Origin of the sequence: Streptomyces sp. XM4193 (genome assembly GCF_023072595.1) — a bacterium.
Lineage (GTDB): Bacteria > Actinomycetota > Actinomycetes > Streptomycetales > Streptomycetaceae > Streptomyces.
In genome coordinates this window covers 1265654-1320705 of the sequence record NZ_JALLGK010000001.1, presented here as the reverse complement: position 1 = coordinate 1320705, position 55052 = coordinate 1265654, and the positions used below count along the sequence as shown (strand labels likewise).

Genomic DNA, 55052 nt, shown 5'->3' with positions numbered 1-55052 from the left:
ACGACCCGCGGCCGAACCGACCTTGCGCCGGCGGCCGGTGGAACGGCCGCGGGCCGCCGCCTCCCGTACGGATACGGAAGAGCGACGGCCCGCGGACGAGCGCGCGAGAGATCAGTGCGCGTGGCCGTGACCGGCAGCGTCCTCGTCCTCGGCCGGCTTCTCGACGACCAGGGTCTCGGTCGTCAGGAGCAGCGAGGCGATGGAGGCGGCGTTCTCCAGTGCGGAGCGGGTGACCTTGACCGGGTCGATGACGCCGGCCTTCACCAGGTCGCCGTACTCGCCGGAAGAGGCGTTGTAGCCCTCGCCCTTGGGGAGCTCGGCGACCTTGGAGGTGATGACGTAGCCCTCCAGGCCGGCGTTCTCGGCGATCCAGCGCAGCGGCTCGACGACCGCGCGGCGGACCACGGCGACACCGGTGGCCTCGTCGTCGGTCTTGTCGAGGTTGCCCTCCAGGACCTTGGCGGCGTGGACGAGCGCGGAGCCACCACCGGAGACGATGCCCTCCTCGACCGCGGCGCGGGTCGCGGAGATGGCGTCCTCCAGACGGTGCTTCTTCTCCTTGAGCTCGACCTCGGTCGCGGCACCGACGCGGATCACGCAGACACCGCCGGCCAGCTTCGCGAGACGCTCCTGGAGCTTCTCGCGGTCCCAGTCGGAGTCGGTGGCGTCGATCTCGGCCTTGATCTGGGCGACGCGGCCCTGAACGTCGTCCGAGGAGCCGGCGCCGTCGACGATGGTGGTGTCGTCCTTGGTGACGGTGACGCGGCGGGCGGTGCCGAGCACCTCGACGCCGACCTGGTCGAGCTTGAGGCCGACCTCTTCGGCGACGACGGTGCCGCCGGTGAGGGTGGCCATGTCGCCCAGCATCGCCTTGCGGCGGTCACCGAAGCCCGGAGCCTTCACCGCGACGGCGTTGAAGGTGCCACGGATCTTGTTCACGACCAGGGTGGAGAGCGCCTCGCCCTCGACGTCCTCGGCGATGATCAGCAGCGGCTTGGAGCCACCGGCCTGCATGACCTTCTCCAGGAGCGGCAGCAGGTCCTGGATGGAGCTGATCTTGCCCTGGTGGATCAGGATGTACGGGTCGTCGAGGACGGCCTCCATACGCTCCTGGTCGGTGACCATGTACGGGGACAGGTAGCCCTTGTCGAAGGCCATGCCCTCGGTGAAGTCCAGCTCCAGACCGAAGGTCTGGGACTCCTCGACGGTGATGACACCGTCCTTGCCCACCTTGTCCATCGCCTCGGCGATGAGCTCACCGACCTGCTTGTCCTGGGCGGACAGCGCGGCTACGGCGGCGATGTCCTCCTTGGAGTCGATCGGGCGGGCGGAGTCGATCAGATCGGCGGAGACGGCCTTGACGGCGGCGTCGATGCCCTTCTTCAACGCGGCCGGGGAGGCGCCCGCGGCGACGTTGCGCAGACCCTCGCGCACCAGGGCCTGGGCGAGCACGGTGGCGGTGGTGGTGCCGTCACCCGCGATGTCGTTGGTCTTGGTCGCCACCTCCTTCACCAGCTGGGCGCCGAGGTTCTCGTACGGGTCCTCGACCTCGACCTCACGGGCGATGGTGACGCCGTCGTTGGTGATGGTCGGGGCACCGAACTTCTTGTCGATGACGACGTTGCGGCCCTTGGGGCCGATCGTCACCTTCACGGTGTCGGCGAGCTTGTCGACGCCGCGCTCCAGGGCGCGCCGGGCGTCCTCGTCGAACTTAAGGATCTTCGCCATGCTGCTGGGGTCCTCTCCAGTCCTCTCAAACGAACCGCGCCCCGGCCCCGGTTGTCATGAATGACTCGTCGTCATGGATGACTCGGGAGAACCAGGGCGCGGATCGGCAAACGTGGGTGCTTACTTCTCGACGATCGCGAGAACGTCGCGGGCCGAGAGGACGAGGTACTCCTCGCCGTTGTACTTCACCTCGGTGCCGCCGTACTTGCTGTAGAGCACGATGTCGCCGACGTTGACGTCGAGCTCGACGCGCTTGCCGTCCTCGACGCGGCCCGGGCCCACGGCCAGGACGGTGCCCTCCTGGGGCTTCTCCTTGGCGGTGTCCGGAATGACCAGGCCCGAAGCCGTGGTCTGCTCTGCGTCGAGCGGCTGGACCACAATGCGGTCCTCAAGCGGCTTGATGGCAACCTTGGAGCTGGCGGTCGTCACGATCCGACCTCCCCCTTCGGAGATCTCACGGGGTCTGCATGTCTTGGTGTGCGACGTCTGGTGATCCGTCGTCGCGGGTGCCGGATCGCCTGTCGCGGACGCTCGCTCGCCGTGGGTGCGGGGCACTCCCGGTTTTGCGCGCGCCGTTGTGCTCATGTCTGGCACTCCCACGCGGAGAGTGCCAGTGCCGAGATTATGCCGCGCTTAGCACTCGGTCAAGCCGAGTGCCAGTGAACCCTCCCGCACGGCGTCCCGACGGACCCCGCGGCGGCCCCGCCGACGCCCTCGGAACCGTTCCGTGCCGGCTCCCCGTCGACGGGGTTCGCAGCGCCGGAACTCAGAGGTAGTCCTCCAACCTGGCCACGGCAAAGCCCTGTTCGGTGGCGGTCTTCAGCGTGCGGCGGACCATGTCGGCCATCGAGCCGCCCCACTCTTCCCTGCCCCGGAAGTGCGTGAGAACGATGTCGCCGGGATGGAACTTGCGGTCCGCCCTGCGCCAGTCGAAGCGCTTGGCCCACGCCTCCTCCGCCCACAGCGGAACAGCGGTGATGCCGCAGGTGGCCGCGGCCCGCAGGGTGTCTCGGTTGTACGCCCCGTAGGGCGGCCGGAACAGCTTCGGCGGCTTGCCGAACTCCTCGGCGAGCACCTCCTGTTGACCGCAGATCTCCTTGCGCTGCCCCTCGTAGGAGAGCTTCGGCAGTTCCTTGTGGGTGAGGGTGTGATTGTGGATCCCCGCGCCCGCTCGCTGCATGCGGCGGAAGTAGTCGTAGTCGTCCGCGGCGACGTAGTCCGAGAGGAACGCACTGTAGGGGACGTCGAGTTCGCGGAGCATCCGGATGAGCTCGGGATCCTTGTGGTGGCCGTCGTCGATGGTGAGGAAGACGACCCGGTCGCGGGTCGGGACGCGGTTGAGCACCGGCGGCAGCCCCTCGCCCAGGTGGTCGGCGTCGCTGGTGACATCCGGCTTGCGGTCCGGCGGCGGGGGCGGACGCAGCGGGGTGCGGGCCACCTTCCAGGTGCGGGCGGCGGCGACGCGGAGCTGCTCGCGGCGGTGCAGGCGCTGCGCGTAGGCGTCCAGTGCGGCGGCGGCCCGGGAGGCCTGGACCCGCTGACGGGCCCCCAGGGTCAGTTCGGAACCGGCGCGCTGCTCGGCGGGCCCGCCCTCGGCGCCGGCCGGGGCCCCGGAGAGCGGTTCGTCGAGCGGAGCCCCGCGCATCCGCCCACCGGCGGGGGCACCGGCGCCGAGGTCCGTCGCGTCGGGGTCCGTCGCGTCGGGGTCCGCCGCACTTCGGCCCGTTGCATCCTGGCCCGTCGCGTCCGAGTCGGCCGCGTCCCGGCCCGTCGCTTCGAGGCCCGTCGCGTCCCGGCCCGTCGCGTCGGGGTTGGTCGTGCTGCCGTCGGGGGCGCCGGGGCGGGGGTCGGGTCGACCGGTGTTCGCCCAGCCGCAGGAGACGGCGAGCAGCGCGGCGAGCGAGACGGCACCCGCTCGGCGGAACAGACGACCCGTACGCGGCGGAGGGGACGGCGACCGCCCCCTCCCCGGGATTTGTGTGATTTGTCGGATTAGCTTCATGGGGCCGGATGCTGACAGCCGTCTGCGGCCCTTCCCCGGAAGCCGGTTCGGCACTGCCGGAGACAGCCGGGGAAAATGGCTCGTGTGGCCGTATCCGACAGCACCAGCACCCCGCCCGACGCCGTGGACTCCTTCGCCCGGCTGCTGACCCCGCAGGGGCAGCAACTCCTCGACGAACTGAGGAACTTCGACCCCGCACAGGAGCTGGCCGTGGCGACCAGGCTCCGCCGCGAGCACCCGCCGGAACTGGTCTCCGCGGCGATCGGCCAGGCCCGGCTGCGCCAACGGGCGGTCGCCAAGTTCGGGGCGGCGGACGCGAGCCGGATGTACTTCACCCCGGACGGCCTGGAACAGGCCACCAGATCGACGGTGGCCACCTACCGGGCCGAGCGGATCGCGGCCGCGGGCGTCCGTCGACTGGTGGACGTCTGCTGCGGAGTGGGCGGCGACGCCCTGGCCCTCGCCCGAGCGGGCGTGGAGGTCCTCGCGGTGGACCGCTCCCCGCTGACCTGCGCGGTTCTCGCAGCCAACGCCGCCGCACTCGGCCTCGACGGTCTCATCGAGGTGCGCCGCGCCGAAGCCGCCGACCTCGGGGACGAGGAGCTGCTCGGCGGGCCCGAACCGTACGACGCGGTCTTCGTCGACCCGGCACGCCGCGGCGGCCGTGGCCGGATCTTCGACCCCGAGGCGTACTCGCCGCCCCTGTCCTGGGCCGGCGAACTGGCCGCACGGATGCCGTGTGCCGCGCTCAAGATCGCTCCCGGAGTGCCCCACGAGGCGATCCCGCCGGACGCCGAGGCGGAGTGGATCTCGGTCGACGGCGAGGTGAAGGAGGCCGTGCTCTGGTTCGGCGGTCTCGCGCAGCCGGCGGGCCCGATCCGTCCCGCCGTACGCGCCACCCTGCTGCCCGAGCGCCACTCGCTGATCGGCGAGGGGCTCCCGGATCCGCAGGCCGGCCCGGTGCTGCGCTATCTCTACGAGCCGGACGGCGCCGTCATCCGCTCGCACCTCGTGGCCGAACTGGCGCGGGACCTGGACGCGCGGCTGATCGACCCAACGATCGCCTATCTCACCGCCGACGAGCTGCGCACCACCCCGTACGCACGGGCGTACGAGATCACCGATGCGCTGCCGTTCAACCTCAAGCGGCTGAAGGCCCTGCTGCGGGAACGCGAGGTCGGCACGCTGACGGTCAAGAAGCGCGGATCGCCGATCGAGCCCGAGGAGCTGCGGAGAAAGGTCAAACCTCGCGGTCCCGCGTCGGCGACCGTCTTCCTCACCCGCACGGAGGGCGCACCGGCCATGCTGCTGGGCCACCCCGTGACCGGCACCTGAGCGAACGGGCCAGGGGCAGGCGTGGTGGGTGGTCGGTGCGGGCTGGGAGGGCGGGGCGGCGCGCGGGTCAGTCGGTGCCGAGGGAGGTGAAGTGCCAGCGGTGCACGGGGCGGCGCAGCAACTCGGCCGGGGGCTCGGGGAGTTCGGCGACGGCGGGCGTCACCGGTTCACTCGATGCGTCCGCGGTGGGCTGTACGGGCTCGGTGGGCTGTACGGGCTCGGCGGGCTCCCAGTCCTCGGCGTCGGCATCCCACCAGGTGACGACGAGCACCCGGTCACCCGGAGCGCTGAAGGTCTCACGCCGTCGCGGCACGGCGTCGAGCGGTTGGGCCCTCACCCAGGCCAGCAGCTCGGCGGCGCGGCCCTCGGCTGCGCGGGCCTCCCACATCAGCGCGAGCGTCATGCGGCGGACCAGCCCTTCGGGTCGGTGCCGGACGGGTCGGTGGCGGGTGGCGAGTGCGGGCGGCGCATCACCAGTGCGTCGACGTTCGCGGGCTGGTAGTAGCCGCGACGCACCCCGAGCGGTTCGAAGTCGAAGCGCTCGTAGAGGCGTTGGGCCCGGTGGTTGTCGACGCGGACCTCCAGCAGCACCTCGTGGCAGCCGAAGTCCGTCGCCGCGTCGAGGAGTCCGGTGAGCAGCCGCGCACCGAGACCGCGCCCCTCCCAGCCGGGCGCCACGGCGATGGTCAGGATGTCGCCGGTGCCGTCCACCGCGCCGAACCCGCCGTAGCCGGCGATATCGCCACCGTCGTCCGCGACGAGGTATCTGCGGCCGGCCGACGGGCCGCGCGCATGGGCGAGTTCGGACCAGAACATCCCCTCCGACCAGGCGTCCTCGGGGAAGATCTCCCGCTCGAGGGCGAACACCGGATCGATGTCCCACCAGCGCATCTCGCGCAGGCGCACGGATGTCTGCGCCGCGCTCACCTGGGGGTGACCACCTTGTAGCCGGCCGGGACCTTCGCATCGGGCCGGCGCAGATAGAGCGGCAGCGGCGGCAGGAACTCGGCGACGGCGCCCGCGGCCAGGCGCTCCGCGGCGAGAGAGGCCAGGGCGGCGGCCGACTGGTGCTGGGGCAGATCGGCGCGCAGTCGCGGGAAGTCGTCCCCGTACTGCACCGCACCGGCGCCGACGGCGGTCAACGCCGCGACCTCGGAGGGGAGTTCGCTCGACCGGTCGACCGCGGGCCCGTCCGTGCGCGTACGGGCGTCGGCGTACGTCGCCCAGTACACCTCCTTGCGGCGGGCGTCGGTCGCCACGACGAACGGCTCGTCCAGCCCGGACGCCCACGCGATCCCGTCCAGCGTGCACAGGCCGTGCACCGGCACTCCCAGCGCGGCGCCGAGGCTGCTCGCCGTCGCAAGTCCGACCCGCAGGCCGGTGTAGGGGCCGGGACCGACTCCTGCGACCACTCCGGTCAGCTCGTTGCGGTCGCGGCCCGCCTCGGTGAAGACGCGGTCCACGGCGGGCAGCAGAAGCTCGCCGTGGCGGCGGGCGTCGATCTGGTCGAACGACGCCAGCACGCGCTCTCCGTCGTGGAGAGCGGCGGTCACGGCGGGGGTGGCGGTGTCCAGAGCTAGCAGCAGCACACGCCAAGCCTACGGCGCCCCGGCGCCCCGCCCGCGCCGGGTGGGCAGGCAGCGCCGCCCTGTCCGGCGCCACGGGGCGGTGGACCGCGGCGGGGACGCGGCGGGGACGCGAGCCGGGTGCCGGGCCGCACGCCGACAGCGAGTGCGGGTGCGGGCGCGTACGACGCGGGTCGGCCGAGCGCGGCGGGCGGCGGCGAAGGCCGGACCGGGCTGCCGAGAAGGCCCTTCCGCGACTGCTAACGTCACTCGTACGACGGTCACAAAGGCTGTCGGGTGTGGCGTATGTGTCCGAGAGGTGACCGAGGGTGGCGCGCAACAGTACGGGGATCGTCGTGGCCGGCCTGACCGCCGCGGCTCTTGCTGTGGTCGGCGTGCTGGCGGTCCAGGCGTCCGCCGCCAAGGAGCGGGACGACGAGCGGCGTGCGAAGCCGAGTCCCTCCGCTCCCGCGTCCCCGGACGACAGTGCGACGGGTGAGAAGGACGAGTTTAAGCTGCCGGTCGGCACGGGCGAGGGCAAGCGCGTCGTCTACTCGCTCAAGGCGGACCGGGTCTGGCTGGTCGGCAAGAACGGCACTCCGAGCCGGACCTTCGAGGTCACCCCCGGAACGGTCGACCCGCCTCCCGGCAACTACCGCGTCACCTCGCGCTCGGGGCACGTCACCGGCACCGACGGCGTCCCGATCGAGAACGTGGTCCGGTTCGCCGACGTGGGTGGCGTCTCGGTCGGTTTCAGCGCGGCCATAGACGGGTCCACGCCCAACCCCGACCCGAGCAGGAAGACCGGCGGGGTCCGGGAGGACAGGGCCGACGGCGAGGCGATGTGGCTCTTCGCGACGCTGGACACCCGCGTCGTCGTGGTCGACTGACCGCCTCTTTCGATCGGCGGACGTCGAGCTCCGCGGCTTGAATCACGCCCACCCCGCGCACACCCCGGCCCCGGCACGCGTGCGGTCGGGCGGGTCGGATCAGGTGGGCGGCGGCCCCGGGATCAGGCTGCGCGGGGGCGGTTGACGCCCTCGGCGAGGTCCGGAACGTCCGAGGTCTCGTCAGCGGCAGCGGCGCCGGGAGCGTCGGGCGGCGTGGAGACGGCGCTGGCCGCGGCGCAGGACGCCAGCAGCTCCTCGAATCGCGGGTTGGCCGACTTCGACGCGTCCTCGGGGTTGACGGATCGCGGCGCACGCTGGTGGTCCGACATGGATGCTCCCCTCAGACAGCGAATTAGGCTCACCTAAGTTCGCGGCGTCCTCCCATGGGAACACGGCACGGTCAGCCCGCGCAAGATTTTACCGACAGACTGTCGGATTCCCGGGCGCACCGCACTGACCTGCGGTGTACCGGTGCGATGTTCGATCTTGCGGCGCCCGCCGGCCACGACTGCCCGACGATCGCGGCGGTCTCAGGCCAGGACGGCGAGGTCCTGCGAGTGCCACCGGTCGCCGACCGCCGCCACGGTGACCGTGCGGACGTCGTCGGCGGAATCGACGTTGTCGGCGCTCTCCGCGGAGTCGGGCTGCTCGCCGACCGCACGCTCGATGGTCACGTGCAGACGATTTTCGGACAGCTCCTCGACCTTGCCCTCGCCCCATTCGACCACCACGACCGAGCTCTCCAGGGAGACGTCGAGCTCCAGGTCCTCCATCTCGTCCAGACCGCCGCCCAGGCGGTAGGCGTCGACGTGGACGAGGGCGGGGCCGCCGACCAGCGAGGGGTGCACCCGCGCGATCACGAAGGTGGGCGAGGCCACCGGGCCGCGCACACCGAGGCTCTCGCCGAGCCCCCTGGTCAGCGTCGTCTTGCCCGCGCCGAGCTCACCGCTCAGCAGTACGAGGTCGCCGGCGCGCAGCAGCCCGGCCAGGCCGCGGCCGAACCGCAGCATCTCCTCGGGCGTACGGACAGTGGTGCGCATCTGCATGCAGCGATGCTACGGCCTGCCCCGGCCCCCGAGGCCCAGCGCTCCCGACCTCGGGACCCGCACCGACCGCCGCGGCCCGCACCGGCTCTCCGGGCAGCCGCGGACCGTTCGGCACACGGTCGGGCGGCGAGGGCCGCGTCCGGCGTCAGCGTCCGCGCACCTCGGCGATCAGCTCGCGCAGGCGCTCGTTGAGGAGTTCGGGCCGCTCCAGCATCAGCAGATGGCCGGTGTCCGGGACTATCTCCAGACTCGCCCCGGGCAGGGCTGCGGCGATCGCCTCGCTGTGCGCCTTGGGCGTGAGCAGGTCCTTCTCCCCCGCGATGACCAGCGCGTGGCCGTCGTTGAACGCGGCGAGCGCCTCGCCCTTCTCGTGGGCGTGGAAGGCCGGATAGAACTCGGCCACCACATCGATCGGCGTCGACTCGATCAACCGCTCGGCGAACCGGGCGACGGCCGGGTCGACGGTGCGCGGCTCCCCGAAGCTGTAGTGCTTGACCCAGCCGGCGAGCAGGTCGGCGGTGGCCGCGCGACCGCGTTCGACCAGGGCCGAGTGCGAGGCGAGCGCCTTGAGGACCCCGGGCACGACCTTGCGCATCACGCTGATCCCGGCCGACGGCAGCCCGTACGTCACCTCGCCGAGGCCGCCCGCCGAGGTGCCGACGAAGCCGGCGCCGACGACCCGTTCCGCCACCCAGTCCGGGTACTGGGCGGCGAGCGCCATCATCGTCATCCCGCCCATGGAGTGCCCGACCAGCAGGACCGGCCCCTCGGGAACGGCGGCGTCCAGCACCGCCATCAGGTCCCGGCCGAGCCGGTCGATGCTCACCGGTACGTCGCCCACCGCGCCGACCTGCTGCGAACGGCCCCGCTCGCTGCGGCCGTGGCTGCGCTGGTCCCAGTAGACGGCGCGTACGGTGCCCAGCTCGCGCAGCGCCTCGCGCTGGAAGTGCCAGGAGTCCTGGGTCAGGCAGTAGCCGTGACTGAAAACGACAGTGAGGGTTTGGGACCGGGAAGCGCGCCGCGAGCCGGACTTGCGACGCATCCGCGAACCGCTGCCGCCCTCCGCTGCGGGAGCCTCCGGATGACCGGGCTCCTCCACCTCGTAGTGCAGCTCGGTGCCGTCGTCGGCGACCGCCGTACCGGCGACCCCGCGCAGCGTGCCGTACGGTCCGGTCGCGTCCAGTGCCAGCCGCGCCCGCCGCCGCACCGCGCGGTGCACCGTCAGCCGCTCCAGTGCGACACCGGCGGCGACCGCGCCTATCGCGGCACCGGCGACACCCATTCCGCGCCTGCGCTGGGCCTCCGTCACGCCCGCTCCCCTCTCGGCTACTCCCCCGTGTACACCCGGGGCACTCGCGAGCCTATCCGGGCGACAATCTCGTACCCGATGGTGCCGACGGCACGTGCCCAGTCCTCCGCGGTGGGCTCGCCCCGGTCGCCGGGGCCGAAGAGCACGGCCTCCTCGCCCGCCTCCGCGCTGTCCTCACCGAGCTCGACGACGAACTGGTCCATCGCCACCCGCCCTGCGGCCGTCCGCCACTTCCCGGCCACCAGCACGGGGCCGCGCCCCGAGGCGTGCCGTGGAATGCCGTCCGCGTAGCCGAGGGGGATCAGGGCGAGCGTGGTGTCCTCGGCGGTGACGTGGCTGTGGCCGTAGGAGACTCCGTGACCGCCGGGCACCCGCTTGACCAGCGCCAGGTCCGCGCTGAGCGTCATCACCGGCCGCAGCCCGAAGTCGGCGGGCACGCCCAGCTCCGGGGAGGGCGAGAGCCCGTAGAGCGAGAGGCCGGGCCGCACCAGGTCGAAGTGGGAGGCCGGAATCGTCAGCGTGGCGGGCGAGTTGGCCATGTGGCGCACCTCGGGCTTCAGACCTGCCTCGTCGGCGATCTTCAACGCGTCGTGGAAGACGTCGAGTTGAGCGGCGATCGAGGGGTGCCCCGGCTCGTCGGCGCAGGCGAAGTGGGACCACAGACCGGTCACCCGCAGCAGGCCCTCCCGCTCGGCGGTGCGGGCCGCGCTCACCAGCTCCGGCCAGTCGGCGGGCTGGCAACCGCCGCGCCCCAGCCCGGTGTCCGCCTTCAGGTGCACCCGCGCGGTACGGCCGGTGGCACGCGCCGCCGCGGCGATCTCGCGCACCGCCCACTCGGCGCCCGCGGACACGTCGATGTCCTGACGCAGCGCCTCCTGCCAGGGCCCTCCCGGCGTCCACTGCCAGCACAGCACTCGCCCGCGGTCGCCGTCGGCCCGGAGCGCGAACGCCTCCTCGGGCGTCGCGGTGCCCAACCACTCCGCCCCGGCGTCACGGATCGTACGGGCGCAGGGCAGCAGGCCGTGACCGTACGCATCGGCCTTGACCACGGCCATCAGGCCGACACCGTCCGAGGCGCGGGCGCGCAGCGCGGCCACATTGGCGCGGAGCGCGGCGAGATCGACGACCGCGCGGGCACGGTGCGGCCAGGAGGATGGTGCGTTGTTCACCGACCCAGTGTCTCAGGGCCGGGATACGACACGAAGCGCCCGGTACGTCAGCTCCGGGCGCTTCGTCTCGTATCCCGGCGCGCGGTCCGCACGGGCGCGCGCCGGGGCGTACGACTCGGTCCCGAGCGGGCGCGCGAGCGGGCCTGCGCGGCAGGCCGCGGCGCGGAGCATCCGGCGGGCACGCGGGGCGTACGGCCGCGGCTTCCGGAAGTCCGCCGGTCCCGGTCGACGGGCGCGCCCGGTGTCGGCTCACGGAGCGCCCGTCGACGGGCGCCCGGGGTCGGTGGGCGAGGAGTCAGTCGGTTCCGGCGGTCGCGCGAACCTGCTGCCACGCGCTCGGCAGCGCCGCCGCGACCTCGACGGCGGTGCACGGTTGCGGGGCGAGCCGGGCGGCGAGCCCGTGCAGATACGCGCCCACCGACGCCGCGTCGAGCGCGTCCAGGCCGGCGGCGAGCAGGCTGCCGGCCAGCCCGGCCAGCACGTCCCCGCTGCCCGCGGTGGCCAGCCAACCGGTGCCGGTGGGGTTGACGCGCACCGGCCGACCGCCGGAGGCGACCAGCGTGGTGGAGCCCTTGAGCAGTACGGTCGCCCCGTAGCGGCGGGCCAACTCCCGCACCGACGCCAGGCGTTCGGCCTCGACCTTCTCGCGGGCCACATCGAGCAGGGCGGCGGCCTCACCGGCGTGCGGGGTGAGCAGCGTCGGCGCGCGCCGCGCACGCACCCGTCCGGGGTCCAGGAAACGCAGCCCGTCGGCGTCGACGAGCACCGGGACGTCGGCCTCCAGCACCTGCGCCACGGCTCGTTCCGCCTCCGCGTCCGTGCCGAGGCCCGGGCCGACGACCCAGGACTGCACCCGACCGGCCTCGCGCGGCGCACCGCCGGAGACCAGCGTCTCGGGATGGGCGGCGACCACGCCCTCGGCCGCGTGCCCCGCGTACCGCACGGCGCCCGCGCCTCCCCGCAGAGCGCCGCCGACAGCCAGCACCGCGGCCCCCGGATAGCGTGCGGAGCCGGCGGCGACGCCGACCACACCGCGCCGGTACTTGTCGCTCTCCGGGGACGGCAGCGGCAACAGCCCTGCCACGTCCGGGTGTTGGAGGGCGATCAGTTCGGGCTGGAGCGGCAGGTGCGGGCCCAGGCCGATGTCCACCAGCCGCACCGTGCCCGCTCGCTGCCGACCGGGGTCGACCAACAGCCCCGGCTTGTACGCCCCGAAGGTGGCGGTCGCGGTCGCCCGTACCGCCGCACCGGGCACCTCGCCGGTGTCCGCGTCCACCCCGCTCGGCAGGTCGACGGCGAGCACCGGCAGCTCGGTGGCGTCGGCTCGTCGGGCGTCGAGCCGTGCGACCAACTCGGCTGCCTCCGGACGCAGTTCGCCCCGGCCGCCGATCCCGGTGATGCCGTCGAGCACCAGATCGGCGAGCAGGGCCCGGCCGGAGACGGCCGCCGCCGGCCCGGCGCTGCCGCCGGCGGTCCGCAGCGCGGCGAGCCCGCCGGGGTGGGCGCGGTCGGGGCTCAGCAGTACGGCGGTGACGGCCGCGCCCCGGCGGGCGAGCAGCGCGCCGGCGTACAGCGCGTCACCCCCGTTGTCGCCGCCGCCGACGAGCAGCAGCACCCTCGCGCCGTACACCCGGTCCAGCATCCGTACCGCTGTCGCGGCCAGGCTCGCGGCGGCGCGGCGCATCAGCGCGCCTTCCGGCAGCCGGGCCATCAGCTCCCGCTCCGCGGCACGTACGGTCTCGACGCTGTAGGCAGTCCTCATACCGCCAGTCCTACCCGACGGCGGAGCACCCGGCGCAGACTGACGCCCCGTCAATCCGCGGGAACGGCCCGGCGATCGCCGCCGCGGGGAGGGGCGGACGACGGCGCGCACGGGCGGCACACGCGTGCCCGCCGACCGGGCAGGAGCGGGCACGGGCGCAGGCCGAACGGTCACCCTCCCGGAGAAGAGTGGCCTACTCCCGGAGAAGAGTGGCCGGACATCCGCAGCCCGAGCGGACGCCGGCCGAACGCACGCAGCCCGGCCGGACGCGGCCCGGCGGGACGCGGCCCGGCGGGACGCGGCCCGACCGCACACAGCCCGACCGCACGCGGCCCGGCCGGACGCGGCGGGCTCATGCCTCGGCTATGACCACCGCCGACGCCACTCCTGCGTCGTGGCTGAGCGAGAGGTGCCAGTTGCGCACGCCCAGCTCGGCCGCGCGCTCGGCCACCGTCCCGCGCACGGTGAGCACCGGTCGCCCGCTGGCCTCGGTGTGCACCTCGGCGTCCGTCCAGCGCAGTCCGCCGGGTGCGCCGAGCGCCTTGGCCAGCGCCTCCTTGGCGGCGAACCGGGCGGCGAGCGACGCGACGCCGCGCCGCTCGCCGCTGGGCAGGCACAGCTCACCGCTGGTGAAGAGGCGGTCCGCCAACTCCGGTGTGCGCGCGAGGGATTGCGCGAACCGCTCGATCTCGGCCACGTCGATGCCGACCCCGACGATCACCGTGCGACCGTCCCGCCCCGACCGTCACGAGGGCTTCCTGCCCGCCGCGGCCGCACGCGCGGCCCTGGTCCCGCACTCATTCGACCGTGACCGACTTCGCCAGATTGCGCGGCTGGTCGACCTCGTTGCCGCGGGCGGTGGCCAGCTCGCAGGCGAAGACCTGCAACGGCACCGTGGCGACCAGCGGCTGGAGCAGCGTCGGCGTCACCGGCACGCGTACGAGGTGGTCGGCGTACGGCTCCACCACGGTGTCGCCCTCCTCGGCGATCACGATGGTCAGCGCCCCGCGCGCCCGTACCTCCTGGATGTTGGAGACGATCTTGTCGTGCAGCACGGACCGGCCGCGCGGCGAGGGCACCACCACGACGACCGGCACGCCCTGCTCGATCAGCGCGATCGGGCCGTGCTTGAGCTCGCCGGCCGCGAAGCCCTCGGCGTGCATGTAGGCCAGCTCCTTGAGCTTGAGCGCGCCCTCCAGCGCCACCGGGAATCCGACGTGGCGGCCGAGGAAGAGCACCGTGTCCCGGTCGGCGAGGCTGCGGGCGAGCTCCCGCACCGGCTCCATGGTGTCCAGGACGGCCTCGACCTCGTTGCCGATCTTCGCCAACTGCCCGACGACCGACCGGATTTCGTCGCCCCACTTGGTGCCGCGCACCTGGCCGAGGTAGAGCGCCACCAGATAGCAGGCGACCAACTGCGTCAGGAACGCCTTGGTCGAGGCGACCGCGACCTCGGGGCCCGCGTGGGTGTAGAGGACCGCGTCGGACTCGCGCGGGATGGTCGAACCGTTGGTGTTGCAGATCGCGAGCACCCTGGCGCCCTGCTCGCGGGCGTGCCGCAGCGCCATCAGGGTGTCCATCGTCTCGCCGGACTGGGAGATCGCGATGACCAGCGTCCGGGAGTCCAGGATCGGGTCGCGGTAGCGGAACTCGCTGGCCAGCTCGGTCTCGCAGGGCACCCGCGTCCAGTGCTCGATGGCGTACTTGGCGATCATGCCCGCGTGGTAGGCGGTGCCGCAGGCGACGATCACGACCTTGTCGACCTCGCGCAGCACCCGCGGCGGGATGCGGATCTCGTCCAGGTGCAGCTGGCCCGCTCCGTCGATCCGGCCGAGCAGGGTGTCGGAGACGGCCTTGGGCTGCTCGGCGATCTCCTTGAGCATGAAGTAGTCGTAGCCGCCCTTCTCGGCGGCCGACGCGTCCCAGTCGACGTGGTACTCGCGCACCTCTGCGGCGGCGCCGTCGAAGTCGGTGACCTGCACGCCGTCCCTGCTCAGCTCGACCACCTGGTCCTGGCCGAGCTCGATGGCGTCCCGGGTGTGCTCGATGAAGGCGGCCACGTCGGAGGCGAGGAAGGTCTCGCCGTCCCCGACTCCCACCACCAGCGGCGAGTTGCGGCGGGCGCCGACCACGGTGTCCGGCTGGTCGGCGTGCACGGCGACGAGGGTGAAGGCGCCCTCCAGGCGGCGGCAGACCTGCCGCATGGCCTCGGCGAGGTCGCCGCAGGAGGAGAAGTTCTCGGCGAGGAGGTGCGAGACGACCTCGGTGTCGGTCTCCGAGTGCAGTGCGTGGCCGCGCTCGGACAGCTCGTCGCGGAGCGAGGCGAAGTTCTCGATGATGCCGTTGTGGACGACGGAGACCCGGCCCGCGTTGTCCAGATGCGGGTGGGCGTTGGCGTCGGTGGGGCCGCCGTGGGTGGCCCAACGGGTGTGCCCGATACCGGTGTTGCCGTCGGGCAGCGGACGCTCGTCGAGCACTTTGGTCAGGTTGACCAGCTTCCCGGCCTTCTTCGCCGCGGCCAGTCCGCCGTCGGCGAGAACCGCCACACCGGCGGAGTCATAGCCCCGGTACTCCAGCCGCCGCAGACCGGCGATGACCACGTCGAGGGCGGACTGCCCTCCTACATATCCAACGATTCCGCACATGCACGCAGCCTACGACGAGGGAAGTTCCTCCTCGTCGGCCATGCCGTCCTTCGCTTCGTGCAGAAGGGTCAGATATTCCGCCTCCTCGCAGCGCGGCTTGCTGCCGACGACGTACATGTCCAGCGCGTGCTGAAGGTCCCCGGCGAGGTCCTCGTCGGGGAGCTCCTCTATGAGTGCGTCGAAGTGCGATGGCATAACGGCCCCCTCAGGGCTGCGGACGGTGAGGGGAATCTACGCTTCCGCCCGGGGTGCGTACAGAGGTGCGCACAAATCTACGAAAGTTTCTCGTTACCCGACAAAGGAGCAGGTCAAAGCCGCCCCAAGCGGATGCCCGCACACCCCGACAGGAAGCCCGCGCCCGCGCTGACCACAATGGAGCCGTGGCCAGCCAATCCGCGGTGACCGCCGCCCTCACCGAAGCCGCCGGCCGGCGCGGCGACTCCAGCCGACGCCGTACGGGGGACCCGACGCCGTACGTGGACCTCAGCCGCGAGGAGTGGAGCGCCCTGCGCGAGCGCACCCCGCTGCCGCTGACCGCCGCCGAGCTGGAGCATCTGCGCGGCCTCGGCGACGTCATCGACCTCGACGAGGTCCGCGAGGTCTACCTCCCGCTCTCTCGGCTGCTCAACCTCTACGTCGGCGCCACCCACGGACTGCGCGGCGCGCTCAACACCTTCCTCGGCGACGGCGCCCAGCCCGGCACCCCGTTCGTCATCGGCGTCGCCGGGAGCGTCGCCGTCGGCAAGTCCACGGTCGCCAGGCTGCTGCGCGAACTCCTCGCCCGCTGGCCCGAGCACCCCAAGGTCGAGCTGGTCACCACCGACGGCTTCCTGCTGCCCAACGCGGAGCTGCACCGGCGGGGGCTGATGTCCCGCAAGGGGTTCCCCGAGTCCTTCGACCGGCGGGCCCTCACCCGCTTCGTCGCCGCGGTCAAGGCCGGAAAGGAGGAGGTCAGCGCACCGGTCTACAGCCATCTGATCTACGACATCGTCCCCGGCGAGCGGCTGGTCGTCTCCCGCCCGGACATACTCATCGTCGAGGGGCTGAACGTGCTGCAGCCCGCGCTGCCCGGCCGGGACGGCCGCACCCGCGTCGCGGTGGCGGACTTCTTCGACTTCTCCCTCTACGTCGACGCCCGGGCCGACGACATCGAGCAGTGGTACCTGGAACGCTTCCGCACCCTGCGCCGTACGGCGTTCCAGGACCCCTCGTCCTACTTCCGCAAGTACACCGAGGTCTCCGAGGACGAGGCACTGGAGTACGGGCGCAACATCTGGCGCACCATCAACCGGCCGAACCTCCGGGAGAACATCGAGCCCACCCGCGGACGGGCCAGCCTGGTGCTGCGCAAGGGCGGCGACCACAAGGTGCGCCGGCTCTCGCTGCGCAAGCTCTGACCGGGCCGACCCCGACAACCGGGCCGGCCGCCACGCCCCTGCCGCACCCGCCGCGCCGCCGCACGGGCAGGGCGCCGCACGGGCGTGGACCGGTACTGCACGCGGTGTGCGGAGGGCGGCGACAGAGCGGCACCGGCCCGGGCCGCCGTCGGGCCCGGGCCGCAGGGCCTAGCCCAGGGAGCTCTTGACCACGTCGGCCAGCCGCTGGGCGACCGCGCGGGCCTGCTCCAGATCGGCGGCCTCGACCATCACCCGCACCAGCGGCTCCGTGCCCGAGGGCCGCAGCAACACCCGTCCGGTGGCGCCCAGTTCACGCTCCGCCTCGACCACCGCGGCGGCCAGCTCGGCCGAGCTGGTGACCCGGGTCCGGTCAACCTCGGGCACGTTGATCAGCACCTGCGGCAGCCGCTCCATCACGGTGACCAGCTCGGCGAGGGGTTTGCGGGTCGCGGCCACCCTGGCCGCCAGCATCAGCCCGGTGAGGGTGCCGTCGCCGGTGGTGGCGTGGTCGAGCACGATCACATGGCCCGACTGCTCACCACCGAGCGAGTGTCCGCCGCGCTTGAGCTCCTCCAGCACGTACCGGTCACCGACCGCGGTCTGGAGCAGCTGCAGCCCGGCGGCCTCCATCGCGAGCTTGAAGCCGAGGTTGGACATCACGGTGGCCACCACCGTGTCGTTGCGCAGCGTGCCGGCTTCCTTCATGCCGACCGCGAGCACCGCCAGGATCTGGTCGCCGTCGATCTCCGCGCCGTCGGCGTCCACCGCGAGGCAGCGGTCCGCGTCGCCGTCGTGCGCGACGCCGAGATCCGCGCCGTGCTCCACGACGGCCGCGCGCAGCCCCTCCAGATGGGTGGAGCCGCAGCCGTCGTTGATGTTGAGGCCGTCGGGGGCCGCGGCGATCGTGACCACCTCGGCACCGGCGCGCGCGAACGCCTCCGGGGAGACCCGGGCGGCGGCGCCGTGGGCACCGTCGATGACGACCTTCAGCCCGTCCAGACGGTTCGGCAGCACACCCAGCAGGTGGGCGACGTAGCTGTCGAAGCCCTCGTCGTACGTCCGCACCCGGCCGACGCCCGCACCGATCGGACGCTTCCACGGCTCACCCGTGGAGTGCTCGCGGTAGACGGCCTCGATACGGTCCTCCAGCTCGTCGGCGAGCTTGTGGCCACCGCGCGCGAAGAACTTGATCCCGTTGTCCGGCATCGGGTTGTGGCTGGCCGACAGCATCACGCCCAGGTCCGCACCGAGCGAACCCGTCAGATAGGCGACGGCCGGCGTCGGTAGCACGCCCACCCGCAGCACGTCCACACCGGCGCTGGCGAGTCCGGCGACCACGGCCGCCTCCAGGAACTCGCCCGAGGCGCGCGGGTCGCGCCCCACCACGGCCACCGGGCGTCGCTCGCCCGAGGTGGTGCGTTCCGGCGCCGGCTCTCCGCCACCGGTGGGTCCCGCTTCGGTCAGCACGTGCGCGGCGGCGACCGAGAGACCGAGCGCCATCTCGGCCGTCAGCCCGGCGTTGGCGACGCCACGCACTCCATCCGTACCGAAGAGTCGTCCCACCGTTGTCCTCCGAGCTGTCGAGCTGTGTGGTCGGCCGCCTGCGAGTGCGACGGTCGCGGGGCGCGGCCGGTTCCCCGCCCTCCCGCCGGGCCGGGGAAGTCATGTGATGTCCGTCCTGCGATGCACGACGGAGGGCGACCGGAGAGCACCGGCGGCCCATTCCTGTATACGCCCCGTACGCTCCGCGACCGCGCCGCGCTCGTACGGGCGCGGCGCCCGCGGGCGGGTGCGGCGGGCGCAACGGCTGCGGCGGGGGCCGCGCGCTCGCGCGGTTCCGCGCGGCGGCCGGGGGCGCCCCGATACGGGAACGCCCCGGCGAGCACGGAGCGTGCCGCCGGGGCGTCCACCACAGCCAGGGGCCGGGTCAGCGCTTGCTGTACTGCGTACCCTTGCGCGCCTTCTTGAGACCGGCCTTCTTCCGCTCCACCGCACGGGCGTCACGGGTGAGGAAGCCGGCCTTCTTCAGCGGGCCGCGGTTGTTGTCCACGTCCGCCTCGTTCAGCGCACGGGCCACGCCCAGGCGCAGCGCGCCGGCCTGACCCGAGATGCCGCCGCCGGAGATGCGGGCAACGACGTCGTAGCGGTTGTCCAGCTCGAGCACCTTGAAGGGCTCGTTGACTTCCTGCTGGTGCACCTTGTTCGGGAAGTAACCGTCCAGCGGGCGGCCGTTGATGCGCCACTGGCCGGAGCCCGGGACGATACGGACACGCGCGATGGCGTTCTTGCGGCGGCCGGTGCCGGCTGCCGGCTGGGGCTCACCGAACGGCGCGGCGAGGGACTCGGAGGTGTACTCACCGGCGACCTCGGGGGTCTCGGTGGTGTACTCCTCGAACTCCTCGCCGACGTGCTCGGCGTTCTCGGTGTTCTCGACGGTCTCAGCGGTCTCAGCCACGGAATTCCTCAGCTTCTCTTCGTCTAGGGGTGTGGCCGGACTTACTGCGCGACCTGGGTGATCTCGAACGGGACCGGCTGCTGAGCAGCGTGCGGGTGCTGGTCGCCCGCGTAGACCTTCAGCTTCGAGAACATCTGACGGCCCAGGGTGTTCTTGGGGAGCATGCCCTTGACGGCCTTCTCGACGGCCTTCTCCGGGTTCTTCTCCAGCAGCTCGTCGTAGCGCACGGAGCGCAGGCCGCCCGGGTAACCGGAGTGGCGGTAGGCGAGCTTCTGGGTCCGCTTGTTACCGGACAGGTGCACCTTGTCGGCGTTGATGATGATGACGAAGTCACCGGTGTCGACGTGGGGCGCGTACACGGGCTTGTGCTTGCCCCGCAGGAGGGTGGCCGCCTGAGAGGCCAGACGACCCAGGACCACGTCCTGGGCGTCGATGACGTGCCACTGGCGCTGGATGTCGCCGGGCTTGGGGCTGAACGTACGCACGGTCGTAGCCTTCGCTTCTTCAGTGAGTGGGTCCTGACAAGGCCACCCGGAGATCACGACAGCCGAGACCGCACGGCGGTGACGCATCCGCCCGCTGGTCGCTGGTCATCGTCCTGGTGGACCTGCGTAGCGGCCTCTCACCGTGAGATGGAGCAAGCCAATACGCATAACAAACAGGCAGACTACCGTCCGTCCGCCAGCAGGGTCAAAGCGGGCCCCGGCTCCCCCGTGCGGGTGACGTCCGAGCACCCCCGACCGACGCCCGCGCGCCGCAGCCCGGCCTCGGCGTACCGGCGCCGCGGGAGCGCGCCGATCCCCGCGCTCCCGCGGCTCGCGAACCGCGCCGGCCGGGACGGCGGGATCAGCGGCGGCGGGCCACCCGGGCCTCGTCCCAGACCGGCTCCGGCGCCTCCCGCACCAGCCCGTCGGAGCCGAAGACCAGAAAGCGGTCGAAGGAGCGCGCGAACCAGCGGTCGTGGGTCACCGCGAGCACCGTCCCGTCGTACGCCTCCAGGCCGGTCTGGAGCGCCTCGGCGCTCTCCAGGTCCAAGTTGTCGGTGGGCTCGTCCAGCAGCAGCGCGGTGGTGCCCACCAGCTCCAGCAGCAGGATCTGGAAACGTGCCTGCTGCCCGCCGGAGAGACGGTCGAAGGGCTGCTCGGCCTGACGGTCGAGCTCGTAGCGGCGCAGCACCGGCATCGCACCGCCGCGGTCCCTGGCGTGCTCCTTCCACAGGATGTCCAGCAGACTGCGCCCGGCCAGCTCCGGATGGGCGTGGGTCTGGGCGAAGTGGCCGGGGACGACCCTGGCGCCGAGTCTCCACGCCCCCGTGTGCGCGACCTCCTCACCGGCGAGCAACCGCAGGAAGTGCGACTTCCCCGAGCCGTTGGACCCGAGCACCGCGACCCGTTCGCCGTAGAAGACCTCCAGGTCGAACGGGCGCATCAGACCGGTCAGTTCGAGCCCCTTGCAGGTGATCGCACGCACTCCGGTACGGCCGCCGCGCAGCCGCATGGTGATGTCCTGCTCGCGCGGCGGCTCCTGCGGCGGACCGGCCTCCTCGAACTTCCGCAGCCGGGTGCGTGCCGCCTGGTAGCGCGAGGCGAGGCCGTCGTTGAACGCCGCCTTGTTCTTCAGGGTGTTCACCAGCCGCTTGAGCTGGGCGTGCTTCTCGTCCCAGCGCCGCCTCAACTCCTCGAAGCGGGCGAAGCGTTCGCGCCGCGCCTCGTGGTACGTGTCGAAACCCGCGCCGTGCACCCACACGTCCGAACCGGCCGGGCCGGGCTCCACGCTGATGATCCGCCGGGCCGTACGGGCCAGCAGCTCGCGGTCGTGGGAGATGAAGAGCACCGTCTTGCGGGTCTGCCGCAACTGCTCCTCCAGCCAGCGCTTGCCCGGCACGTCCAGGTAGTTGTCCGGCTCGTCGAGCAGCAGCACCTCCTCCGGGCCGCGCAGCAGGTACTCCAGCACCAGCCGCTTCTGCTCGCCGCCCGAGAGCGTCGTCACCTTCCGCCACTGGGCGCGCTCGTAGGGGACGTCCAGCGCGGCCGTGGTGCAGACGTCCCAGAGCGTCTCCGCCTCGTACCCCTGCACCTCGGCCCAGTCGCTGAGCGCCTGCGCGTAGTCCAACTGCGCCTTCTCGTCGTCCCGTTCCATCAGCGCCAGCTCCGCGGCGTCCACCGCCTCGGCGGCGGTCCGCAGACGCGGCGGAGCGACCGACACCAGCAGGTCGCGCACGGTCCGCTCGTCCCGTACGGAGCCGATGAACTGGGGCATCACACCCAGGCCGCCGCTGGTGACCACGCTCCCCTCGTCCGGCTGGAGATCGCCGGCGATCAGCCGCAACAGCGTCGTCTTGCCCGCCCCGTTGGCACCGACCAGCGCGACGGCGGTGCCCTCGCCCACCCTGAACGAGACGTCGTCGAGCAGCACCCGACCGTCCGGCAGCAGATATTCCAGATGTGCGACTTCCACGTGACCCATGAGGCCGGATTGTGACCGCCCTCGGCCTCGGAGACCAACCGGATTTCCGTAGGATTCACCGCATGAGCTTTGGGCAAGGGGGGCCTGACTGGGGCCCTGGTGGATCACACACGCCGGACTGGGACGCCTTGGCGAGCGACGCGGAGGCCTCGCGCGCACGCAAGCGGCGGATGCTGTTCATCGGCGGGGGCGGAGTGGCCGCGGTCGCGCTGGCGGCGGTGATAGCGGTCGCCGTGGTCGCGCAGGGCCGCGACGACGACGGCTCACAGGGCGCCCTGCCGACGCCCGAGGAACTGCCGTCCAGCCAGGGGCCCAAGCCGACCTTCGAGTCCAAGGCGCCGCCACCGCCGCCCAACCCCACCGACTTCATCACCGACCCCGAGAAGGACACCGCTCCGCTGAGCGCCAAGCGGCTCTTCTCCACCTCCGAGGTGAGCGTCAACGGGCGCACCTATCTGCGCCGCGGCACCGCCAACACCACCACCTGCGAGAACGCGGCCGGCGGCGGACTCAGCACCGCGCTGGAGAGCAACGCGTGCAAGCAGCTGCACCGCGCCACCTTCATAGGCGGCGGACGGGTCGTGACGGTCGGTGTGGCCCTCTTCGACACCCGTGCGCAGGCCCGCTCCACCGCCGGCGAGGCGCAGCAGATCTCACCGCTCGACGGTTCCGGGGTCAGTGAGTTCTGCAAGACCTCCGCCTGCCACGTGAGCGCCAACTCCGTCGGCCGCTACGCCTACTTCACCGTCGCCGGCTACGAGAACGGCAAGGACGCGAAGAAGGGCGACACCGCGCAGACCACCGGCCGCGATCTGGCGAAGTACACCTTCGAGCAGATCCACCAGCGCGGCGAGGACCAGGCCGACAAGGCGTACGCGGAACAGCTGGAGCAGGACGGCTGAGCCCCCGCTGCACGGCACGAGCCGGGCGGAGGCCGCGGGCCCGGCTCGGCGCGGCGTTAATGCCGGGCGCGGCGTTGGTGCCGGGCGCGCGCCCAGCGGCGCGGGCCGGGCCACGGGCCACGGTTCCGGAACGACGCACGGCGCCCTCGCACGGCCGCCGGGGGCTCGACCACCCGGAGCTCGACCATCCGTACAGCCGCCGCTGCCGTCGCCCCGGCCGCTCCGGGCGTGCCCCCGGACGCGTACCGCTCAGCAGCAGTCCGAATCCGGGTCCGCCGCAGCCTCCCCCGCACCCGACGCCGCACCGGCTCCCGCACCGGCGGCCCCCGAACCGGTCGGCAGCGTACGCCTGTTGCGCGCCTCCAGGTTCCGCGCGGCCAGCTGATCGTCGGCCGGGTAGCCGACCTCCTCCAGCGTCAGCCCGTGCGGTCGTACGACGTGCACCGCCGAGTCGCGCACGCCGGCCGCCAGCACCTCGGCCGGCCAGTGCGGCGGCCGGTGCCCGTCCCCGACGAAGAGCATCGCGCCGACCAGCGAACGCACCATGTTGTGGCAGAACGCGTCGGCCAGCACCGTCGCCTCCAGCACACCGTCCGGCAACCGCTCCCAGCGCAGCTCGCGGAGCGTGCGGATGGTGGTGGCGCCCTCGCGCTTCTTGCAGTACGCCGCGAAGTCGTGCTCGCCCAGCAGCCGTTCGGCCGCGGCGTTCATCGCGTCCTCGTCCAACGGCCAGTTGTGCCACAGGACATGGCCGCGGCGCAGCGGGTCGACACCGCCGGGGTGATCGCTGACGCGGTAGCAGTAGCGGCGCCAGATCGCGGAGAAGCGCGCGTTGAAGTGGGCGGGCGCCCGTACGACCCGCCGCACCCGTACGTCCATCGGCAGCCGGCCGGCCAGCCGGCGCAGCAACTGTTCGCCGTGCACCGCCCATTCGGCCTCCGGCAGGTCGACGTGGGCCACCTGGCCGCGGGCGTGCACCCCCGCGTCCGTACGCCCCGCCACCGTCAGCTCGACCGGACCGTCTGCCTCGCCGCGGCGCATCACCACCCGCAGGGCGTCCTGCAGTTCGCCCTGCACGGTGCGCCGCCCGTGCTGGGTCGCCCAGCCGGAGAAGTCCCTGCCGTCGTAGGCCAGATCAAGCCGCACCCGCACAAAGCCGGGCTCCACCGCATCGCTCATGTGGCAATCCTCGCAAACGGGAACGGGCCCGCCCCCAGCAGGGAGCGGGCCCGTATCCGGACTCTGCCGGACGGAAGGACGACCCAGGCGGACGTCCTCACGGAAGGACGACTCAGGCGTCCTTCTTGTCCTCGGCCTCGTCGGCCGGGGCGGCGTCCTCGGGCTCGGCGTCCTTCGGGGCCTCGTCCTTCTTGAGGTCCTTCAGGGCGTCGTCGCCGGCGGCGTCCTTGGCGGAGCGCTTGGTGGCGGCCTCGGCCTCACCGACCGCCGCCTGCTGCACCGTCAGGGCCTCGACCAGCTCGATCACGGCCATGGGAGCGTTGTCGCCACGGCGCGGACCGACCTTGGTGATCCGGGTGTAGCCACCCGGGCGGTTCTCGTACCGCGGGCCGATCTCGGTGAAGAGCGTGTGGACGACGCTCTTGTCCAGGATCGTGCGCATGACCTGGCGGCGGTTGTGAAGGTCGCCCTTCTTCGCCTTGGTGATCAGACGCTCCGCGACCGGGCGCAGGCGACGAGCCTTGGCCTCGGTCGTGGTGATGCGGCCGTGCTCGAAAAGGCTGGTCGCCAGGTTCCCCAGCATGGCCTTCTGATGCGACGCGCTGCCGCCCAGACGGGCACCCTTGGTGGGCTTCGGCATGTTCTCTCTCCTTGTTCTCTGCACCGGCCGTATCAGGTACCGGTGTCAGGCCGGCTGAGCGGTCGCCCAGCCGAGTTCACAGGCCCCTCGCGGGGCTCGTGAGCAGTACCGGCTCAGTACTGCTCGGTCTCGACGAAGCCCTGGTCGTCGTCGTCCGAGCCGAAGGCGTCGGCGGCGGCGGTCGGGTCGAATCCGGGCGGGCTGTCCTTGAGCGCCAGGCTCATGCCGGCCAGCTTCGCCTTGACCTCGTCGATCGACTTGGCACCGAAGTTGCGGATGTCGAGCAGGTCCGCCTCGGAGCGGGCGACGAGCTCGCCGACCGAGTGGATGCCCTCGCGCTTGAGGCAGTTGTAGGAGCGGACGGTGAGCTCCAGCTCCTCGATCGGCAGCGCCAGATCGGCGGCCAGCGCGGCGTCGGTCGGGGACGGGCCCATGTCGATGCCCTCGGCGTCGACGTTGAGCTCGCGAGCCAGACCGAACAGCTCGACCAGCGTCTTGCCCGCGGACGCCACGGCGTCGCGCGGACGCATGGCCTCCTTGGTCTCGACGTCGACGATCAGCTTGTCGAAGTCGGTGCGCTGCTCGACACGGGTCGCCTCGACCTTGTAGGTCACCTTCAGCACCGGGCTGTAGATGGAGTCGACCGGGATGCGGCCGATCTCCTGGCCGACCTGCTTGTTCTGCACGGCGGAGACGTAGCCGCGACCGCGCTCGACGGTCAGCTCCATCTCCAGCTTGCCCTTGCCGTTGAGGGTGGCGAGGACCAGGTCGGGGTTGTGCACCTCGACACCGGCCGGCGGCGCGATGTCCGCGGCGGTGACCAGGCCGGGGCCCTGCTTGCGCAGGTACATCACGACGGGCTCGTCGTGCTCCGAGGAGACGACCAGCTGCTTGATGTTGAGGATCAGGTCCGTGACGTCGTCCTTCACGCCCGGCACGGTGGTGAACTCGTGCAGGACGCCGTCGATCCGGATGCTGGTGACAGCCGCACCGGGGATCGAGGACAGGAGCGTACGACGCAGGGAGTTGCCGAGGGTGTAGCCGAAGCCCGGCTCCAGCGGCTCGATCACGAACCGTGAGCGGAACTCGTCGACGACCTCTTCGGTCAGGGAAGGGCGCTGAGCGATCAGCATGAGAATGTGCCTCCAGTATTCGGCAACCGCTATTTGATGCCGAGCCCCGGACCTGCGCCCGGGGCCATTGCTACAAGGGTACGGGCGGTACGGCACCCGAAGTGCCGTACCGCCCGTACCCCGCGGGGCTCGACCCGGGACTCGATGTCCCGGACCGGCCCGACTGCCCGGTCAGCCCGGCGTCAGACGCGACGACGCTTGGGCGGACGGCAACCGTTGTGCGGGGTCGGCGTGACGTCCTGGATGGAGCCGACCTCCAGGCCGGTGGCCTGGAGCGAACGGATCGCGGTCTCACGGCCGGAGCCGGGACCCTTGACGAACACGTCGACCTTGCGCATGCCGTGCTCCTGCGCACGGCGGGCGGCCGACTCGGCGGCCATCTGCGCGGCGAACGGAGTCGACTTGCGCGAACCCTTGAAACCGACGTGCCCGGCCGAGGCCCAGGAGATCACGTTGCCGGTGGGGTCGGTGATGGAAACGATGGTGTTGTTGAACGTGCTCTTGATGTGAGCGTGCCCGTGGGCGACGTTCTTCTTCTCCTTGCGGCGCACCTTCTTGGCGCCGGCCGTACGGCCCTTCGGAGGCATATGGTTTTACTCCCGTGGAGGTGGTCGGTCCTACAACACGGACCGCGATGTCCTGCGAATCTGCGGGACGAGTCCCGCGGCTCCGCAGCAGCGTCCGGTGCGGACTACTTCTTGCCCGGCTTCTTCTTGCCGGCGATGGCGCGACGCGGGCCCTTGCGGGTGCGGGCGTTGGTCTTGGTGCGCTGACCGCGGACCGGCAGGCCACGACGGTGACGCAGACCCTGGTAGTTGCCGATCTCGACCTTGCGGCGGATGTCGGCCTGGATCTCCCGGCGGAGGTCACCCTCGGTCTGGAAGTTGGCGTCCACGTACTCGCGCAGCTTGACGAGGTCTTCCTCGCTGAGGTCGCGCACCCGGGTGTCCGGGTTCACACCGGTGTTCTTCAGCGCTTCCTGCGATCGGGTGCGACCGATGCCGAAGACATAGGTGAGGGCGACCTCGATGCGCTTTTCACGCGGGAGATCAACGCCTTCAAGGCGTGCCATGAATGTGGCTCCTGATGATCGTCGGAGGTCTTCCGCAGCACCTCTCCCCAGCCTCTCGCGGGCGAGGTCCCCGGCCTCCGTCCGAGGGTGTCGTCCCCGGCCGGCCACTGGGGCCGCCAAGAACGGGTGACTGCGTATCTACTTGTGTTGAGCGCACCCTGCGGGCGCACTCGCGTCGTGCGAAGAAGCGGCTAGTGCCGGTACCGCGTCAGCCCTGGCGCTGCTTGTGGCGCAGGTTGTCGCAGATGACCATGACCCGGCCGTGACGGCGGATCACCTTGCACTTGTCGCAGATCTTCTTGACGCTCGGCTTGACCTTCATGGGATGTGAGGTTCTCCGGGTCAGGCCATCACCCCACGGGAGCGGGATGGTGGCTCGATCTACTTGTAGCGGTAGACGATCCGTCCACGCGTCAGGTCATAGGGAGAGAGCTCCACCACGACACGGTCGTCGGGAAGGATACGGATGTAGTGCATCCGCATCTTGCCGCTGATGTGCGCGAGGACCTGGTGGCCGTTCTGAAGCTCCACCTTGAACATCGCGTTCGGCAGAGATTCGACGACAGTGCCCTCGATCTCGATGGCCCCTTGTTTTTTGGCCATGCTTGAGCGCTTCACCTTCCGGGATCGGCTACCTGGATCGGTCCGAGCACAGAAAAACGCAAGGACCGACGAGCCAGTCTACGGCAGCGCCTCCCGAAAGACGAATCCGGGTATCCTCCCCCAACTGGAAGATCATTAAGCCCAGTTGGGCCGGATACCCGGTCGCGAGCCGCACTTCGAGCAGGGGCGCGACGCAACTCACACCGCACCCCTCCACTACCCTGCGCGAGCGCAACCCCGACGCGGAGCCGCGCCCCGGGACGCGGGCGGACCACGACGACCTACGGCAGGTCCACGGCCCGTCCACGGCGCACGAAACTCCTACTTCAGCACGCAGGACCGCCACCGAGCCACATACCGCTCCAGCGACAACCGTCACACCCAGCACCCCGCCCCCGACCTCCGCGCCCCGCCGGAGAAGCGGCGGGGCGCGGAGGGACCGCACCAAGAGGACAGAACCAGGCAAGACAGAAGAGGGCCACCAGCGAGGGCACGCCCCCACACATCCTCAAGATCAGCGAGGGCATGCCCACACACCCTCAAGATCACTACCGAAGCGCAGCGCCCACGGACGTGCTCACCGATGCATTGAGGCAGCTCCATGAAGGCGGCCCCGGACAACAGCGCCACGGGCGTGCTCACCGATGCGTCCGGCGCAGGCCGGCGCAACGCCCGGCGCCTCGCCCCGCCCGCCGCTCCTTCACTCCGCCCTCAGAAGCTGGGGTTCCACCCGCCGGGGCGTCGAGAACGCGGCGATCGCCACGGCAGTCGCCACAGCGACCAGCGTGCCGAGCGTGAGCCAACCGAAAGCCACCCAGTCCGGCGTCCGAATCAGACCCCCGGTGTACTGCCACGTCATTGCACCCACGATGCCGAGCAACCAGGCCAGCGCCACCTGCGGCACCATCGAGGCCGCCGCCTCCCACGCCTGCACAGCGCGCAACTGCCCGGGCCGCATTCCCTGCGCGAGCATCCGCGCATTCACCCTGCGGCGCTGGACAGCGCGATCAAGCAGGGCCACCACCAACGCCATCAGCGCCACCAGACCGCCGAGCACAAAAGCGAATCTGATGTACGCCCCCAACATCGAGTTGATCTCCGCCTGAGCCGGATTCTCCCCAAACACAGAAGGCTGACTGTAAGGCGCAATCGCCACGAACTGAGACATGACCTCATCCATCGCCTCAAAGTCAGCGACCAATTCGACTGATCCGTAAGCAGAGTAAGCCAACTTCGAGTCAAGTGGCAGTACTGCGGAATGTCCCAAAAGGCCACCAGTTTGAGTCAACTTCCTTGAGGGACTCGGAACTTCAACAGGATGTCCAGAACTACTCACCAGGGAAATCGACTGTCTACGATCCTGCAATCTGTAACCTTCACCTCGGTCCAGGCCGCAGTCTGCAACCTGCTTCCCCGCGAGGTGATGCAACCCCGCACAGTCAGTGAACAGGACTCGGGCGCCTGTCCCTGCTTCCGAAGCGATCAGAGATCGTGCGAGTGTTCCCTCTATCTTCATAAGTCGACGCGCTTGAGGTTCTTCGATGAGCTCTCCGCGCGCCGAGAACTTGGCAGGCACACCTGCCTCAAGTTCACTGGTGGCTCGCGCGTCGCGAGAGTGGCCAATACCCACACCAATAGCGAAGACGAGAACCAGCACACCCGCAGCAAGTTTCCCTGAATTTTGAGCGTCGAACCCCGCACGGGCCGCCCCAAGGCGTCTGGTTAGGCTGCACGAACGCTTCCACCACCGACAAATCAGCTCCGTGAGTGTGCCCGCCGCAAGCAGTAGTCCCAGCCCCGTTAGCAGCACTGCACTGATCATCCACAGGCTTGTATCGAGTGGAGAACCATCCTCATTTCTGCCAGCGAAGAATCCCTGCCAGGCGAGGAACCATAGAGCCGCAGCGCCAACCGCTAGGGGGAAAACTCGCCATAGCGCCGTTGGCCTTGGCGGAGCAGATCTCCGATGCGCCCACGGTGAATGGATCGCCGCGGCGTTTGAACGAGATCCAACGAACCAGGAAATACCCGAGCAAACACCGATAACTACGGCGGCCGAGAATGGCCCGACAGAAGTAGTCTCGGGGTACCACTTGATCACCAATAGCCCACTGCCCGCGACATAATGATTCACAAGTGGGTAGACAGACAGGGCGAGAAGAGCGCCTAGAAAACCAACAACCACCTGCTCAACCGCAGTGATCCTTGCGGCTTGACGTGCCGACACTCCAATGAGCCGCAGCGCAGCAATTCCACGAAGTCGGGTACTGGCCGACAGCCTAGATGCCACCACAAGAAACGCGCCAACCGGTAGACCGAGGCAGGTAATGAAGAACAGCGAAAGCCCTTGAATCTGAGAGTCTTCAAGTTCTTGATTGACTGGAGCGTTACCCCCGAACCCCGCTACCGGCTCACCACCTGAGCCCAGTTCTTCCTTTGTCGCTCCTCGATAGACCACTAGCTCGTCCGGCGCGCGCAGGCCTTCTCCGCCCACGATGCCTACTACTTCACCCGGCGCGAATGCAGAAAGCGTTTCGCTACGAGCCGCCTCCTGCGCGAAACGCGGCGAGACAATCAGTTCACCCGGCTTAGGCCAAACGTCCAAACCCGGGGGCATACCAACAGAATGAGCAGCTTTACTTCCGTCCGACGCTAAGTCAATCCGGAACAGTTGTCTACGATCATAATCATGAACTTGAACCTCGCCCCAGACATGGGCATCTTGTCCTTCTTCCACCGAGATTACGCTGCGAGCTAGCCCTACTTCCTTGCGGTGCTCTACTACTGCGAAAGAAGCAAAGGAAAGAAGAACGCTGAGCGCAGCCAAAGCAACGCCGAGGACTGTGAGGAGAAGTGATGCGCTCCGCCTTGTTCCGCGAGGATTTAGGAGTCGAAAACCGATCCGTAGGGTCGCAGGCATTTACCCCTCACACTCCCACCAAGGCCAAGCGCCCATCAGCCATGTGCACCTGCCGGTCCGCCGCTGCAGCAATCCCTTGATCGTGAGTAACCATTACTAGTGCCGCGCCATGAATCTTCGTGATGGTGAGGAGCTGGGAAAGAACTTGCTCCGCATTCTCCTCATCCAGCGCACCAGTAGGCTCGTCTGCGAATACCACCGATGGTCGGTGCACCAATGCTCTGGCAACAGCAACTCTCTGGGCCTGGCCTCCAGAAACTTCTCCGGGAAACTTGTCTCGGAGCGAGGAAATCCCTAGCTCCTCCATTACCACTAGTGACTCGCTTCTAGCCTTCGCTCGTCTTTCACCCTGTAGCTCTCTCGGTAGAGAAACATTATCGAGTAGGCTTAGTTCAGAAATCAGCTCTCCCAACTGGAAAACAAAGCCCATGGAGTCGCGTCGCAAAGAGCTCAGCTCTTCATCTTCGGACGCGATAACGTCTACTCCTGCGACCCGAATCCTGCCGCCGTCCGGCCGAATAATTCCCGCAAGACACAGGAGCAACGTCGATTTTCCACATCCACTGCGGCCAGTGATTGCGACGGACTCCCCTGCGTCCACACGCAGGTCCACATCTCTCAGCACCGGATTTCCAGGACCGTAGTGGTGCGTCACACCACTTGCAGAGATCACGGACACAGCCCCCCCTAGCGTCCGTAATACTCTTCGCCGGTGCAGTTGTCAGGAACCAACGTTCCTCGGTCCCTGCAAAGCTTCACCCAAGCATCCTTGGTTCGCTGCGCTGCCCCGTCATACACAAGCTCGTTGTATGTCTTCGCTTTCCCCCGCGCCGCGCGATAGGTGCGCTTTCCGTAACCTTCCACTCGGACTTCCAACTTTGCCCCATTGTTTTTGTCAAAAGAGCGTAGCTTCCCCTTGAAGTTGAACGCTCCACGCGTCGACTTTCCGGGCGGCAGGAATCGATAACTCCCCTCCCATTCCACGCCCGTCGTCTCCATGTACTGCATCGCCTTGAATCGGGGGAGCGCCGCTCGCGTCTCGGAATCGCGTGCGGCCCCGAGGTCGGCGGTGGCGTAGGCGATTGTGGGGGCGGTGAGCACCGTGGTGGTGACCAGTACGGCGATGAGCAAGCGCTTCATCGGGCCTCGTCTCGGAGGTAGGCGGAGAGTGGGTACGCCGAGGTCCGCTGCGGGCGCACTTCAACGCCGCGCAGCACTGCGGGACTTCGCGTTGATCACTCTGGCAGCCTTCGCCGCACCAATAACGGCGAACCGGGACAGAACGGTCTGACCACCACGCTTTGGTGTACCGGTTTCGATGTCGCGTTGACTGCCTCGACCTGCAGAAACGTCACGCTTGGCGGACGGGCCGATGATCAGGGGCAGGACAGGCGGGAGGTGCGGAGAGTTCGTCTGGGCCGACGGCGGGCCAGTTCCGCCTCGTGTCTACGGCTCTGGGCGGACAGCGCACGGCACACCGGGCTCACTGCAACGGACCCGTCGTGCACTGAAGCTCGGCGGGGCCGGCTGTACACCGCGCGTGCCACGGCACTGCGCTCTCACCGCAGTGGCCCTGGTCTCGGCAGGCGCAGCCCTCGGGCACGCTGGGCAACCCAGCCGGCGCCGAGGACTACGGGATACCTCCACGGGGTGCACGAAGCGCACCGCGCCCGCCGAAACCGCTCATCGCACCGCGAACCGCGGCCCGCCCCTCACTGCGACCGCATTCCGCTACGGTCCGACGCTCCGCACTCACACCGCGCTCCCGCGGCAGGCCCGGCCACGGCGCTCCCCCACAGCTGGACGGACGTGGCGGACGTACGGGCGCGCACGGCCTGCAGGCGGGCGGCCGGTCCGCTCCCCACGGACAACCGCGCTCCGCGCTCAGCCCAGCGGGTCGGGGGCGGTTTCGACGCCGTACTCGGCGAGCTTCGCCCGGCCGCCGTCGGGGGCGGTGAGGACGAGGGGGCCCTGCTCGGTGAGCGCGATGGAGTGCTCCCAGTGGCTGGAGCACGAGTGGTCGTCGGTCACGACGGTCCAGTCGTCCTCCAGCACGTGCGTCTTGGCGGTGCCGAGGCTGACCATCGGTTCGATCGCCAGGCACATCCCCGGTACGAGCTTGGGGCCGCGTCCGCGGCGGCGCTCGACGTAGTTCAGCACGTGCGGGTCCATGTGCATCTGGCTGCCGATGCCGTGCCCGCCGTAGTCCTCGATGATCCCGTACTTGCCGCTCGCCGGACGGGGTTGGCGGCGGATGTAGCCCTCGACGGCCTTGGAGATGTCGACGAGCCGGTTGCCCTTGCGCATCGCGGCGAGCCCGGCCCACATGGACTCCTCGGTGACCCGGCTGAGTTCGAGCAGTTCCGGTGCGTGGCCCTCGCCGACGAAGACGGTGATGGCGGCGTCACCGTGCCAGCCGTCGATGATGGCGCCGGCGTCGATGGAGAGCACGTCGCCGGACTTCAGCACCGTCTCCCGGTCCGGGATTCCGTGCACGACGACGTCGTTGACCGAGGTGCAGATGTTGCCCGGGAACCCGCCGTAGCCGAGGAAGTTGGGCTTGGCCCCGTGGTCGGCGAGCACCTTCGCCGCGACCTCGTCGAGGTCCTTGGTGGTCGCGCCGGGTACGGCCGCCGCGGCGCACTCCTTGTGCATGGCTGCGACCACCAGCCCCGCCGCCCGCATCTTCGCGATCTGCTCGGGGGTCTTGATCTCCACCATCTCGGCTGACGCCTCCAGCTCAGACAACAACAACTGACCGCCCGTGCCGGACGTAACCCCCAACGATACGGCTCCCCGACCGACGGATGCGTACGGGCCCGCGAGACCCGCAGAGCCCACCGGTGCACCACTCCGCCCCGCTCAGCCCAAGGTCACCCGACGCCTCGCCGCGCCCCGTTCCCCAACGCCCCGCCCTACCCCGCACACCGCCTCCCGTACGACCACCGCACACCACCACCCGCCCCAGCCTCACACCGCCGCGCCCCACCGCCGTGCGCCCGCCCCTCACGCCCCCGCGCACACACCCCGCAACCCCGCCCCCACGCGCCCCGTCCGGCCGCCCGCGGCACCGTCGACACGAACGTGAGTGCGCACCTACGCTCAGTGGTCATGGACTTCGGTGTGGTGGGGACCCGGCTGGCCTCGAGTGTGGTGAGCCCGCTGGTGAAGCGGTTGTTCGTGCAGGAGGGAAGGGGAGCGGACCTCGTCAGGACGCCGGTGCGGATCAGCGGTCTGGTGTCGTTCCGCGGCGAGAAGCGGGTGGTCGGCGAGCGGGAGGTGCATCGGATCGCGGGTGAGCTGGTGCGTCGGGCCGTGAGCAGGGGGGAACGTCCGATCGGTGCCGACCAGGACCTGGCCGTGACCGACGCGCTCTGCCGTACGTTGCTCGGCCTCGGCGAGCTCACCATGGAGGACGCGCAGGCGGTCGACCTCGGCCACCGCGCCTTCGCGCTGCGCTTGCGGGAGGCGGTTCCGGACGCCGCCAGGGATCTGAGCCAGGACGCGACACACCTCTACGAGGCGCTGCTGGAGACCGCCTGCCTGCACATACTGCACTTCTTCACCCAGCGCTCCTCCTTCGTCCCGCGCCAGCAGGTGGAGCAGAGCCGCCGGCTGCGGGACGTCGTCGACCGGCTCGACCAGCTCGCCGACCGCATGCCCTCGTCGACCGTGGCGGACGCCCAGTTCGAGCGCCGGTACGCGGAGTTCGTCGACCGCAAGTACAACTCGCTCACCATCTACGGGCTCGATCTCCGTCAGAGCCGCGAATGGCCGCTGGACTCGGCGTACCTGAGTCTGCGGGTGGAGGCGTCGGCGGAGTTGCGGCACGAGCTGCCCGACGCCCGGCAGTACCAACAGGACGGCCGCGGCGACGGGTTGACGCTCCCGCACGCGGTCGGGGGTGCGCGCCAGGCCGCGGACCGCGCGCTCGCCGGCCACGAACGTGTGATGCTGCGCGGGCTCGCCGGTTCCGGGAAGACGACGCTGGTGCAGTGGCTCGCGGTGACCACCGCCCGCCAGGACGCCGACGCCGGTGTGCCGCATCTGCTCGGGCGGGTGCCGTTCGTGCTGCCGCTGCGCACTCTCACCCGGGGCGGCGCGGGGCTCCCGCTGCCGTCCCAGTTCCTCGCGGCGACCGGTTGCCCGCTGGCGGGCAGCCAGCCGGAGGGCTGGGTGGAGCGGGTGCTCTCCGCCGGGCGCGGTGTGCTGCTGATCGACGGCGTGGACGAGCAGCCCGCCGAGGAGCGCGAACGCACCCGGCGCTGGCTGCGCGACCAGCTCACCGCCTTCCCCCAGAACCAGTGGGTGGTCACCACGCGGGCCACCGCCGTACGGGACGGCTGGCTCGCGGAGGACCGGTTCAGCGAGCTGTCGCTCTCCCCCATGAGCCGCGCCGAGGTCACCGCGTTCGTCGGGCGCTGGCACACCGCCGCCGACGCGGACGACGACCTCGCTCCCGCGCTGCTGGAGACGCTGCGCACCAAACCGGACCTCGCCGGTCTCGCCTCCAACCCCCTGATGTGCGGCCTGATCTGCGCGCTCCACCGCGAGCGCCGGGGCTACCTCCCGCGCGGTCGCAAAGCGCTCTACGACGCCGCGCTCTCCACGCTCCTCTACCGCAGGGACGTCGAGCGCGAGGTGATGCCCGGTTCCTCCCTCGAGCTCGACGACGAGGCCCAGACCTCGCTGCTCCAGAAGCTGGCGTACTGGCTGATCCGCAACGGCCGCTCCGAGCTGGACAAGTCAGGTGCGGTCCGTCTGATCGCCCGCGCGCTGCCCACCATGCCGTACGTGGCCCAACAGGCCGACGCCCAGGAGGTGTTCGACCATCTGCTGCTCAGGTCCGGGCTGCTGCGCGAGCCGTCTCCCGGCGCCGTCGACTTCGTCCACCGCACCTTCCAGGACTATCTGGGCGCCCGGGCCGCCGTGGAGGAGGGCGATCTCGGTGTGCTCGCCCAGCACGCCCACCTCGACCAGTGGGCCGATGTGCTGCGGATGGCGGTCGCCCACGCCAGACCGGACGAACGCGCTGCTCTGCTGCGGCAGTTGATCGAGCGCGGGGACAGCGAGCCCATCCACCGGACGCGGCTGCACCTGCTGGCGACCGCCTGCCTGGAGCACGCACCGAAGCTCGACCCGCAGGTGCGGGCGGAGGTGGAGGCGCGTACGGGCGCGCTGGTGCCTCCGCGCAGCTACGCGGAGGCCAAGGAGCTCGCCGCGGCGGGCCCGGTGATCCTGGATCTGCTGCCCGGTCCCGAGAGGCTGCAGGACGACGAGTCCTCGGCCGTCGTGCACACCGCCTGCCAGCGCGGCGGCGATGCGCCGCTGCCCTTGCTGCTGCGTTTCCTGGAGCGTCCGAGCAACGTGGTCGCCTACCAACTCGCCGGCCACTGGGACCGGTTCGACACCGCCACCTACGCACACGAGATTCTGCGCCCGCTGCTCGAACGTGTACCCGCCACCCTGGTCACCGTCCGCTCGGCGCCCGAGCTGGAGCAGATCCTCCGTCTGCCCGTGACCCATCTGCGGTTGTCCGGCGACTTCACCTCCGACCAGCTCGCGGAGGCGGTGGCCGGCAACCGGCTGGCCGAGTTCGAGCTCGTCAACAACAACCTGATCGAGAACCTGGACGAGCTCCGCGGCTGCACGTCGCTCACCCGGCTCAGAGTCTCCGGCTGCCTGAGCCTGAGAGACCTCTCCGACATCGGCGACCTGCCGCTGCGTTCACTGCATCTCAATCTGCTGCCGAAGCTGCGCGACTTCGGGCCGCTCCAGGACATGGACCGGCTGAGCAGGCTGGTCTTCGGCAGCATGTCGCAGTGCGACGACGCGGCGGCCGTGCTCCCGTTCGGGCTGCCGCTGACCGAGCTCGGGCTCTCCTCCTGGACGGTGCGGCTGCGCGGCATCGAGCGCTGCCCGCAGCTGACCAGGCTCCATGTCGCCCAGCGCGAGCGTCCGCTCCAACTCGCCGACTGGAACGCGCTGCACGCCCTCCCCGAGCTCCGCACGCTCCATCTGGAGTCGGTTGCGCTGCCCACGGCGGAGACGGATCCGGTGCCGCTGGCCGGCGTCACCTACCCGTGCGTGCGCGGCGGCGGCCCGACCGAGTGGGTGCGCCGTCTGGTCCAGCTCTTCCCGGCGATGCAGGCACTGCAGATACACGACGCCACCGAGCTGGACGTGACGGCCCTGGCCGCCGCCCCGGAGCTGCGCACGCTCTTCCTCAGCCGCGTCGAGAACCTCACCGGCCTGGAGGGGCTGCCGCCCGCGGTCGAGGTCGTGCGCCGGCCCCGACCGCGCGTCTGACGCACTGAACGCCGGTGGCCGCGACCCCGGATCGGGGTTCGCGGCCACCGGTGTTCAGTGCTGCCGAAAGCTGCTTCGACTACGCGGCCTCGGCCCGGCCGAGCGCGTTCAGCGCCCGGGAGGTGACGTCGGACACCGCGCCGAGCGCGGAGAGCGTGGTCACCAGGCCCTGGGAGCGGTAGTAGTCGATGATCGGCTCGGTCTCGCTGTGGTAGACCTCGAGGCGCTTGCGCACGGTGTCCTCGTGGTCGTCCTCGCGCTGGTACAGCTCACCACCGCACGTGTCGCACACGCCCTGCTCCTTGGAGGGGCTGTACTCGACGTGGAAGATGTGGCTGCTGTCCTGACGGCACATGCGCCGCCCGGCGATCCGCTTGACGATCTCCTCCTCGGGGACCTCCAGGTCCAGCACCGCGTCGAGCTTCAGCTCCGCGTCGCGGAGGATCCCGTCGAGCGCTTCGGCCTGTGCGAGGTTGCGGGGGAATCCGTCGAGCAGAAACCCGTCCTCGGCGTCCGCCTGGTCCATCCGGTCTTTGGCCATCCCGATGGTGACCTCGTCCGGCACCAGCTTGCCCTCGCGCATGAACTGCTGGGCCTTGAGCCCGAGTTCGGTGCCCTGGCTGATGTTGGCGCGGAAGAGGTCGCCGGTGGAGATGTGCGGAACAGACAGAGTCTGGGCGAGGAGCGCAGCCTGCGTGCCCTTGCCCGCTCCAGGCGGTCCGACGAGGACGATACGCATTAGCGGAGGAACCCTTCGTAGTTGCGCTGCTGGAGCTGGCTCTCGATCTGCCGAACAGTTTCGAGTCCAACACCCACGATGATCAGGATGCTTGTCCCGCCGAACGGGAACTCACCCTGCGCATTGAATGCGATCAGCGCGACGGTGGGCACCAGGGCGATCAGACCAAGGTAGATGGCGCCGGGCCACGTGATGCGGTTCAGCACGTAACCCAGGTACTCCGCCGTTGGGCGTCCGGCCCGGATACCGGGAATGAACCCACCATACTTCTTCATGTTGTCGGCAACTTCTTCGGGGTTGAAGGAGATGGCGACGTAGAAGAATGCGAAGAAGACGATGAGCAAGAAGTACGTCAGGACGTAAAGCGGGGCATCCTGCCGCTCCAGGTTCTGCCGGACCCAGTCCGCCCAGCCCGCGTCCGAGTTGCTGAACTGGACGACGAGCGCCGGGATGTAGAGCAGGGACGAGGCGAAGATGACAGGAATCACACCTGCCTGGTTCACCTTCAGCGGAATGTAGGTCGACGTCCCACCATACGAACGCCGCCCGATCATCCGCTTCGCGTACTGCACCGGAATTCGGCGCTGAGCCTGCTCGACGAAGACAACCAGACCGACCATTCCGAGACCGCAGAGGATCACGGTCCCGAACTCGATCCAACCGCCCGCCAGGTCGCCCTGCTGCTTGATCGCCCACAGTGCGCCCGGGAAACCCGAGGCGATGGAGACGAACATCAGCATCGACATGCCGTTGCCGATACCGCGGTCGGTGATGAGCTCTCCGAGCCACATGATCAGCGCGGTGCCCGCGGTCATCACGACCACCATCGAGATGGTGACGAACATCGAGCCGTCCGGCACGACTTCGTTGGCGACGCTGCATCCCTGGAAGAGGGTGCCGCTGCGGGCCGCCGCGACCAGACCGGTCGCCTGGAGCACCGCGAGCGCGATGGTCAGATAACGCGTGTACTGGGTGATCTTGGCCTGGCCGGCCTGACCCTCCTTCTTCAGCGCCTCGAGTCGCGGGATCACCACGACGAGCAGCTGAAGGATGATGCTTGCCGTGATGTACGGCATGATCCCGAGCGCGAAGATGGTGATCTGCATCAGTGCGCCACCACTGAACATGTTCACCAGGTCGAACAGACCCGACTGCCCGCTGCCCGCCTCGTCCTTGCAAACCTGGACTTGCTCATAGCTGACACCCGGCGTCGGGATCTGGGATCCCAGCCGGAAGAGCACGATGATGCTCAGCGTGAACAGCAGCTTCTTGCGCAGGTCGGGCGTCTTGAACGCCCGGGTGAACGCGCTGAGCACGGTACCTCCTGCGGCCTCCGCGTCCTACGCGAGAGGTGACGGTCTTGAGAAACGATGGATATGACGGAAAAGCAACTCTTCGTGCCCACAGCGATGGTCACGGCCGCGGGCAGTGTCCGCCACCTTACCCGCGAGAGGGCCGCCCGTGGAATGACCAACGGGGATGCCCCTGTTGAGGGCATCCCCGGAAGGCCATCACGGCGTCACTCTCAGACGAGCTCGGTGACGCTGCCGCCGGCTGCGGCGATCTTCTCCTTGGCGGAGCCGGAGACGGCGTCAACCGTCACCGTCAGCGCCACGGAGATCTCGCCGGAGCCGAGCACCTTGACGAGACTGTTCTTGCGAACCGCGCCCTTGGCGACCAGATCGGCCACCGTGACCTCGCCGCCCTCGGGGTAGAGGGAGGCCAGACGGTCCAGGTTGACAACCTGGTACTCGGTCTTGAACGGGTTCTTGAAGCCCTTGAGCTTGGGCAGCCGCATGTGCAGCGGCATCTGCCCACCCTCGAAGCGCTCCGGTACCTGGTAACGGGCCTTGGTGCCCTTGGTGCCACGACCGGCCGTCTTGCCCTTGGACGCCTCACCACGACCCACGCGGGTCTTGGCGGTCTTGGCGCCCGGAGCCGGACGGAGGTTGTGGATCTTGAGCGGCTTGTCTCCAGCCATCTCAGGAAACCTCCTCGACCGTGATGAGGTGCCGCACGGCGTGGACCATGCCACGGAACTCCGGACGGTCCTCCTTCACGACCACGTCGTTGACGCGCTTGAGACCGAGGGTCCGCAGCGTCTCACGGTGGTTCTGCTTCGTACCGATCACAGAACGGGTCTGGGTGATCTTGAGCTGCGCCATTACGCACTCACCCCAGCCCGCGCCCGCAGCAGAGCGGCGGGAGCAACGTCCTCGAGCGGCAGACCACGGCGGGCCGCGATCTCCTCGGGGCGCTGAAGGCCCTTCAGAGCGGCCACCGTGCCGTGCACGATGTTGATCGGGTTGGACGAGCCGAGCGACTTGCTCAGCACGTCGTGGATGCCCGCGCACTCCAGCACGGCACGCACCGGGCCACCGGCGATCACACCGGTACCGGGGGAAGCCGGCTTGAGCAGCACGACACCGGCTGCGTCCTCACCCTGGATGGGGTGCGGAATGGTGCCCTGGATGCGGGGAACCTTGAAGAAGTTCTTCTTGGCCTCCTCGACACCCTTGGCGATGGCGGAGGGAACTTCCTTCGCCTTGCCGTATCCGACACCCACGGTGCCATCGCCATCGCCCACCACGACCAGCGCGGTGAAGCTGAAGCGACGACCACCCTTCACTACCTTGGCGACACGGTTGATCGCGACGACGCGCTCAACGTACGCGGTCTTCTCGGCAGCTGCGCCGCCGTCCCGGCCCTTACGGTCCCGCCGCTCGCCGCCACCGGCGCCGCCACCGCGGCGCTGGGGTCCAGCCATTGGAAATACCTCTCTCGTCTGTCCGCTAGCTACGGAACCGGCTCAGAACTTGAGCCCGGCCTCGCGGGCGGCGTCCGCCAGAGCGGCGATGCGCCCGGCGTACCTGTTTCCACCGCGGTCGAAAACAACGGTCTCCACGCCCGCAGCCTTGGCACGCTCGGCCACCAGCTCGCCGACCTTCTGCGCCAGGGCGCTCTTGTCGCCCTCCGCGCCGCGGATGGAGCTGTCCATCGACGAGGCGGAGGCCACGGTGTGGCCCGCGATGTCGTCGATGACCTGCGCCACCATGTGCCGGTTGGAACGCGTCACGACCAGCCGCGGACGCTCGGGCGTGCCCGAGATCTTCTTGCGGATCCGGATGTGACGGCGCTTGGCAGCAGCGCGCTTGTACGCGTCGCCCTTGGCGATCTTCACGCCGTATGCCATGGCTTACTTACCAGCCTTTCCGACCTTGCGGCGGATGACTTCGCCCTCGTACTTGACGCCCTTGGCCTTGTACGGGTCGGGCTTCCGCAGCTTGCGGATGTTCGCGGCGACTTCGCCGACCTTCTGCTTGTCGATGCCCTCGACCGAGAAACGGGTCGGCGACTCGACCTTGAAGGAGATGCCCTCGGGCGCCTCCACCAGGATCGGGTGGCTGTAGCCCAGAGCGAACTCCAGGTTGGATCCCTTGGCCTGGACGCGGTAACCGACACCGCTGATTTCGAGCTTCTTGCCGTAGCCCTGGGTCACGCCAGTGATCATGTTCGCCACCAGCGTGCGGGACAGGCCGTGCAGAGCCTTGTTCCTGCTCTCGTCGTTCGGGCGGGAGACGGCGATGGAGCCGTCCTCACCCTTGGCGACCTCGATGGGCGCCGCGACGGTGTGCGAGAGGGACCCCTTGGGACCCTTCACCGCGACCGTACGGCCCTCGATGGTGACGTCCACACCGGCGGGAACCTGAATGGGGAGCTTGCCGATTCGCGACATGGCTTTTCCTCCGTTCCCTTCCGTTACCAGACGTAGGCGAGGACTTCCCCGCCCACGCCCTTCTTCTGTGCCTGCTGGCCGGTCAGCAGCCCGTGCGACGTGGAGATGATCGCCACGCCGAGGCCGCCCAGAACGCGGGGCAGGTTGGTGGACTTTGCGTATACACGCAGACCCGGCTTCGAGATGCGCTTGATGCCGGCGATGGAACGCTCGCGGTTGGGGCCGAACTTCAGCTCCAGGACGAGGCTCTTGCCGACCTCGGCGTCCTCGACCTTCCAACCGGTGATGTAACCCTCCTGCTGGAGGATCTCCGCGATGTGCGCCTTGATCTTGCTGTGCGGCATCGCGACGTCGTCGTGGTACGCCGAGTTCGCGTTTCGCAGACGCGTCAGCATGTCTGCGATCGGATCGGTCATGGTCATGTGATGGCCTTCGGCCTCTCTCGCCGGGGTTTCCTGTATGCGCCATCCCTCTCCCCGCTCAGGGGCGGGACGGGTGCGGCACGGGGACCTACGGCGTAGTAAGCGACTTTTGGCGGGCATGCGCCCGCGGCTGTCACGGGCGACGAGGCGCCCAACCCCCCAAGGCTAAGCCATGCGGGGAGGGCTCCCGTCGCCCAGATTGCTTACCGAGAGCCCTGGTTCTCCGAACCGCCGCCCGTCAGGCGTCCGTTGAGGACGCCGGCCGGGCGACGGAAACGGCAGTTACCAGGAGCTCTTGGTCACGCCCGGCAGCTCGCCGCGGTGGGCCATCTCACGAAGGCACACGCGGCACAGGCCGAACTTGCGGTAGACGGAGTGCGGACGGCCGCAGCGCTGGCAGCGGGTGTAACCGCGGACACCGAACTTGGGCTTGCGGGCAGCCTTGGCGATCAGGGCCTTCTTCGCCATGTCAGTTCTCCTTGAACGGGAAGCCGAGGTGACGCAGCAGGGCGCGGCCCTCTTCGTCGTTGGTCGCCGTGGTCACCACGGTGATGTCCATGCCCCGGACCCGGTCGATCTTGTCCTGGTCGATCTCGTGGAACATGACCTGCTCGGTGAGACCGAAGGTGTAGTTGCCCCGACCGTCGAACTGCTTCGGCGAAAGACCGCGGAAGTCGCGGATACGCGGCAGTGCGAGGGAGAGCAGCCTGTCCAGGAACTCCCACATCCGGTCACCGCGGAGGGTGACGTGGGCGCCGATCGGCTGGCCCTCACGCAGCTTGAACTGCGCGATGGACTTGCGGGCCTTGGTCACGGCGGGCTTCTGGCCGGTGATCGTGGTGAGGTCGCGGATGGCGCCCTCGATCAGCTTGGAGTCGCGGGCGGCGTCGCCCACACCCATGTTGACCACGATCTTGGTCAGACCGGGAATCTGCATGACGTTCTCGTAGGAGAACTCCTCACGCATCTTGCCCTGGATGTCCTCGCGGTACCGCAGCTTGAGGCGCGGTGAAGTGGTGGCAGTCATCAGATGTCCTCACCGGTCCGCTTGGCAACGCGGATCTTGTTGCCGTCCTCGTCGAAGCGGTAACCGACGCGGGTGACAACCTTGTTGCCGTCCTTCTCCACGACGAGCTGAACGTTGCTCACGTGAATCGGGGCCTCGGTCGTCACAATGCCGCCGGTCTTCGAACCACGAGCGGTCTGGCCGGCCTTGGTGTGCTTCTTGACCCGGTTGACACCCTCGACCAGGACGCGGTCCTCGCGCGGGAAGGCCTGAACGACCTTGCCCTGCTTGCCACGGTCCTTGCCGGTGATGACCTGAACCAGGTCGCCCTTCTTGATCTTCATGCTCACAGCACCTCCGGCGCGAGCGAGATGATCTTCATGAACTTCTTCTCGCGCAGCTCACGGCCCACGGGGCCGAAGATACGGGTGCCGCGGGGGTCGCCGTCGTTCTTCAGAATGACGGCGGCGTTCTCGTCGAAGCGGATGTACGAACCGTCGGCACGGCGGCGCTCCTTGACGGTGCGCACGATGACGGCCTTGATGACGTCACCCTTCTTCACGTTGCCACCGGGGATCGCATCCTTGACGGTGGCCACGATGACGTCACCGACGCCCGCGTAGCGGCGACCCGAACCACCGAGAACACGAATGCAAAGGATCTCCTTCGCGCCCGTGTTGTCGGCGACACGCAGTCGCGACTCCTGCTGGATCACGTCTCTCTCCTGATCGTCTGCCGGTTCCCGGCAGGGGCCTCACCGCGTACGGTGCGCGCCCCTGCCGAGCCTGGCGGAACTGGCCCTGAGAAACTCAGGGAGGTTACTTGGCCTTCTCGAGGATCTCGACGATGCGCCAGCGCTTGGTGGCGGAAAGCGGCCGGGTCTCCATCAGGAGAACGCGGTCACCCACCCCAGCGGCATTCTGCTCGTCGTGCGCCTTGAGCTTGTTGGTACGGCGGATGACCTTGCCGTACAGGGCGTGCTTGACGCGGTCCTCGACGGCGACGACGACGGTCTTGTCCATCTTGTCGCTGACGACCAGACCCTCGCGGGTCTTGCGGAATCCGCGCTGCTCGTTCGTTTCAGTCACATTCGTCTCGCTCATCAGGCGCTCTCCACCGTCTCGATGCCGAGCTCGCGCTCACGCATCAGGGTGTAGATCCGGGCGATGTCCTTGCGGACGGCCTTGAGCCGGCCGTTGTTCTCCAGCTGTCCGGTCGCCGCCTGGAAACGGAGCTTGAAGAGCTCCTCCTTGGCCTCGCGCAGCTTGACGACGAGCTCCTCGTCGTTCAGCTCACGCAGCTCGTTGGCCTTGGTACCGGTCGCCATCACGACTCACCTGCCTCGCGCCGCACGATCCGGCACTTCATCGGAAGCTTGTGAGCAGCGCGGGTGAGCGCCTCACGAGCAATCTTCTCGTTCGGGTAGGACAGCTCGAACATCACCCGACCGGGCTTGACGTTCGCGATCCACCACTCCGGAGAACCCTTGCCGGAACCCATGCGGGTCTCGGCCGGCTTCTTCGTCAGCGGACGGTCCGGGTAGATGTTGATCCAGACCTTGCCGCCACGCTTGATGTGACGGGTCATGGCGATACGAGCTGCCTCGATCTGCCGGTTCGTCACATACGCGGCGGATACGGCCTGAATGCCGTACTCACCGAAAGCAACTTCGGTACCGCCCTTGGCCATACCGTTGCGCTTGGGGTGGTGCTGCTTGCGGTGCTTGACCCTGCGCGGGATCAGCATGACGGTCAGGCCTCCGTTCCGCCGGTAGAAGGAGCGGCCTCGGCAGCCGGAGCAGCCGGGGCGTCGGCCTTGGCCGCCGCCTCGGGCTGTGCCTGCTGCTGCGGCTTGCGGCCACCACCGCGACGGTCGCCGCCACCACGACGCGGGCGGTCGTTGCCGCCGCCGCGCGAGGGACGGTTGCCGGCACGGGCAGCCGCGTTCTCGGCACGGACCTCGGCGATGTTCTTGACGTCGCCCTTGTAGATCCACACCTTGACGCCGATGCGGCCGAAGGTGGTCTTGGCCTCGAAGAACCCGTAGTCGACGTTCGCGCGAAGGGTGTGCAGCGGCACCCGGCCCTCGCGGTAGAACTCCGAGCGGGACATCTCGGCGCCGCCGAGACGGCCACCACACTGGATCTTGATGCCCTTGGCGCCGGCCTTCATCGTCGACTGCATGCTCTTGCGCATGGCACGACGGAAGGAGACGCGGGAGGACAGCTGCTCGGCGACGGCCTGGGCCACCAGCTGAGCGTCCGTCTCCGGGTTCTTCACCTCGAGGATGTTGAACTGGATCTGCTTGCCCGTCAGCTTCTCGAGCTTGCCGCGGATCCGCTCGGCCTCGGCACCACGACGGCCGATCACGATGCCCGGACGGGCGGTGTGAACGTCGACGCGAACCCGGTCACGGGTGCGCTCGATCTCGACCTTGGAGATGCCGGCCCGCTCCATGCCCTGCGTGAGCAGGCGGCGGATCTCGACGTCCTCCTTGACGTAGTCCTTGTACAGCTTGTCGGCGTACCACCGGGACTTGAAGTCCGTGGTGATGCCGAGCCGGAACCCGTGCGGGTTAACCTTCTGGCCCATTACCGGGTTCCTTCCTTGCTGCTGACGACCACCGTGATGTGGCTGGTCCGCTTACGGATCCGGTAGGCGCGACCCTGCGCACGCGGACGGAACCGCTTGAGGGTCGGGCCCTCGTCGACGTACGCCTCGGAGATGACGAGGCTGTCGGCGTCGGTGTGGTCGTAGTTGTGCGCGGCGTTGGCGATGGCGCTGTCGAGCACCTTGCCCACCGGCACGCTCGCGGCCTGCGGAGCGAAACGCAGGACCGCCTGAGCCTCCGTGGCACTCATGCCACGGACAAGGTCCACCACCCGGCGGGCCTTCATGGGCGTGACACGCACGTAGCGCGCCTGGGCCCTGGCTTCCATGGTTGTCCCTTCGATGTCAGTCATAAGTCTTCGCACTCCGCCGATCAGCGACGACGCGACTTGCGGTCGTCCTTCACGTGGCCGCGGAAGGTGCGGGTCGGCGCGAACTCGCCGAGCTTGTGGCCGACCATCGACTCGGTGACGAACACCGGGACGTGCTTGCGGCCGTCGTGCACCGCGATCGTGTGGCCGAGCATGGCCGGGACGATCATGGAGCGGCGGGACCAGGTCTTGATGACGTTCTTGGTGCCGGCTTCGTTCTGTACGTCCACCTTCTTGCTCAGGTGGTCGTCGACGAAGGGCCCCTTCTTGAGACTGCGCGGCATCTAAACCCGCTCCTAGCGCTTCTTGTTCGTCTTGCGGCGGCGGACGATGTACTTGTTGCTCGCCTTCTTCGGCGCGCGAGTACGTCCTTCCTTCTTGCCCCACGGCGACACCGGGTGGCGACCACCGGAGGTACGACCCTCACCACCACCGTGCGGGTGGTCGATCGGGTTCATGACCACACCGCGGACGGTCGGGCGAACGCCCTTCCAGCGCATACGGCCGGCCTTGCCCCAGTTGATGTTCGACTGCTCGGCGTTGCCGACCTCGCCGACAGTGGCGCGGCAGCGAACGTCCACCAGCCGGATCTCACCGGACGGCATGCGCAGGTGGGCCATGCGGCCCTCCCTCGCGAGCAGCTGCACGGAGGCACCGGCGGAGCGGGCGAACTTGGCGCCGCCGCCCGGCCGCAGCTCGATGGCGTGCAGCACGGTACCCACCGGGATGTTGCGCAGCGGCAGGTTGTTGCCCGGCTTGATGTCGGCGTTCGGGCCGTTCTCGATGCGGTCGCCCTGCTTCAGGTGCGCCGGCGCGAGGATGTAGCGCTTCTCGCCGTCCGCGTAGTGCAGCAGCGCGATGCGCGCGGTGCGGTTGGGGTCGTACTCGATGTGCGCGACCTTGGCCGGCACGCCGTCCTTGTCGTGACGACGGAAGTCGATCACTCGGTAGGCGCGCTTGTGGCCACCGCCCTGGTGGCGAACGGTCACACGACCGGCGTTGTTACGGCCGCCCTTGCTGTGCAGCGGGCGGACCAGCGACTTCTCCGGCGTGGACCGCGTGATCTCGACGAAGTCGGCGACGCTGGAGCCACGACGGCCCGGGGTCGTCGGCTTGTACTTGCGGATACCCATTTCTCAGTCCTCGTCCGATATCGGACGGATCGACTCCGTTAGGAGACCGGTCCGCCGAAGATGTCGATACGGTCGCCCTCGGCGAGGGTCACGATGGCGCGCTTGGTGTCTGCGCGCTTTCCGTAACCGGTCCTGGTGCGCTTGCGCTTGCCCTGGCGGTTGATCGTGTTGACTCCGATGACCTTGACCGAGAACACAGACTCGACGGCCTGCTTGATCTGGGTCTTGTTGGCCCGGGGGTCCACGATGAACGTGTACTTGCCCTCGTCCAGCAGTGCGTAGCTCTTCTCCGAGACCACGGGCTTGAACAGAATGTCCCGCGGGTCGCTGAAGGTCTTGCTGGTGACGGTTGCCTCGCTCATCAGGCTTCGCTCCCTTCGAGCTCAGCCCCGGCAGCGGTACGGCTGGCCACGAAGGCGTCGAAGGCGGCCTTCGTGAAGACCACGTCGTCGGAGACGAGCACGTCGTACGTGTTCAGCTGGCCCGGCTCCAGGACGTGTACCTGGGGCAGGTTGCGGGCGGAGAGCCACGAGACCTCGTCGGACCGGTCGGCGACCAGGAGCACGTTCTTGCGCTCGCTGACCTTGCCGAGCAGGGTCTTCGCGGCCTTGGTGGAGATCTCGCCCTCGACCACGCCGGTGACGACGTGGATGCGGTTGTGGCGGGCCCGGTCCGAGAGGGCACCGCGCAGGGCGGCGGCCTTCATCTTCTTCGGGGTCCGCTGCGAGTAGTCACGCGGCACGGGGCCGTGGACCACGCCACCGCCGGCGAACTGCGGCGCGCGGGTCGAACCCTGACGGGCACGGCCGGTGCCCTTCTGGCGGTACGGCTTGCGGCCACCGCCGCGCACCTCGCCACGCGTCTTGGTCTTGTGCGTGCCCTGGCGGGCAGCGGCCAGCTGCGCGACAACGACCTGGTGGATCAGCGGAACGCTGGTCCTGGCATCGAAGAGCTCGGCGGGGAGCTCGACGGTGCCGGTCTTGTCGCCTGCCGGCGAAAGAATGTCAACGGTGCTCATCTTTACCTCAGGCCCCCTTGGCCGCGGTACGGACCAGGACGAGGCCGCCGTTCGGACCAGGAACCGCGCCCTTGATGAGCAGCAGGCCCTTCTCCGCGTCAACGGCATGAACGGTCAGGTTCTGGGTGGTGACCCGCTCGTTGCCCGCGCGACCGGCCATGCGCATGCCCTTGAAGACACGGCCCGGGGTAGCGCAGCCACCGATGGCGCCCGGCTTGCGGTGCACGCGGTGGGCACCGTGGGACGCCTTGCCACCGCGGAAGCCGTGACGCTTCATCACACCGGCGGTGCCCTTGCCCTTGGACTTGCCGGTCACGTCGACCTTGATGCCCGACTCGAACACCTCAGCCGTGAGCTCCTGGCCCAGGGTGAATTCGGCGGAGTCGGCGGTACGGATCTCGACGAGGTGGCGCCGGGGGGTGACGTCCGCCTTGGCGAAGTGGCCCTTGAGGGGCTTGTTCACCTTGCGCGGGTCGATCTCGCCGAAGGCGATCTGGACGGCCTCGTAGCCGTCCCTTTCTGCACTGCGCACCTGGGTCACGACGCAGGGACCGGCCTTGACCACGGTGACCGGGACGACACGGTTGTTCTCGTCCCAGACCTGGGTCATGCCGAGCTTCTCGCCCAGGAGGCCCTTGATGTTCTTAACCATCTCTCGACACCCCTCAGAGCTTGATCTCGATGTCGACGCCGGCCGGAAGGTCCAGACGCATCAGCGAGTCAACGGTCTTGGGAGTCGGGTCGAGGATGTCGATCAGGCGCTTGTGGGTGCGCATCTCGAAGTGCTCGCGCGAGTCCTTGTACTTGTGCGGCGACTTGATGACGCAGTACACGTTCTTCTCTGTGGGCAGCGGCACCGGGCCTGCGACCGACGCACCAGTGCGGGTCACCGTCTCGACGATCTTCTTCGCCGAGTTGTCGATGACCTCGTGGTCGTAGGCCTTGAGCCGGATGCGGATCTTCTGTCCCGCCATGGCTACTTCGTAGTCCTGTCTCTCGTAAAAGCTCTGGTACCCGGTGAAACTCCACCCCCGTCCGACCCACGCGGTCGGGCGTGTCGCAACCCTTCCCGTACTTCACCGCATGACTCCATGCCGAGAAATCCCTTGAGAAGGGGAGGAGTTGGGGGGAGGCAAAACCCACCGGATGCCTGGTTGGAAGCCCCTCCCGCACTTCCCGAAAGATTCCCGTACTTCCGCCCCTGAGCAGGGACGACGAGTACGCGGGACTCGCTTCCGGTCCTCCCGGCGGGAGGCGCACGGCATCGGCACTCAACCGAGCAACCTGGCTAGTGTGCCATAGCGGGCACTGGGAGGGCCAATCGGCCCAGTCCCCTCCCCGCGACGCCTTCACACCGTGACAGGCATCACACTTCAAATACCTTGCACTCACGCCGAGTTGAGCTGCCACTCCCGGGCTCCGGCGAGGGTGGCCGCGTACACCGTGCGAGCGATACGCGCGCCCCAGCGGCTGCGCGGCCCGGCGAACGGCTCGACCGCCCCGCCGGCAGCCGGTGCACGCGCGACCACGCACACCGCGTCCGACGGTGTCCCCGAGCAGTCCGCACCGGCGTCCAGCAGCGCCTGCACCTTGGCCTCGGTCGCGGTCGCGACGGCGTTCACCAGAGCCGCATCACTCAAAGGAGCGACGACCGCGATCACGGTGTTGACGGTCCCCACCGACGGCGGCCCCGGCTGCGCCGGAAGCCCCGACGGGCGCTCCGCGGCCCAGCCCCGCACCCCGAGCCCCGTGGTCACCACCGTGCGTACGCCCGCTTCCTCGCAATCCGTGAACCGGGCCACCCGCGCCGCGGTCATCAGGCCCACGCCGGCGCCCTCCAGCCCTGCGGCGAGAGCGAGTTCGGCAAGGTGTGCGGCGGGGTCGGTACGGCGGTAGCCGGGCGGCACCTGCGCGTTGAGCACCCAGCCCCGCTCCCCCAGGCCGCCGCCCAGCACGGCGGAGGAGCACGCCCGCTGCCCGGGTCCCAACCGCCACACCAACTGCGGAAGGCTCGTCCCACCCTCCTCCCGCACCGTCAACTCCGGTGCGCAGGGGGCGACTTCGGGGAACACGTCCATCCGCACTCCGGTATCTCGGTGCAACCGGCCTCTCGGCCCGGACCCGCGAAAGGGCCCGTACGACCGAGGTCGCACGGGCCCTTCCCGTGGTACTGGTACTGCGAGCCCTTACGGGCCGGGGGTCACTTGTTGATCTTGGTGACCTGGCCGGCGCCGACGGTCCGGCCACCCTCACGGATGGCGAACTTGAGGCCCTCCTCCATGGCGACCGGCTGGATCAGCTGGACGGACATGGTGGTGTTGTCGCCCGGCATGACCATCTCGGTGCCCTCGGGGAGGGTCACGACGCCGGTCACGTCGGTGGTACGGAAGTAGAACTGCGGGCGGTAGTTGTTGAAGAAGGGGGTGTGACGGCCACCCTCGTCCTTCGACAGGATGTACGCCTGCGCCTCGAACTCCGTGTGCGGGGTGACGGTGCCCGGCTTGATGATGACCTGGCCGCGCTCGACGTCCTCGCGCTTGATGCCGCGGAGGAGCAGACCGACGTTCTCACCGGCCTGGCCCTCGTCCAGCAGCTTCCGGAACATCTCGATGCCGGTCACCGTGGTGGTGGTCTTCTCGGCCTTGATGCCGATGATGTCGACAGTCTCGTTGACCTTGAGGATGCCACGCTCGATACGGCCGGTGACGACCGTACCGCGACCGGTGATCGTGAAGACGTCCTCGATCGGCATGAGGAACGGCTTGTCGACCTCGCGCTCCGGCTGCGGGATGGCCTCGTCCACGGCCTTCATCAGGTCGAGAACGCTCTGGCCCCACTCGCCGTCGCCCTCGAGGGCCTTCAGCGCCGAGACCTTGACGACCGGCAGGTCGTCGCCCGGGAACTCGTACTCGGTGAGGAGCTCACGGACCTCGAGCTCGACGAGCTCCATGATCTCCTCGTCGTCCACCATGTCGGCCTTGTTCAGGGCGACAACGATGTACGGAACGCCGACCTGGCGGGCCAGGAGCACGTGCTCCTTGGTCTGCGGCATCGGGCCGTCGGTGGCGGCGACCACGAGGATGGCGCCGTCCATCTGAGCGGCACCGGTGATCATGTTCTTGATGTAGTCCGCGTGACCCGGGCAGTCGACGTGGGCGTAGTGACGGCTCTCCGTCTGGTACTCGACGTGCGCGATGGAGATGGTGATACCGCGCTGGCGCTCCTCGGGCGCCTTGTCGATGTTCTCGAAGGCCGAGGCCTCGTTGAGGTCGGGGTAGGCGTCGTGCAGCACCTTGGTAATGGCCGCCGTGAGGGTGGTCTTACCGTGGTCGATGTGACCGATGGTGCCGATGTTGACGTGCGGCTTAGTCCGCTCGAACTTCGCCTTCGCCACTGGGGTCCTCCTGTGGACTGGTGCTGTACGCCTCCGCAGTTTACGGAGGGTTCAGGTGGTCGTACCGAACCGGCCAGGACCCCTAGGGGGACGCCCTTGGCCCGTTCGCTCTTAAGGGCTGGCGGCCGGGGCCGGTGCGGACCGTCGAGCGGACCGCACCGGTAACCCGAATGCCTATTGCTACAGCCTAAGGGCTGTGACTTCGGCTTCTAGCCGAGGTCACTCACCCTTGGCCTTCGCGATGATCTCCTCGCTGACGTTCTTGGGAACCTCGGCGTAGGAATCGAACTGCATGGAGTAGCTCGCGCGACCGGAGGTCTTGGAGCGAAGGTCACCGACGTAACCGAACATCTCCGACAGCGGGACGAGTCCCGTGACGAGCTTGGCGCTGCCGCGGTCCTCCATGGACTGAACCTGTCCGCGACGGGAGTTGATGTCGCCGATCACATCGCCCATGTAGTCCTCGGGCGTGGTGACCTCGACCTTCATCATCGGCTCGAGCAGGGCCGGGCTGGCCTTGCGTGCGGCCTCCTTGAAGGCGATCGAACCGGCGATCTTGAACGCCATCTCCGAGGAGTCGACGTCGTGGTACGCACCGTCGAGCAGGGTCACGCGCACGCCGGTCAGCGGGTAGCCGGCGAGCACGCCGAACTCCATCGCGTCCTGGCAACCGGCGTCCACCGAGGGGATGTACTCCCTGGGGATACGGCCACCGGTGACCTTGTTGACGAACTCGTAACCGTCGCCCTCGAGAGGCTCGATCGCGATCTGCACCTTCGCAAACTGGCCGGAACCACCGGTCTGCTTCTTGTGCGTGTAGTCGTGCTTCTCGACGGACTTGCGCAGCGTCTCGCGGTACGCGACCTGCGGCTTGCCGACGTTGGCCTCGACCCGGAACTCCCGCTTCATACGGTCGACCAGCACGTCGAGGTGCAGCTCGCCCATACCCGCGATGATGGTCTGGCCGGTCTCCTCGTCGGTCTTGACCTGGAAGGACGGGTCCTCCTCGGCCAGCCGCTGGATGGCCACACCCAGCTTCTCCTGGTCGCCCTTGGTCTTCGGCTCGATGGCGACCTCGATCACCGGAGCCGGGAACTCCATGGACTCCAGGATGACCGGGCTGCCCTGGTCGCAGAGCGTCTCACCGGTGGTGGTCTGCTTGAGACCCATCACGGCGATGATGTCGCCGGCGCCCACCGACTCGATCTCCTCACGCTTGTTCGCGTGCATGCGGTAGATCTTGCCGATGCGCTCCTTGCGGCCCTTGACCGAGTTGAGCACCGCGGTGCCGGAGACCAGACGGCCGGAGTAGACGCGCACGAACGTGAGCTTGCCCAGGTGGGGGTCGCTCGCGATCTTGAACGCCAGGCCGGCGAAGGGCTCGTCGTCGGACGGCTTGCGCTTGATGACCGTCTCCGGGTCCTTGACGTCCTGGCCTTCGACGGCCTCGACGTCCAGGGGCGACGGCAGGTAGCGCACGACCGCGTCGAGCAGGGGCTGAACGCCCTTGTTCTTGAACGCGGTTCCGCAGAACACCGGGGTGACCGTGGTCGTGCCCTCGGCGCCCGTGGACGCCAGGGTGACGCGGCGGATGGCGGCCATCAGCTGCTCCTCGGTGGGCTCGACGCCCTCGAGGTACAGCTCCATCATCTCGTCGTCGTTCTCCGAGACGGCCTCGAGGAGCTTGCCGCGCCACTCGTCGGCGCTCTCCTTGTGGCTGTCCGGGATCTCGACGACGTCGTAGGCCTCACCGAGCTTGGTGTCGGCGGACCAGACGAGCGCCTTCATCTGGACGAGGTCGACCACGCCCGTGAAGTCCGCCTCGGCGCCGATCGGCAGCTGCATGACGATGGGGGTCGCACCGAGGCGGTCGACGATCATGTCGACGCAGCGGTGGAACTCCGCACCCGTGCGGTCCAGCTTGTTGACGAAGCAGATGCGCGGAACGCCGTAGCGGTCCGCCTGACGCCACACCGTCTCGGACTGCGGCTCCACACCGGCGACACCGTCGAACACCGTCACGGCACCGTCGAGCACGCGCAGCGAACGCTCCACCTCAACGGTGAAGTCGACGTGCCCGGGGGTGTCGATGATGTTGATGGTGTGGTCGACGTCGTTCAGCGGCCAGTGACACGTGGTCGCGGCCGAGGTGATCGTGATGCCGCGTTCCTGCTCCTGCTCCATCCAGTCCATGGTGGCTGCGCCGTCATGGACCTCACCGATCTTGTAGCTCACACCGGTGTAGTACAGGATTCGCTCGGTGGTGGTCGTCTTGCCCGCGTCGATGTGGGCCATGATCCCGATGTTTCGGACCCTGGCCAGGTCAAGTGAAGTGGTAGCCATAAGGCTTCAGTCTTCTCTCGGTCTCGATGTGGGTAGCGACTACCAGCGGTAGTGCGCGAAGGCCTTGTTGGACTCGGCCATCTTGTGGGTGTCCTCGCGCTTCTTCACGGCAGCGCCGAGGCCATTGCTGGCGTCGAGCAGCTCGTTCATCAGACGCTCGGTCATCGTCTTCTCGCGGCGGGCGCGGGAGTAACCCACGATCCAGCGCAGTGCGAGAGTGGAGGAGCGGCCGGGGCGAACCTCGACCGGCACCTGGTAGGTGGCGCCACCGACACGCCGCGAGCGGACCTCGAGGGTCGGCTTCACGTTCTCGAGCGCGCGCTTGAGGGTGATGACCGGGTCGTTACCGGTCTTCTCCCGCAGACCCTCCATGGCGCCGTACACGATGCGCTCGGCGGTGGAGCGCTTTCCGTGCAGCAGCACCTTGTTGATGAGGGACGTCACCAGAGGAGAACCGTAGACCGGGTCGATGATGACCGGGCGCTTCGGGGCAGGGCCCTTACGAGGCATTCTTACTTCTCCTTCTTGGCGCCGTAGCGGCTGCGAGCCTGCTTGCGGTTCTTGACGCCCTGGGTGTCGAGGGAACCACGGATGATCTTGTAGCGAACACCCGGCAGGTCCTTCACACGGCCACCGCGCACGAGCACGATGGAGTGCTCCTGCAGGTTGTGGCCCTCACCCGGAATGTAGGCAGTGACCTCGATGCCACTGCTGAGCTTCACACGGGCGACCTTGCGGAGCGCCGAGTTCGGCTTCTTCGGGGTGGTGGTGAAGACACGCGTGCAGACGCCACGACGCTGCGGCGAACCGTCTAGCGCGGGCGTCTTGTTCTTCTCGACCTTGTCCTGCCGGCCCTTGCGGACCAGCTGCTGGATCGTAGGCACAGTCTCTCCGGTTTCTGTGTGCCGTATCGGTAAATCTAACCTGGGCCACCTCACCGACCCACGCGGTCGGGTGTGTCGAAGCCACCACGTCTCTCATCGAGGAGAACTCCACCGATTCGGAGAGTGTGTGATCCCGGTGTCGCCCGCTCGCATCCAGCAGAACCGCTTCGCCAGGGAAGGAGTCGCGGATACGAGCCATCGCATGAGCGCAGGGGACACCCCAGGCACAAGGTCAGAGCGTACCGACCGCGCAGGCTCCGGTCAAAATCGATACGGAGCGGCGGGCCCGCCCGGAGAGCGCGGCCCGGTTCAACGGGACCGCGCGGGAAACGTCGGCGTATCGGTGCCGCGCTCGTCGGCAGGCACTCGGCGCAACTCTGCCCGGCCCCGAACAGAACCAAACCTCGCTGCTCCGACCAGAAACGGATCCCGCGGGAAACGGATCCGCGGGGAACCCAAAGGCTCCCGCGGACGGCTTCCGCGGAATCAGGCCGCCAGCACCGCGATCAGGATGAACAGCGACCAGAAGGCCATACCGAGGTAGCCGAGCACCAGACCGGCGGTGGCCATGCCGTCGCCCTTCTCGGTCCTGCCCTGCATCTCCGCCCGCGCCTTGTGGCCGAGAATCACCGCGGGCAGCGACGTCAGCCCCCAGGTCATCGGCGTCAGCACACCGCACACCAGCGCGCCGATGGCCGTGCTGTTGGTCGAGCTGGGCGGCGGCACGGCCGCCCAGTTCCGCTGCGGCATCGGGACCGGACGGAACGCCTGCGGCACCACCGCCATCGGCTGCTGCTGATAGCCGGTCATCGGCACCGGGCCCTGCGGCAGATCGACGATCATCGGCTGAATGTCCGCGTACGTCGCCGC

The 55052-nt window shown here is 69.2% G+C and carries 63 protein-coding genes (1 of these 63 cut by a window edge); 5 read left to right on the top strand and 58 right to left on the bottom strand.

The features are described from left to right. Positions 1–111: 111 nt before the first annotated feature. From groL to MTQ01_RS05585, 3 genes are all read right to left on the bottom strand, one after another. Complete coding sequence (groL, locus tag MTQ01_RS05595; RefSeq protein ID WP_247487126.1) at positions 112–1728, bottom strand: chaperonin GroEL; 1617 nt, start codon at positions 1726–1728, stop codon at positions 112–114. A 120-nt stretch (positions 1729–1848) separates the two neighbouring features. Beyond that, positions 1849–2157, bottom strand: coding sequence for a co-chaperone GroES (gene groES, locus MTQ01_RS05590; RefSeq protein ID WP_247487125.1), 309 nt, complete (start codon positions 2155–2157; stop codon positions 1849–1851). A gap of 337 nt (positions 2158–2494) precedes the next feature. Continuing rightward, entirely contained in the window at positions 2495–3730 is a 1236-nt protein-coding gene (locus MTQ01_RS05585; RefSeq protein WP_247487124.1) for a polysaccharide deacetylase family protein, read from the bottom strand. 75 nt (positions 3731–3805) lie between these two features. Between MTQ01_RS05585 and MTQ01_RS05580 the strand changes: the two genes are divergently transcribed. Further along, positions 3806–5065: a class I SAM-dependent methyltransferase gene (locus MTQ01_RS05580; protein ID WP_247487123.1), complete on the top strand. Its 1260-nt coding sequence runs from the start codon at positions 3806–3808 to the stop codon at positions 5063–5065. Positions 5066–5132: 67 nt separating this feature from the next. Here MTQ01_RS05580 and MTQ01_RS05575 read toward each other — a convergent pair whose 3' ends face one another. The 3 genes from MTQ01_RS05575 to tsaB are packed head-to-tail and all read right to left on the bottom strand — an operon-like array spanning position 5133 to position 6654. Further along, on the bottom strand, positions 5133–5468 hold the full coding sequence (locus MTQ01_RS05575; protein ID WP_247487122.1) for a hypothetical protein: 336 nt from the start codon (positions 5466–5468) through the stop codon (positions 5133–5135). Next, positions 5465–5956, bottom strand: coding sequence for a ribosomal protein S18-alanine N-acetyltransferase (gene rimI, locus MTQ01_RS05570; protein ID WP_247487763.1), 492 nt, complete (start codon positions 5954–5956; stop codon positions 5465–5467). The genes MTQ01_RS05575 and rimI overlap by 4 nt, the downstream gene beginning before the upstream one ends. 32 nt (positions 5957–5988) lie before the next feature. Continuing rightward, positions 5989–6654: a tRNA (adenosine(37)-N6)-threonylcarbamoyltransferase complex dimerization subunit type 1 TsaB gene (gene tsaB, locus MTQ01_RS05565; protein ID WP_247487121.1), complete on the bottom strand. Its 666-nt coding sequence runs from the start codon at positions 6652–6654 to the stop codon at positions 5989–5991. Between the two features lie 305 nt (positions 6655–6959). On the opposite strand from tsaB, the gene MTQ01_RS05560 reads away from it, so the two are divergent. After that, positions 6960–7520: a hypothetical protein gene (locus MTQ01_RS05560; protein ID WP_247487120.1), complete on the top strand. Its 561-nt coding sequence runs from the start codon at positions 6960–6962 to the stop codon at positions 7518–7520. A 122-nt stretch (positions 7521–7642) separates the two neighbouring features. Here the strand turns inward: MTQ01_RS05560 and MTQ01_RS05555 are convergent, their stop codons facing one another. The 8 genes from MTQ01_RS05555 to MTQ01_RS05520 form a co-directional block, all read right to left on the bottom strand. Next, complete coding sequence (locus MTQ01_RS05555) at positions 7643–7849, bottom strand: hypothetical protein (RefSeq protein WP_247487119.1); 207 nt, start codon at positions 7847–7849, stop codon at positions 7643–7645. Between the two features lie 201 nt (positions 7850–8050). After that, complete coding sequence (gene tsaE / locus MTQ01_RS05550) at positions 8051–8566, bottom strand: tRNA (adenosine(37)-N6)-threonylcarbamoyltransferase complex ATPase subunit type 1 TsaE (protein ID WP_247487118.1); 516 nt, start codon at positions 8564–8566, stop codon at positions 8051–8053. Positions 8567–8711: 145 nt separating this feature from the next. Beyond that, positions 8712–9848 carry an alpha/beta fold hydrolase gene (locus MTQ01_RS05545; RefSeq protein ID WP_247487761.1) on the bottom strand — a complete coding sequence of 379 codons (1137 nt, stop codon included), beginning with the start codon at positions 9846–9848 and terminating at the stop codon, positions 8712–8714. Positions 9849–9892: 44 nt separating this feature from the next. Next, positions 9893–11044 (bottom strand): alanine racemase, encoded by a 1152-nt coding sequence (gene alr, locus MTQ01_RS05540; protein ID WP_247487117.1) that lies wholly within the window; start codon positions 11042–11044, stop codon positions 9893–9895. Positions 11045–11339: 295 nt separating this feature from the next. After that, positions 11340–12806 (bottom strand): NAD(P)H-hydrate dehydratase, encoded by a 1467-nt coding sequence (locus tag MTQ01_RS05535; protein ID WP_247487116.1) that lies wholly within the window; start codon positions 12804–12806, stop codon positions 11340–11342. Positions 12807–13158: 352 nt separating this feature from the next. Continuing rightward, on the bottom strand, positions 13159–13527 hold the full coding sequence (locus MTQ01_RS05530) for a holo-ACP synthase (RefSeq protein ID WP_247487115.1): 369 nt from the start codon (positions 13525–13527) through the stop codon (positions 13159–13161). A gap of 76 nt (positions 13528–13603) precedes the next feature. Further along, the gene (glmS, locus tag MTQ01_RS05525; RefSeq protein WP_247487114.1) at positions 13604–15451 is read right to left on the bottom strand and encodes a glutamine--fructose-6-phosphate transaminase (isomerizing); all 1848 of its coding nucleotides are present in this window, start codon (positions 15449–15451) and stop codon (positions 13604–13606) included. Positions 15452–15460: 9 nt separating this feature from the next. After that, on the bottom strand, positions 15461–15646 hold the full coding sequence (locus MTQ01_RS05520; RefSeq protein ID WP_247487113.1) for a hypothetical protein: 186 nt from the start codon (positions 15644–15646) through the stop codon (positions 15461–15463). 281 nt (positions 15647–15927) lie between these two features. On the opposite strand from MTQ01_RS05520, the gene coaA reads away from it, so the two are divergent. Beyond that, a complete protein-coding gene (coaA, locus tag MTQ01_RS05515; protein WP_247487758.1) occupies positions 15928–16848 on the top strand; it encodes a type I pantothenate kinase in 921 nt (306 codons plus the stop codon). Positions 16849–17016: 168 nt separating this feature from the next. Here coaA and glmM read toward each other — a convergent pair whose 3' ends face one another. From glmM to MTQ01_RS05495, 4 genes are all read right to left on the bottom strand, one after another. After that, on the bottom strand, positions 17017–18411 hold the full coding sequence (gene glmM / locus MTQ01_RS05510; RefSeq protein WP_247487112.1) for a phosphoglucosamine mutase: 1395 nt from the start codon (positions 18409–18411) through the stop codon (positions 17017–17019). 364 nt (positions 18412–18775) lie between these two features. Further along, entirely contained in the window at positions 18776–19303 is a 528-nt protein-coding gene (rpsI, locus tag MTQ01_RS05505) for a 30S ribosomal protein S9 (RefSeq protein WP_247487111.1), read from the bottom strand. Positions 19304–19344: 41 nt separating this feature from the next. Beyond that, on the bottom strand, positions 19345–19788 hold the full coding sequence (gene rplM / locus MTQ01_RS05500) for a 50S ribosomal protein L13 (protein WP_211043140.1): 444 nt from the start codon (positions 19786–19788) through the stop codon (positions 19345–19347). A 361-nt stretch (positions 19789–20149) separates the two neighbouring features. Further along, positions 20150–21769 (bottom strand): ABC-F family ATP-binding cassette domain-containing protein, encoded by a 1620-nt coding sequence (locus tag MTQ01_RS05495; RefSeq protein ID WP_247487110.1) that lies wholly within the window; start codon positions 21767–21769, stop codon positions 20150–20152. A gap of 128 nt (positions 21770–21897) precedes the next feature. On the opposite strand from MTQ01_RS05495, the gene MTQ01_RS05490 reads away from it, so the two are divergent. Continuing rightward, positions 21898–22671, top strand: coding sequence for a hypothetical protein (locus tag MTQ01_RS05490; protein ID WP_247487109.1), 774 nt, complete (start codon positions 21898–21900; stop codon positions 22669–22671). 249 nt (positions 22672–22920) lie between these two features. On the opposite strand, the gene truA is transcribed toward MTQ01_RS05490, so the two are convergent. The 11 genes from truA to map form a co-directional block, all read right to left on the bottom strand. Further along, positions 22921–23850 carry a tRNA pseudouridine(38-40) synthase TruA gene (gene truA, locus MTQ01_RS05485; RefSeq protein ID WP_247487108.1) on the bottom strand — a complete coding sequence of 310 codons (930 nt, stop codon included), beginning with the start codon at positions 23848–23850 and terminating at the stop codon, positions 22921–22923. Positions 23851–23962: 112 nt separating this feature from the next. Beyond that, positions 23963–24490 carry a 50S ribosomal protein L17 gene (gene rplQ / locus MTQ01_RS05480; RefSeq protein WP_247487107.1) on the bottom strand — a complete coding sequence of 176 codons (528 nt, stop codon included), beginning with the start codon at positions 24488–24490 and terminating at the stop codon, positions 23963–23965. 113 nt (positions 24491–24603) lie between these two features. After that, complete coding sequence (locus MTQ01_RS05475; RefSeq protein ID WP_247487106.1) at positions 24604–25623, bottom strand: DNA-directed RNA polymerase subunit alpha; 1020 nt, start codon at positions 25621–25623, stop codon at positions 24604–24606. Between the two features lie 182 nt (positions 25624–25805). Further along, complete coding sequence (gene rpsK / locus MTQ01_RS05470; RefSeq protein ID WP_004571845.1) at positions 25806–26210, bottom strand: 30S ribosomal protein S11; 405 nt, start codon at positions 26208–26210, stop codon at positions 25806–25808. Between the two features lie 104 nt (positions 26211–26314). Next, complete coding sequence (gene rpsM, locus MTQ01_RS05465) at positions 26315–26695, bottom strand: 30S ribosomal protein S13 (protein ID WP_247487105.1); 381 nt, start codon at positions 26693–26695, stop codon at positions 26315–26317. 208 nt (positions 26696–26903) lie between these two features. Next, positions 26904–27017 (bottom strand): 50S ribosomal protein L36, encoded by a 114-nt coding sequence (gene rpmJ / locus MTQ01_RS05460; RefSeq protein ID WP_003956441.1) that lies wholly within the window; start codon positions 27015–27017, stop codon positions 26904–26906. Between the two features lie 59 nt (positions 27018–27076). After that, positions 27077–27298: a translation initiation factor IF-1 gene (gene infA / locus MTQ01_RS05455; protein ID WP_003948620.1), complete on the bottom strand. Its 222-nt coding sequence runs from the start codon at positions 27296–27298 to the stop codon at positions 27077–27079. 700 nt (positions 27299–27998) lie between these two features. Continuing rightward, complete coding sequence (locus tag MTQ01_RS05450) at positions 27999–30035, bottom strand: FtsX-like permease family protein (protein WP_247487104.1); 2037 nt, start codon at positions 30033–30035, stop codon at positions 27999–28001. 190 nt (positions 30036–30225) lie between these two features. Then, positions 30226–30897 carry an ABC transporter ATP-binding protein gene (locus MTQ01_RS05445; RefSeq protein WP_247487103.1) on the bottom strand — a complete coding sequence of 224 codons (672 nt, stop codon included), beginning with the start codon at positions 30895–30897 and terminating at the stop codon, positions 30226–30228. Positions 30898–30905: 8 nt separating this feature from the next. Next, positions 30906–31358, bottom strand: a complete 453-nt coding sequence (locus MTQ01_RS05440; RefSeq protein ID WP_247487102.1) for a hypothetical protein — start codon at positions 31356–31358, stop codon at positions 30906–30908. 744 nt (positions 31359–32102) lie between these two features. Beyond that, on the bottom strand, positions 32103–32939 hold the full coding sequence (map, locus tag MTQ01_RS05435) for a type I methionyl aminopeptidase (RefSeq protein ID WP_247487101.1): 837 nt from the start codon (positions 32937–32939) through the stop codon (positions 32103–32105). Between the two features lie 390 nt (positions 32940–33329). On the opposite strand from map, the gene MTQ01_RS05430 reads away from it, so the two are divergent. Beyond that, on the top strand, positions 33330–36527 hold the full coding sequence (locus MTQ01_RS05430) for an NACHT domain-containing NTPase (protein WP_247487100.1): 3198 nt from the start codon (positions 33330–33332) through the stop codon (positions 36525–36527). A gap of 79 nt (positions 36528–36606) precedes the next feature. Here MTQ01_RS05430 and MTQ01_RS05425 read toward each other — a convergent pair whose 3' ends face one another. The 29 genes from MTQ01_RS05425 to MTQ01_RS05285 all read right to left on the bottom strand — a co-directional run. Next, positions 36607–37266 carry an adenylate kinase gene (locus MTQ01_RS05425; RefSeq protein ID WP_247487099.1) on the bottom strand — a complete coding sequence of 220 codons (660 nt, stop codon included), beginning with the start codon at positions 37264–37266 and terminating at the stop codon, positions 36607–36609. Then, positions 37266–38582: a preprotein translocase subunit SecY gene (secY, locus tag MTQ01_RS05420; RefSeq protein WP_247487098.1), complete on the bottom strand. Its 1317-nt coding sequence runs from the start codon at positions 38580–38582 to the stop codon at positions 37266–37268. Before secY ends, MTQ01_RS05425 begins: the two co-directional genes overlap by 1 nt. A 209-nt stretch (positions 38583–38791) precedes the next feature. Beyond that, complete coding sequence (rplO, locus tag MTQ01_RS05415; RefSeq protein WP_247487097.1) at positions 38792–39247, bottom strand: 50S ribosomal protein L15; 456 nt, start codon at positions 39245–39247, stop codon at positions 38792–38794. Position 39248: 1 nt separating this feature from the next. Then, positions 39249–39431 carry a 50S ribosomal protein L30 gene (gene rpmD, locus MTQ01_RS05410; protein ID WP_211039096.1) on the bottom strand — a complete coding sequence of 61 codons (183 nt, stop codon included), beginning with the start codon at positions 39429–39431 and terminating at the stop codon, positions 39249–39251. Next, entirely contained in the window at positions 39431–40033 is a 603-nt protein-coding gene (rpsE, locus tag MTQ01_RS05405; RefSeq protein ID WP_247487096.1) for a 30S ribosomal protein S5, read from the bottom strand. Before rpsE ends, rpmD begins: the two co-directional genes overlap by 1 nt. A gap of 42 nt (positions 40034–40075) precedes the next feature. Then, positions 40076–40459, bottom strand: a complete 384-nt coding sequence (gene rplR / locus MTQ01_RS05400) for a 50S ribosomal protein L18 (protein ID WP_247487095.1) — start codon at positions 40457–40459, stop codon at positions 40076–40078. Positions 40460–40462: 3 nt separating this feature from the next. Further along, positions 40463–41002 (bottom strand): 50S ribosomal protein L6, encoded by a 540-nt coding sequence (rplF, locus tag MTQ01_RS05395; protein WP_247487094.1) that lies wholly within the window; start codon positions 41000–41002, stop codon positions 40463–40465. 23 nt (positions 41003–41025) lie between these two features. Beyond that, positions 41026–41424: a 30S ribosomal protein S8 gene (gene rpsH / locus MTQ01_RS05390; protein ID WP_211039092.1), complete on the bottom strand. Its 399-nt coding sequence runs from the start codon at positions 41422–41424 to the stop codon at positions 41026–41028. A gap of 282 nt (positions 41425–41706) precedes the next feature. Further along, positions 41707–41892 (bottom strand): type Z 30S ribosomal protein S14, encoded by a 186-nt coding sequence (locus MTQ01_RS05385; RefSeq protein WP_003948630.1) that lies wholly within the window; start codon positions 41890–41892, stop codon positions 41707–41709. 1 nt (position 41893) lies between these two features. Continuing rightward, positions 41894–42451, bottom strand: a complete 558-nt coding sequence (gene rplE / locus MTQ01_RS05380) for a 50S ribosomal protein L5 (RefSeq protein WP_247487093.1) — start codon at positions 42449–42451, stop codon at positions 41894–41896. After that, positions 42451–42774, bottom strand: coding sequence for a 50S ribosomal protein L24 (gene rplX / locus MTQ01_RS05375; protein WP_247487092.1), 324 nt, complete (start codon positions 42772–42774; stop codon positions 42451–42453). Before rplX ends, rplE begins: the two co-directional genes overlap by 1 nt. Positions 42775–42776: 2 nt before the next feature. Further along, entirely contained in the window at positions 42777–43145 is a 369-nt protein-coding gene (gene rplN, locus MTQ01_RS05370) for a 50S ribosomal protein L14 (protein WP_211039089.1), read from the bottom strand. Positions 43146–43248: 103 nt separating this feature from the next. Beyond that, positions 43249–43533, bottom strand: coding sequence for a 30S ribosomal protein S17 (gene rpsQ, locus MTQ01_RS05365; RefSeq protein WP_211039088.1), 285 nt, complete (start codon positions 43531–43533; stop codon positions 43249–43251). After that, positions 43533–43757: a 50S ribosomal protein L29 gene (gene rpmC, locus MTQ01_RS05360; protein ID WP_211039087.1), complete on the bottom strand. Its 225-nt coding sequence runs from the start codon at positions 43755–43757 to the stop codon at positions 43533–43535. Before rpmC ends, rpsQ begins: the two co-directional genes overlap by 1 nt. Next, positions 43757–44176 (bottom strand): 50S ribosomal protein L16, encoded by a 420-nt coding sequence (gene rplP, locus MTQ01_RS05355; RefSeq protein WP_247487091.1) that lies wholly within the window; start codon positions 44174–44176, stop codon positions 43757–43759. The genes rpmC and rplP overlap by 1 nt, the downstream gene beginning before the upstream one ends. A gap of 5 nt (positions 44177–44181) precedes the next feature. Then, positions 44182–45021, bottom strand: coding sequence for a 30S ribosomal protein S3 (gene rpsC, locus MTQ01_RS05350; protein WP_211039085.1), 840 nt, complete (start codon positions 45019–45021; stop codon positions 44182–44184). Further along, positions 45021–45368, bottom strand: a complete 348-nt coding sequence (gene rplV, locus MTQ01_RS05345; protein WP_211039102.1) for a 50S ribosomal protein L22 — start codon at positions 45366–45368, stop codon at positions 45021–45023. Before rplV ends, rpsC begins: the two co-directional genes overlap by 1 nt. Positions 45369–45412: 44 nt before the next feature. Then, positions 45413–45694 (bottom strand): 30S ribosomal protein S19, encoded by a 282-nt coding sequence (rpsS, locus tag MTQ01_RS05340; RefSeq protein WP_103501089.1) that lies wholly within the window; start codon positions 45692–45694, stop codon positions 45413–45415. 12 nt (positions 45695–45706) lie between these two features. Next, positions 45707–46543 (bottom strand): 50S ribosomal protein L2, encoded by an 837-nt coding sequence (gene rplB, locus MTQ01_RS05335; protein ID WP_247487090.1) that lies wholly within the window; start codon positions 46541–46543, stop codon positions 45707–45709. A 38-nt stretch (positions 46544–46581) separates the two neighbouring features. Continuing rightward, positions 46582–46905 (bottom strand): 50S ribosomal protein L23, encoded by a 324-nt coding sequence (gene rplW / locus MTQ01_RS05330; protein WP_247487089.1) that lies wholly within the window; start codon positions 46903–46905, stop codon positions 46582–46584. Beyond that, positions 46905–47561, bottom strand: a complete 657-nt coding sequence (gene rplD / locus MTQ01_RS05325; protein ID WP_247487088.1) for a 50S ribosomal protein L4 — start codon at positions 47559–47561, stop codon at positions 46905–46907. The genes rplW and rplD overlap by 1 nt, the downstream gene beginning before the upstream one ends. Positions 47562–47568: 7 nt before the next feature. Further along, positions 47569–48213, bottom strand: a complete 645-nt coding sequence (rplC, locus tag MTQ01_RS05320; protein ID WP_247487087.1) for a 50S ribosomal protein L3 — start codon at positions 48211–48213, stop codon at positions 47569–47571. Between the two features lie 13 nt (positions 48214–48226). Next, positions 48227–48535 (bottom strand): 30S ribosomal protein S10, encoded by a 309-nt coding sequence (gene rpsJ / locus MTQ01_RS05315; protein WP_016473429.1) that lies wholly within the window; start codon positions 48533–48535, stop codon positions 48227–48229. A 414-nt stretch (positions 48536–48949) separates the two neighbouring features. Next, positions 48950–49639 carry an adenosylcobinamide amidohydrolase gene (locus MTQ01_RS05310; protein WP_247487086.1) on the bottom strand — a complete coding sequence of 230 codons (690 nt, stop codon included), beginning with the start codon at positions 49637–49639 and terminating at the stop codon, positions 48950–48952. Positions 49640–49761: 122 nt separating this feature from the next. Then, on the bottom strand, positions 49762–50955 hold the full coding sequence (tuf, locus tag MTQ01_RS05305; protein WP_247487085.1) for an elongation factor Tu: 1194 nt from the start codon (positions 50953–50955) through the stop codon (positions 49762–49764). Between the two features lie 219 nt (positions 50956–51174). Next, positions 51175–53298, bottom strand: coding sequence for an elongation factor G (gene fusA / locus MTQ01_RS05300; RefSeq protein WP_247487084.1), 2124 nt, complete (start codon positions 53296–53298; stop codon positions 51175–51177). A gap of 39 nt (positions 53299–53337) precedes the next feature. After that, positions 53338–53808 (bottom strand): 30S ribosomal protein S7, encoded by a 471-nt coding sequence (gene rpsG, locus MTQ01_RS05295; RefSeq protein ID WP_143649007.1) that lies wholly within the window; start codon positions 53806–53808, stop codon positions 53338–53340. Positions 53809–53810: 2 nt separating this feature from the next. Continuing rightward, positions 53811–54182 carry a 30S ribosomal protein S12 gene (gene rpsL / locus MTQ01_RS05290; RefSeq protein ID WP_143649006.1) on the bottom strand — a complete coding sequence of 124 codons (372 nt, stop codon included), beginning with the start codon at positions 54180–54182 and terminating at the stop codon, positions 53811–53813. 486 nt (positions 54183–54668) lie between these two features. Beyond that, a protein-coding gene (locus tag MTQ01_RS05285; protein ID WP_247487083.1) for a DUF1707 and DUF4190 domain-containing protein crosses the window boundary here: on the bottom strand, positions 54669–55052 show its 3' portion. It continues 168 nt past the right edge of the window; 384 of the gene's 552 nt are visible here — the last part of the coding sequence; its start codon lies beyond the right edge, outside the window — the gene reads right to left on this strand; its stop codon occupies positions 54669–54671.

Coding starts and splice junctions, on each gene's coding strand:
- fusA (WP_247487084.1), bottom strand. CDS start 53,298: ATGGCTACCACTTCACTTGACCTGGCCAGGGTCCGAAACATCGGGATC.
- MTQ01_RS05545 (WP_247487761.1), bottom strand. CDS start 9,848: ATGGGTGTCGCCGGTGCCGCGATAGGCGCGGTCGCCGCCGGTGTCGCA.
- rpsG (WP_143649007.1), bottom strand. CDS start 53,808: ATGCCTCGTAAGGGCCCTGCCCCGAAGCGCCCGGTCATCATCGACCCG.
- map (WP_247487101.1), bottom strand. CDS start 32,939: ATGGTGGAGATCAAGACCCCCGAGCAGATCGCGAAGATGCGGGCGGCG.
- MTQ01_RS05535 (WP_247487116.1), bottom strand. CDS start 12,806: ATGAGGACTGCCTACAGCGTCGAGACCGTACGTGCCGCGGAGCGGGAG.
- MTQ01_RS05430 (WP_247487100.1), top strand. CDS start 33,330: ATGGACTTCGGTGTGGTGGGGACCCGGCTGGCCTCGAGTGTGGTGAGC.
- MTQ01_RS05310 (WP_247487086.1), bottom strand. CDS start 49,639: ATGGACGTGTTCCCCGAAGTCGCCCCCTGCGCACCGGAGTTGACGGTG.
- rplF (WP_247487094.1), bottom strand. CDS start 41,002: ATGTCGCGAATCGGCAAGCTCCCCATTCAGGTTCCCGCCGGTGTGGAC.
- rpsQ (WP_211039088.1), bottom strand. CDS start 43,533: ATGAGCGAGACGAATGTGACTGAAACGAACGAGCAGCGCGGATTCCGC.
- rpsC (WP_211039085.1), bottom strand. CDS start 45,021: ATGGGCCAGAAGGTTAACCCGCACGGGTTCCGGCTCGGCATCACCACG.
- MTQ01_RS05440 (WP_247487102.1), bottom strand. CDS start 31,358: ATGAAGCGCTTGCTCATCGCCGTACTGGTCACCACCACGGTGCTCACC.
- MTQ01_RS05495 (WP_247487110.1), bottom strand. CDS start 21,769: ATGGGTCACGTGGAAGTCGCACATCTGGAATATCTGCTGCCGGACGGT.
- rpmJ (WP_003956441.1), bottom strand. CDS start 27,017: ATGAAGGTCAAGCCGAGCGTCAAGAAGATCTGCGACAAGTGCAAGGTG.
- groL (WP_247487126.1), bottom strand. CDS start 1,728: ATGGCGAAGATCCTTAAGTTCGACGAGGACGCCCGGCGCGCCCTGGAG.
- rplB (WP_247487090.1), bottom strand. CDS start 46,543: ATGGGTATCCGCAAGTACAAGCCGACGACCCCGGGCCGTCGTGGCTCC.
- rpsH (WP_211039092.1), bottom strand. CDS start 41,424: ATGACCATGACCGATCCGATCGCAGACATGCTGACGCGTCTGCGAAAC.
- rpmC (WP_211039087.1), bottom strand. CDS start 43,757: ATGGCGACCGGTACCAAGGCCAACGAGCTGCGTGAGCTGAACGACGAG.
- rplV (WP_211039102.1), bottom strand. CDS start 45,368: ATGGAAGCCAGGGCCCAGGCGCGCTACGTGCGTGTCACGCCCATGAAG.
- MTQ01_RS05475 (WP_247487106.1), bottom strand. CDS start 25,623: ATGCTGATCGCTCAGCGCCCTTCCCTGACCGAAGAGGTCGTCGACGAG.
- rplO (WP_247487097.1), bottom strand. CDS start 39,247: ATGGCTGGAGACAAGCCGCTCAAGATCCACAACCTCCGTCCGGCTCCG.
- rplQ (WP_247487107.1), bottom strand. CDS start 24,490: ATGCCGAAGCCCACCAAGGGTGCCCGTCTGGGCGGCAGCGCGTCGCAT.
- rpmD (WP_211039096.1), bottom strand. CDS start 39,431: ATGGCGCAGCTCAAGATCACCCAGACCCGTTCTGTGATCGGTACGAAG.
- MTQ01_RS05575 (WP_247487122.1), bottom strand. CDS start 5,468: ATGACGCTCGCGCTGATGTGGGAGGCCCGCGCAGCCGAGGGCCGCGCC.
- MTQ01_RS05520 (WP_247487113.1), bottom strand. CDS start 15,646: ATGCCATCGCACTTCGACGCACTCATAGAGGAGCTCCCCGACGAGGAC.
- rplE (WP_247487093.1), bottom strand. CDS start 42,451: ATGACTGCCACCACTTCACCGCGCCTCAAGCTGCGGTACCGCGAGGAC.
- tsaE (WP_247487118.1), bottom strand. CDS start 8,566: ATGCAGATGCGCACCACTGTCCGTACGCCCGAGGAGATGCTGCGGTTC.
- rpsM (WP_247487105.1), bottom strand. CDS start 26,695: ATGGCACGCCTTGAAGGCGTTGATCTCCCGCGTGAAAAGCGCATCGAG.
- MTQ01_RS05385 (WP_003948630.1), bottom strand. CDS start 41,892: ATGGCGAAGAAGGCCCTGATCGCCAAGGCTGCCCGCAAGCCCAAGTTC.
- rplC (WP_247487087.1), bottom strand. CDS start 48,213: ATGGTTAAGAACATCAAGGGCCTCCTGGGCGAGAAGCTCGGCATGACC.
- infA (WP_003948620.1), bottom strand. CDS start 27,298: ATGGCCAAAAAACAAGGGGCCATCGAGATCGAGGGCACTGTCGTCGAA.
- MTQ01_RS05555 (WP_247487119.1), bottom strand. CDS start 7,849: ATGTCGGACCACCAGCGTGCGCCGCGATCCGTCAACCCCGAGGACGCG.
- rplD (WP_247487088.1), bottom strand. CDS start 47,561: ATGAGCACCGTTGACATTCTTTCGCCGGCAGGCGACAAGACCGGCACC.
- MTQ01_RS05585 (WP_247487124.1), bottom strand. CDS start 3,730: ATGAAGCTAATCCGACAAATCACACAAATCCCGGGGAGGGGGCGGTCG.
- truA (WP_247487108.1), bottom strand. CDS start 23,850: ATGAGCGATGCGGTGGAGCCCGGCTTTGTGCGGGTGCGGCTTGATCTG.
- MTQ01_RS05580 (WP_247487123.1), top strand. CDS start 3,806: ATGGCTCGTGTGGCCGTATCCGACAGCACCAGCACCCCGCCCGACGCC.
- rplX (WP_247487092.1), bottom strand. CDS start 42,774: ATGAAGATCAAGAAGGGCGACCTGGTTCAGGTCATCACCGGCAAGGAC.
- glmS (WP_247487114.1), bottom strand. CDS start 15,451: ATGTGCGGAATCGTTGGATATGTAGGAGGGCAGTCCGCCCTCGACGTG.
- rpsE (WP_247487096.1), bottom strand. CDS start 40,033: ATGGCTGGACCCCAGCGCCGCGGTGGCGGCGCCGGTGGCGGCGAGCGG.
- rpsJ (WP_016473429.1), bottom strand. CDS start 48,535: ATGGCGGGACAGAAGATCCGCATCCGGCTCAAGGCCTACGACCACGAG.
- rpsK (WP_004571845.1), bottom strand. CDS start 26,210: ATGCCTCCGAAGGGCCGTACGGCCGGCGCCAAGAAGGTGCGCCGCAAG.
- rplR (WP_247487095.1), bottom strand. CDS start 40,459: ATGGCATACGGCGTGAAGATCGCCAAGGGCGACGCGTACAAGCGCGCT.
- rpsS (WP_103501089.1), bottom strand. CDS start 45,694: ATGCCGCGCAGTCTCAAGAAGGGGCCCTTCGTCGACGACCACCTGAGC.
- rplP (WP_247487091.1), bottom strand. CDS start 44,176: ATGCTGATCCCGCGCAGGGTCAAGCACCGCAAGCAGCACCACCCCAAG.
- rimI (WP_247487763.1), bottom strand. CDS start 5,956: ATGCGCTGGTGGGACATCGATCCGGTGTTCGCCCTCGAGCGGGAGATC.
- MTQ01_RS05425 (WP_247487099.1), bottom strand. CDS start 37,266: ATGCGTATCGTCCTCGTCGGACCGCCTGGAGCGGGCAAGGGCACGCAG.
- rplW (WP_247487089.1), bottom strand. CDS start 46,905: ATGAGCGAGGCAACCGTCACCAGCAAGACCTTCAGCGACCCGCGGGAC.